Consider the following 55,162-nt stretch of genomic DNA (forward strand, 5'->3'; position numbering starts at 1 on the left):
CCGCAAGCCATCCTGATTGGACGACACCAGCCCGGCCGACTGCAGCATTTCGGCGGCCAGCGCCAGCGTCACATCTTCAAGCCGACGGTCACGATACCGGCCGGTGAGGAAATCGACGGCGTTGCGCACCTCGACTGCGTTGCCGGCGGCCGACGCCAGCGGCTCGTTCATGCCGGTGATCAACGCCGAGGCCTTCAGTCCGGCGCCGTTGGCGATCTCAACCAGGCTGTTGGCGAGTGCGGTGGCGTCGCGCGATTTTTCCATGAAGGCGCCGTTGCCGACCTTGACGTCGAGCACCAGCGATTGCAGCCCGGCCGCCAGCTTCTTCGACAGGATCGAAGCGGTGATCAGTGGCACCGATTCGACCGTGCCGGAGACGTCGCGGATCGCATAGAGTCGTCGATCGGCGGGTGCGAGGTCGGCGGTCTGGCCGATGATGGCACAGCCTGTTTCGAGCACCGCCTTGCGAAACAGCGCGACATCGGGCTGGCTGATGTAGCCCGGGATGGCATCCATCTTGTCCAGCGTACCGCCGGTGTGGCCAAGGCCACGGCCTGAGATCATCGGCACATAGGCGCCGCAGGCGGCGACGATCGGCGCCAGCATCAGCGAGACATTGTCACCGACGCCGCCGGTCGAATGCTTGTCGGTGACCGGGCCTGGCAGGTCCGACCAGTCGAGCACATCGCCGGAATCGCGCATCGCCAGCGTCAGCGCCACGGCCTCGTCGCGGTTCATGCCGTTGAAGAACACCGCCATGGCGAAGGCGCCGGCCTGGCCGTCGGTAACGGCGCCTGACGTCACGCCCGCGACGAAGCCGGCGATCTCCTCCTCCGACAGCCTGAGGCCATCGCGCTTGCGGCGGATGATTTCCTGGGGAAGCATCAGATCTCCAGCAGTCCGTCGCGGAACACGCGCTGCAGGATCGTCGCCAGCCGCGCGCCGCCGACCGGCGCCATGTCCTTGGTCTCCTGGTGCGAAAGCTCGGCCCCGGTCATGCCGGCCGCCAGATTGGTAATGACCGAACAGGCGGCGACGCGCAGTCCGAGGAAGCGGGCGAGAATGACCTCCGGTACGGTCGACATGCCGACCGCATTGGCGCCCATGATGCGCGCCATGCGGATTTCGGCCGGCGTTTCGAAGCATGGGCCGGAGAACCACATATAGACGCCCTTGTGCAGGGTGGTGCCGGTCGCTTTTGCCGCCCGCTCGATGGCCTGGCGGATGCCGGCATCATAGGCTTCGGTCAGGCCGACAAAACGCCGGTCGCTTGGTTCGCCGATCAGCGGGTTGGTGCCCGAGAAATTGATGTGGTCCGATATCAGCATCACCGAGCCCGGCGGCATGTTCGGATCGACCGAGCCGGCGGCATTGGTGAGGATCAGTTTCGTGATGCCGATGCCGGCAAGCACTTCCAGCACCGGCCGCATCGCCGCGGCGTTGCCGTGCTCATAGTAATGGGCACGGCCCGACAGCAGCAGCACCGGCACGCCGGCAAACAGCCCTGCCACCACTTCGCCGGCGTGCCCGGTGACACCGCTTCTGGGAAAGCCGGGCAGGTCGGCATAGGAGATGCGGATCGGGTCCTCGATCTGGTCGACCAGACCGCCGAGGCCCGAGCCGAGCACCAGTGCCGTGGCCGGCGCCAGGCCGTCCAGCCTTTCGACGAGATGATCCAGGGCTTTTTCCGTCATCGTTGCCAGCTGTTCATTTGAGCCTGTTGCTCATTTCAAAATATCGCCGCGGAAGCCGTAAGGCAGCATTTCGCCCATGGTCACGGTTTCGGCCACACCCGCATTGTCGCAGAGATAGAGCTTTGTTTCCGGCCGGCAGAATTCGGCAAGCCGCTGGCGGCAGCCGCCGCAAGGCGAGCATTTGGCCATGCGTTCGGCAAGCACGGCGATTTCCACGATCTTGCCGCCGCCGCCCATAATGTAGTGGCCGAGCGCCGTGGTCTCGGCGCACCAGCCTTCCGGATAGGAGGCGACTTCGATGTTGGCGCCGGTAAAGACGCGACCGTCCTCGGTGCGCAAGGCAGCGCCGACCGGAAACTTAGAATAGGGCGCGTAGGCCTTGGCCATGGCGGCCTTGGCGGCCTCGAACAGATCATGCGACATTCAGCGTTCTCTCCGATGATCGTGTTCAAAACCCGGCGCAAAGCCGACCCGTCGCTCAACGTTCCTTGACGTAAGGCACGCCGCCGGCGCGTGGCGGGATTGCCTTGCCGATGAAGCCGGCGAGCAGGATGACGGTGAGGATGTAGGGCAACGCCTGCATGAACTGCGCCGGCACCTTGCCGATGATGGGCAGCGGGGATCCCTGCAGGCGGATCGACGCAGCGTCCAGGAAGCCAAACAGCAGGCAGGCGAACATGGCGTTGACCGGCTTCCACTTGGCGAAGATCAAGGCTGCCAGCGCGATATAGCCCTTGCCGGCAGTCATGTCCTTCACGAAGCCGCCATTTTGCACCATCGACAGGTAGGCGCCGGCAATGCCGGTGAGGATGCCGGTGCAGATCAGCGCCCGGTAGCGCAGCCAGGCGACCGAGATGCCGGCGGTGTCGACGGCGGCCGGGTTCTCGCCGACGGCGCGAAGGCGCAGGCCGAAGCGGGTGCGAAACAGCACCCACCAGGTGAACGGCACCATCAGGAAGGCAAGATAGACCAGGATCGAGTGGCCCGACAGGAGTTCGGCATAGACCGGTCCGATGATCGGCACGTCGCGGATGGCCTCGGCGCCGGGCAAGGTGATGGCCTCGAAGCGCTCGCCCGGTTGCAGCGCCGGCGTGCGCCCGCCCTGCTGGAACCAGGCCTGGCCGAGGATGATGGTCGAGCCGGCGGCGATGAAATTAATCGCCACGCCGGAGACGATCTGGTTGCCGCGATGAGTGATCGAGGCAAAGCCGTGGATCATGGCGAAGGCGACCGAGATCACGACCGCCATGCCGAGGCCGAGAAAGGCCGAATGGAACACGGAAGCTGCGGCCGCTCCGGCGAAGGCGCCGACAAGCATCTTGCCTTCGAGGCCGATGTCGAAGATGCCGGCGCGTTCCGAATAGAGCCCGGCGAGGCAAGCAAGCAACAGCGGCACCGAGAGGCGGATGGTGGAGTCCAGTGTCTGGATGATCGCGTTGAACACATCCATCTCAGGCACCTTTCCCCTTGACCGCTTCCATGCCGACCGATCGCGGACTGAACGAGGCAAACAGCGCCTGGATGTAGGGCCGGAACATGTGCTCGAGGGCACCCGCAAACAGGATCACCAGGCCTTGAATGATGACGATCATGTCGCGGCTGATTGCCGGCATCTCGAAGGCGAGTTCGGCGCCGCCCTGGTAGAGCATGCCGAACAGGACCGCTGCCAATACGATGCCGACAGGGTGCAGGCGGCCCATCAGCGCCACGGCGATGCCGACGAAGCCGGCGCCGGAAACGAAGTCGATGGCGACATTGTGCTGATCGCCCATCACCGGATTGAGCGCCATCATGCCGGCCAGTGCGCCCGAGATCATCATGGCGGTGATGATGATGCGGGTTTCGGAAATGCCGGCATAGCGTGCCGCCTTCGGGCTGTGACCGTAGGTGCGCATCTCGTAGCCGAGCTTGGTGCGCCAGATCAGCAGCCAGACCAGGAAGGCCATGACCAGCGCCAGCAGGAAGGTGACGTTGAGCGGCGCCGAACGGATCTTGGCGCCGAACAGCTCGATGATCCAGTTGAGTTTGGGCAGTTCCGCGCCGGCGAGGAAGTTGCGCGTCTGCGGCGCTTGCGAGGCGGCTGGCTTCAACGGGCCGACCAGCAGGTAAACCATGATCGAGGCGGCGATGAAGTTGAACATGATGGTGGTGATGACGATGTGCGAGCCACGCTTGGCCTGCAGATACGCCGGGATAAGCGCCCACAATGCGCCCACCGCCGCCGCCGCAATGATCGCCAGCGGGAAGGTCAGCCACCATGGCAGTGTACTGTCGAAGCTCAGGCAGACGATGGCGATGCCAAGGCCGGCGATGTAGGCCTGCCCCTCGGTGCCGATGTTGAACAGGCCGCAATGCGCCGCCACCGCCACCGAAAGCCCGGTGAAGATGAAGGTGGTGGCATAAAACAGGGTGAAGGCAATGCCTGTGCCTTTGCCGAAGGCGCCTTCGACCAGGATGACGGCGGCGCGCAACGGATTCTCACCGACCAGAAGCACGACGAAGCCGGCGACGACGAAGGCGACGAACAGATTGATCAGCGGGATCAGGCCATAGTCGGCCCAGGCCGGCAGTTTGGCGTAAGGCGTGCTCATTGCGCGGCCTCCTGGTGCTCGATGCCGGCCATCAGCAGGCCGAGCTCGCCCTCGGTCGCTTCCGGACCGCGCTCGCCGACGATGCGGCCGGCAAACATCACCAGGATACGGTCGGACAGCGAACGGATCTCGTCCAGCTCGACCGACACCACCAGCACCGCCTTGCCCTGGTCGCGCATGGCGATCAGGCGCTTGTGGATGAACTCGATGGCGCCGACATCGACGCCGCGTGTCGGCTGGCCGACGATCAGCACGCCCGGGTCCTGTTCCATCTCCCGTGCCAGCACGATCTTCTGCTGGTTGCCGCCGGAGAAATTGGCGGTCTTCAGCCGGCAGTCGGCCGGGCGGATGTCGTATTTGGCGATCTTGTCCCTGGCATCGTTGCGGATGGCATCGATGTTGAGGAACGGCCCCTTCAAATAGCGGGGATCATCGTGATAGCCGAGGATCGAATTCTCGTTCTCCTCGAAGGCCAGCACCAGCCCGACGTGATGGCGGTCCTCCGGCACATGCGCCAGGCCACGGTCGCGCAACTCTCCGGGGTCGGCGGCACCGGTCAGGTCGATCGGCTTGCCATCCAGCATGACCGAGCCGGAAACGGCACGCCTGATGCCGGAAATCGCCTCGAGCAGTTCGGATTGTCCGTTGCCGGCGACACCGGCGATGCCGACGATCTCGCCGGCCCTGATATCGAAGGAGATGTCGTCGACCATGGTGACGCCGCGCGTATCCCTGACCGTCAGGTTCTTGACTGCGAGCTTGACGGCGCCGGCCTCTGCCTCGCCCTTCTCGACCCGCAAGAGCACGCGCCGGCCGACCATCAGCTCGGCCAGTTCCTCGACAGTCGTTTTCCTGGTCTCGCGCGTCGCCACCATCGTGCCCTGGCGCATGACCGACACCGTGTCGGTGATGGCCATGATCTCGCGCAGTTTGTGGGTGATCAGCACCACCGTCTTGCCCTGGTCCTTCAACTGCCGAAGGATGCGGAACAGATGGTCGGCCTCGGCCGGCGTCAAAACGCCCGTCGGTTCGTCGAGGATCAGGATCTCGGCGCCGCGATAGAGCGCCTTCAGGATCTCGACACGCTGCTGCAGGCCGACCGGCAGTTCCTCGATGATTGCATCGGGATCGACTTCCAGCCCGTATTCACGCTCCAGCCGCTCCAGTTCGGAGCGCGCCTTGGCGATGCTCTTCTTCAAGAGCGCATCGCTTTCGGCGCCGAGGATGACGTTCTCCAGCACTGTGAAATTGTCGACCAGCATGAAGTGCTGATGCACCATGCCGATGCCGAGCGCGATGGCGTCATTGGGGGTCTTGATCGAAGCCGGCTGGCCGCCAACGCGGATCTCGCCGCTGTCGGCCTGGTAGAAGCCGTAGAGGATCGACATCAGCGTCGACTTGCCAGCGCCGTTCTCGCCGACAATGCCGTGGATCGTGCCGCGACCGATCTCAAGATTGATGTCCCGGTTGGCGCGCACCGCACCAAAACTCTTGTTGATGCCGATCAACTCGATTGCGGCTTGCGCCATGCAGCCTGTCCCACTCTTATTTTTTTATCGCTTGGTCAAAACGCCTAGCATGACGCTCCGCCCGTGCCAATTGGCGGAGCAGGTTCACTCTCGACAAATCCCGGTGCGCTTGTCAATTTGCAACGTGGCCGGGGCCTTCACATTCGCTAGTATGGCGGAGCCGAAATTCGCATTGCGGCGCAAGACATCGCGGCGCAAGACATCGCGGTGAAGACTGGGGAATTCACATGACCATACCCGCCGACCGGCTGACGACGCTGGAAATCCGCGCCGCCGAGCAGGAGAAGACCATCGAGGAACTGTCCGGCCAGATCGCCGAGCAGTGGAAAGTGATCGAGCGCATGCAGCGCAAGCTCGACGCGCTGACGGATCGCTTCCTGGCGCTGGAGGAGCAGACGGGAGATGAAGTGCCTGTAACCAAGCCGCCGCACTGGTGAGGAAAAAGGGAAGGGCGCATGCCATGGCCAGTGAAAGCGATCGCATTGCACGGGCCAGCGACTATGTGCGTGGCCTGATGAACGATGCGGAGCGCGAACGGGCCGAACGTGATCTGGAGATCGACCCGGCCTTCCGCGACGAGGTCGTGCGACTTGCCGAGCGCATGCACGTCTTCGACCGTGCCGAACCGGGGGATGGCGAAGAGCGCTGGAAGCAGATCACGCAGCGCATTGGCGACCTGCCGCAGATGCGTAGTTCTGGCCTGAGCGACGCCAGGCCGCCAACCGTGATCCGAAGCCTGTCGCAGCGGCCATACGGCGTCGGCGTGCACGCGCTGGGCGGCCGGCGTGGATTTGTGGTTGCCGCCGGACTGATGGTGGCGTTCGCGCTCGGTTGTCTCGCCGCGAAGCTGCTATAGGCGAGGCCGGCGAGACATCAGAGCCATCGTCTCGCCGTCCGAACGGCATATCTCAACGGTGTTCCAGCCGAGGGCCGCGTAGAAACCACGCGCATCCCATGTGTAGAGATAGAGCATCTCGACGCCCCGTGACGCCGCATGGGCTTCCGTTGCCTTGACCAGCGCGGTGGCGATGCCTCGGCGTCGATACCTTGCATCGACAACCAACCCGGCCAGCCATGGCGTCAGATCATGCGCGGGCTCCAGTTCGTGGCGGACCAGCAGGCATGTCCCGACCGGGGTGTCGCCGATCCGGGCCACGAATGCCGCCTCGAAACCGTCACCGGCGATCAAGTCGCGAAGCCCTGCCGCATCTTCCCCGAGAGTCCTTCCGGTTCCCTCGAAAAAGGCAGACAGGCGCAGTTGCGCGACCGCTGCTACGTCGTGCTCGCCCATGGGTCCGATCGTCGGCTGCATCTGTATCTCGAAACGGTGTCCGGCACGGAGCGAAGGTTTCGCTCGATCCGGTAAAGGCAAAACCGCCGGGCTGGCGCCCGGCGGTTTGCAGATCATGGCTGTATGTTCGTGCCGCTCAATAGGGGCAGGCGTTGTCAGTCGTATAGTCGTGTACTTCGACCTTGCCGGCAATGATGTCGGCCTTGGCCTTTTCGACGGCCGCCTTCATCTCGTCCGTCACCAGCGCCTTGTTGTTTTCGTCCATGGCGTAGTCGACGCCGCCTTCCTTGAGGCCGAGATTCTCGACGCCGCCCTTGAAGGTGCCGTTCTTGCCGTCCATGAAGGCGGTGTAGACGGCGACGTCGACGCGCTTCAGCATCGAGGTCAGCACCTTGCCGGGCTGCAGGCCGTTCTGGTTGGAATCGACGCCGATGCCGAGCTTGCCGGCATCTGCCGCCGCCTGCAGCACGCCGACGCCGGTGCCGCCTGCCGCGGCATAGACCACGTCGGAGCCCTGGTCGATCTGCGTCTTGGCGATCTCGCCGCCCTTGGCCGGATCGTTCCAGGCAGCCGGCGTGTCACCCGTCATGTTCTGGATGACATCGGTCGCGCCGGCCGATTTGGCACCGCCGACATAGCCGCATTCGAACTTGCGGATCAGCGGGATGTCCATGCCGCCAACGAAGGAGACCTTCTTCGACTTCGAGGCCATCGCCGCCATGATGCCGACGAGATAGGAGCCTTCGTTTTCCTTGAATACCAGCGAGCGGACATTGGGCATGTCGACGGCGTCGTCGATGATGGCGAAGTTGAGATCGGGATATTCGGCCGCGACCTTCTTCAGTGCATCCTCCCAGGCGAAGCCGGCCATGACGATCGGGTTGTGGCCGTCCTCGGCGAAGCGGCGCAGCGCCTGCTCACGCTGCGAGGCATTGGAGACCTCGAATTCGACGTAGGCCGTGCCGGTTTCCGTCTTGAATTTCTCGGCGCCGTGATAGGCAGCCTCGTTGAAGGATTTATCGAATTTGCCGCCGAGATCATAGAGGATGGCCGGCTGGACATCCGCGGCGAAAGCCGGAAGAACCATTGCGGTTGCGGCCAGGAGGCCGAGAACGATACGTTTCATGTGATCCACACCCTGTCGGTTATTTTTTCCGTTACGCACCGCATGCCGGCCCGGTTCTCCGGCAGGCATGCGACGTCAGCCAGGAGTGTATTCCCTCCCGCTCGGCGGCAATCTGGCATGGCCCGAAACAAAATTCACGCGGAATTTTGACCTTTTGGAAAAGCTTGGTGCGGGCAAGCCGCACCGCAGCTTGTATCAGGCGGAGGCGGCGGCAGGGATGGCGCAAGCGACACCGGTGCCTTTGAGGTTGCACGTGCCGTAAGGGTTCTTCGCCAGATATTGCTGGTGATCGGCTTCGGCGAAGTAGAATTCGGCCGCCGGGGCGATCTCGGTGGTGATCCTGCCGTGGCCGGCACCGCGCAGCGAGGTCTCATACGCATCGCGCGAGGCGCTCGCCGCCAACAGTTGCGCCTCGTCGCTCGTGTAGATCGCGGAGCGATAGGCGGTGCCGACATCATTGCCCTGGCGCATGCCCTGCGTGGGATCGTGGCTTTCCCAGAACAGCTTCAGAAGCCCAGCATAGGAGACGATCCCGGGGTCATGGACCACCAGCACCGCTTCGGCATGACCGGTTAGCCCGGTGCAGGTCTCCTGATAGGTCGGATTGGGCGTCAAGCCGCCGGCATAGCCGGCCGCGGTGACCCAGACGCCTTCGATCTGCCAGAACAGCCGCTCCGCAGTCCAGAAGCAGCCGAGCCCGAACATGGCCGTCTCCAGCCCCTCGGGATAAGGACCCTTGAGCGGTCTTTTCAAGACCTTGTGCCTGGATGCGGTCGGGATCGCCCTGGCGCGGCCCGGCAGGGCCTCGGAGGGCTTCGGCAGATTGAGCTTCTTGTTCAGCATGTCGCTGAGAAAGAACATGCGCGGGTTTCCCTCTCTTCGCGGAAAGCGGATCAGTTTGCGACGAACTGTCCGGCGCGACGTTGCCGCCTGTAGCCTATCGCATAGAGCAGGAAAGCCAGCACCGCGAACACGGCGAAGCCCGGCTGGTTCAGCACCCAGGCGATGGCGCCATCCCACAGCAGCGGGCTGGTCTTGGTTCGGATGAAGGTCTCGAAGGCGGCCCGCGTGTCGGGCGAGACCGCCAGCCAACTGCTGTTGAGCGGGGTCAGCACCAGCACGGAGGCCGCCACTGTGCGTGTCGCGTCGAGCACCGCCATGATGACGGAAATCGACAGCGCGATCATTGCGGCAAGACGAAAGACGAAGCGAAACATCAGAACCCTCCTCCGGGCTGGTCCTCTCCCGAGGGGCTTTTCAGAGATAGAATGCGCATGGCTGGATCGCAATCGCCATACGCGAATTTGCAGACTCCAAACTCAGGTCAACGGAGGGCCGGACGACAGTCGGTCGGGTCGCTTTTCATTGACATGTGAGGGCAGCTATGCTAATAATTTCGGTATGGCGTTGACTTGCGCCGATGACCCGCCGCACAGGCGGGTTTTTGCGTTTGGTGGTCGCAAGCCGACTTGCCGGCGAAGTCTCCAAAGACCGTGTGAACCCGGATTTGTTGCCCGCGCGAATTATGCGGCCGGCTTCCTTTTGTGCCGGTGGATACGCCAGACAGCAAAAACGCCGCCGCCGATGGCGCCGATCACCAGACCGGCCAGGCCGGTGAACACGGCGAAATAGCCGCAGGCGCCCTCGAAACAGCTCATCTCGGTGGCATCGGCGATCAGCGAGCCGATGGCGAATCCGCCCACGGCGCCGATGACCGCGCCCAGGACGATGCCGAGCAGCGCGGTGATGACCGAGACGAAGGCCGATGGGCTCGCGGTTTTCGGATTGACATAAACGGCATCGGCTTCGGATCCATGGCGCAGCAGATAGATGCAGAGCGCGCCGATGGCGATTTCGGCGCCGGTGATGACAAGCGCCTGGCCCGAGAAGACGAATCCCGGCACCGTAGGGGCATAGGCATGGATGACCAGCAGCCCGACGATTATGGCAATCTGCCAGATCGTGAACTGGCGCGGGAAGCGGGCCGAGCGGCCGAAGGCGAGGCCGAGCAGGTAAAGCCCCCATAGGATGGTGACGATGTCGACGACGAGCCCGCCATAGATAAGGTAAAGCACGCTGTCTGGCAGGCCGGTGGCGCCGACCGCGGGCCAGACGGAGATCAGGCCGTAGACTGACCACGCCATGACGAAGACAAGCCAGCCCACCGGCACGAAGGACAGCCCGCTGTCCGGCCGCCTGACTGGCGTCTGTCCATTGCTCGATGTCATGTCCGCACAATGCCCCCGCAAAGCCTCGGCACCCGACAGGCAACTCCGGGGGAAGTCAAGGGCGGCCGTCCCTGCGGTCCTGCCTGTGCACACCATTGCAGCGGCGGCGCCCGCAAAAACGGGCATGCCGGCGGCCTCGTGAAAGACTGTGTGGCCGGCAAAGCGAATAGACTGCCGTTATGGCTTGGCATTCGCCGTCGGATCGACTAGATGAGCCCCGCGCCTGTTGCTTCGACGGCTCAGGTGCAGGGGAAGGCGTTTGCTGGTTGGCGACGCCGATGGCGAAAGTTTCGTCTTGCCCCAAGGGAGGTGCATCTCCCCAACCCGCGCGGCAAAACCGGCCGACGCGACATGCATGGACGGAGAGGTGGCCGAGTGGTTGAAGGCGCACGCCTGGAAAGTGTGTTTACGGGAGACCGTAACGCGGGTTCGAATCCCGCTCTCTCCGCCATCCTGCTTCGCTCTACGAGCTTCGCAGGACAAGCCCGAGTCTCTGCGCGAAGCAGGGCGGTAAACATCCCGCCGCGCTCTGCCCTTGAAACCTGCCAATCACAGGAGATGGCATGCCGAACGATGTAATCGTGCGCGACAGCAATGGCGCTCAATTGAATGACGGCGATTCCGTCACGCTGATCAAGGACCTCAAAGTCAAAGGCACTTCGGAAACGATCAAGCGCGGCACGTTGGTGAAGGCTATCCGCCTGAACGGCAATCCCGGCGAGATCGAATGCAACACCAAGCAAGTGAAAGGCCTGGTGCTCAAGACCGAGTTCGTGAAGAAGGCGTGAGCCTCAGGGCGGCAAGCGATCTCGATGGCTCCTTCGGGATTTTGGAAGCCTGCCGTCGCCAAGTGGACTGCGGAGCCGTTGAGCGTCCGGCACGCGATCGTTGCGCTGCGAAATTGATAATTTCGCCGACCAGGCACAATCAAAAAACTGCCAAGACCCAAGTCTGGAACCTCCGGCCTCGTTGCGCGTTTCACGGCGTCCCGTTCGCGGACCCGCCGGATATCTCTCCAAGCGCGCAAAAAAACCAGGAGCCCGCTTCATGCACGACAAGCTGTTTCATTCCCCGGTCGCACTCTCGGTCGGCCTTGGCTTCAAACGCGAGATTGCGTCGCTGGCCGAAATGCACGACTTCCTCACCAATTGGACGACCTCCCGCCGCGGCCCGCTCTACCGCAACGCGGTGGAAGCATGTGAACTCGCCATCCCAGGCTACGTGACCATCGAGCAGGCGCGGCACGCGCTCGTCCAGTTTGCGCAAGCTTCTTGTATCCTGTGGCCGGACCTCGAGCCGGTGGCGGGCGTGCACGCCGTTGCGCGTGGCTATGGCGGCTACGCCGCCTGAAGATCGATACCCTCCGTGGCGGCTAAAGCCACACCACCATAGAAGGCCCGGCTGGCCCCAGCCGGGCTTTCCCGTTTCCGGCAGTTCGCAAGGAAATCGCAATCCTGTGGCTGGCCGCGTGTCTTGCGCGACAATCCCTGCGTGTCGGGAAGAGCCCGCGCTAAAATCTTTATGAAATTCCTATTTCTTTCCACTGCGCCCCGTCTCGAACCTTTATGGCGATCGGGTCCATATTCCCCTCAGAAAACACAGCCGGTTCCGTCGTCAAAGATGCGACGGGACACTTTCGAGATATTGCGAACTCTCCTGTCAAATTCGTAAAGTACAAAAGAACAAAAGGAATAACACAATGGATATATCCGTTATCGTGATCGGAATTTTGTTCTTCACCCTTTGTTTCGCCTACATCAAAGCTTGCGACGCGCTCTAGAGCGAGGCTGAAAAAATGATCGTCGACTATATTCTTGGTGGCGGCGTTACGCTGTTCCTGCTCGCCTACCTGACATACGCCCTCGTTCGTCCAGAACGCTTCTGAAGGCACGGAAAGCCACAGCCATGACACTGAACGGTTGGATACAGATCCTGGTCTATTGCGGGATCGTCATATTGCTGGTGAAGCCGCTCGGCGGCTACATGCACCGCGTCTTCAACGGCGACCGGACGCTGCTCTCGCCCGTCTTCGGCCCGCTCGAGCGCGGGCTGTACCGTGTTTGCGGAACCAGCGAACGCGAGGAACAGCACTGGACCACCTATGCGGTCGCCCTGCTGCTCTTCAACCTTGCCGGCTTCCTGGTGCTCTACGCCCTGCAGCGCCTGCAGGGCAGCCTGCCCTATAACCCGGCCGGCATGACAGCGGTTGAACCAGGGCTCGCCTTCAACACCGCCGCCAGCTTCATGACCAACACCAACTGGCAGAACTATGGTGGCGAGAGCACGATGTCCTATCTCGTGCAGATGGCCGGGCTGACGGTGCAGAACTTCGTTTCGGCGGCCACGGGCATTGCCATCGCCATCGCGCTGATCCGCGGCTTTGCCCGGGCTTCGGGCAAGTCGATCGGCAATTTCTGGGTCGATATGACCCGCTCCACACTCTATCTGCTGCTGCCGTTCTGCGTCGTGCTGACGCTGGCCTATGTCTGGCTCGGCATGCCGCAGACGCTGGGCGCCTATGTCAACGCCACGACGCTCGAAGGCGCGCAGCAGACCATCGCCGTCGGCCCGGTCGCTTCGCAGGTGGCCATCAAGATGCTCGGCACCAATGGCGGCGGCTTCTTCAACGCCAATGCCGCGCACCCGTTCGAGAACCCCGACGCGATCTCCAACCTGATCCAGATGGTGTCGATCTTCGCCATCGGCGCCGCCTTGACCAATGTCTTCGGCCGCATGATCGGCAACCAGCGCCAGGGCTGGGCGATCCTCTCGGCCATGGGCGTCATGTTCATCGCCGGTGTCGCCATCTGCTACTGGGCGGAAGCCGCCGGCAACCCGCTGGTGCATGCGCTGGGCATCGACGGCGGCAACATGGAGGGCAAGGAGACACGTTTCGGCATCGCCTTGTCGGCGCTGTTTGCCGTCATCACCACGGCCGCTTCCTGCGGCGCCGTCAACGCCATGCACGGCTCGTTCACGGCGCTCGGCGGCATGATCCCGATCATCAACATGCAGCTTGGCGAAGTCATCGTCGGCGGTGTCGGCGCGGGCCTCTACGGCATCCTGATGTACATCGTCGTCGCCGTCTTCGTCGCCGGCCTGATGGTCGGTCGCACGCCCGAATATCTCGGCAAGAAGATCGAGGCCAAGGAGGTCAAGATGGCGATGCTGGCCATACTGTGCCTGCCGCTGGCGATGCTGATCTTCACGGCCATCGCCGTCGTGCTGCCGACCGGCGTGGCGTCGATGGGCAATGCCGGCCCGCATGGCTTCTCCGAGGTCCTCTATGCCTACACGTCGGCGGCGGCCAACAACGGTTCGGCCTTTGGCGGCCTCAGCGGCAACACGCCCTGGTACAACATCACCATCGGCATCGGCATGCTGATGGGCCGCTTCCTGGTCATCATCCCGGCGCTGGCCATTGCCGGCTCGCTGGTGGCGAAGAAAACGGTTCCGGCCTCCGCCGGCACCTTCCCGACCGATGGCCCGCTGTTCGTCGGGCTGCTGGTCGGTGTCATCCTGATCGTCGGTGGCCTCACCTTCTTTCCCGCGCTCGCCGTCGGGCCGATCATCGAGCACCTGGCGATGGCTCACGGGCAGACCTTCTGAGGCCGCCATGTCGTGGTTCAATGCCATGCGCCGCAAGGTCGCCCACAGGGACGATCACGGAAAGGAGGAGGGACCTCCTCCTTTCCCGACCCTGTCGACGTTTCTCGGCCTTGCGGCAGTCATGCTCGTCCTCTGGCTGCTGGCCTACGGGCCGCCCCATCTCTTTTCGGCATCCGATCATCCGGTGCCGTCCAACAACACCGAAGCCGGAGCTTCAAAATGAGCAACTCGAAATCAGCCAGCATCATGGATGCCAGCATCCTGGTTCCCGCCATCGGCGGCGCCTTCCGCAAACTCGACCCGCGCACGCTGGCCAGGAACCCGGTGATGTTCGTCGTTGCCGTCGTCTCGGCGCTCACCACGGTGCTGTTCGTCAAGGACCTGGTCTCCGGCGGCGGCAATCTCGGCTTCACGCTGCAGATCATCATCTGGCTTTGGTTCACCGTGCTGTTCGCCAACTTCGCCGAAGCGGTCGCAGAAGGCCGCGGCAAGGCGCAGGCGGATTCGCTGCGCAAGGCACGCACCGAGACCAAGGCCAAGCTTTTGACCGGTGAAGACCGCACCAAATACAAACTTGTGCCCGGCACCAGCCTCAAGGTCGGCGATGCCGTGCTGGTCGAGGCCGGCGACATCATCCCGTCCGACGGCGAAGTGATCGAAGGCGTCGCTTCGGTCAACGAGGCCGCGATCACGGGCGAATCCGCGCCGGTGATCCGCGAATCCGGCGGCGATCGTTCGGCGGTCACCGGCGGCACGCAGGTGCTGTCCGACTGGGTTCGCGTGCGCATCACGGCGGCTTCCGGCCACACCTTCCTCGACCGCATGATCTCGCTGGTCGAAGGTGCGGAGCGCCAGAAGACGCCGAACGAGATCGCGCTCAACATCCTGCTCGTCGGCATGACGCTGATCTTCGTGCTGGCGACCGCGACGATCCCGAGTTTTGCTTCCTATTCGGGCGGCTATATTTCGGTGACCGTTCTGGTGGCGCTGTTCGTCACCTTGATCCCGACCACGATCGGGGCGCTGCTTTCGGCCATCGGCATCGCGGGCATGGACCGTCTGGTGCGATTCAACGTGCTGGCCATGTCGGGTCGCGCCGTGGAAGCCGCAGGCGACGTCGACACGCTGCTGCTCGACAAGACCGGCACGATCACGCTCGGCAACCGCCAGGCGACGCAGTTCCGCCCGGTCAAGGGCGTCACCGAACAGGAACTGGCCGACGCGGCCCAGCTTGCCTCGCTCGCCGACGAAACGCCGGAAGGCCGTTCCATCGTCGTGCTGGCCAAGGAGAAATACGCCATCCGCGCCCGCGACATGGCAACGCTGCACGCCACCTTCGTGCCCTTCACAGCACAGACCCGTATGAGCGGCGTCGACATCGATGGTTCGTCGGTGCGCAAGGGCGCCGTGGATTCCGTGCTTGCCCATGTCAACCAATCGACGGTCGCAGCCCATGCCACGCGGCCCGGCAGCGATACCGTCAGGGATCTCCAGGCCATCGCCGACGAGATCGCCAAGTCCGGCGGCACGCCGCTGGCGGTCGAACGCGACGGCCGCCTGCTCGGCGTCATCCACCTCAAGGACATCGTCAAGGGCGGCATCAGGGAGCGCTTCACCGAACTGCGCCGCATGGGCATCCGCACGGTGATGATCACCGGCGACAACCCGATGACGGCGGCGGCGATCGCCGCGGAAGCCGGCGTCGACGACTTCCTCGCCCAGGCCACACCGGAGGACAAGCTGAAGCTGATCCGCGACGAACAGGCCAAGGGCAAGCTGGTTGCCATGTGCGGCGACGGCACCAACGATGCGCCGGCCCTCGCGCAAGCCGATGTCGGTGTCGCCATGAACACCGGCACGGTTGCCGCCCGCGAGGCCGGCAACATGATCGATCTCGACAGCGATCCGACCAAGCTCATCGAGATCGTCGAGATCGGCAAGGCGCTCTTGATGACGCGGGGCTCGCTGACGACCTTCTCGATCGCCAACGACGTCGCCAAATATTTCGCCATCATCCCGGCGATGTTCGCCGTCTTCTACGTCGCACCGGGACAGACGACCGGTCCGCTGCAGGCACTCAACGTCATGCATCTGGCGACGCCGCAGAGTGCCATCCTGTCGGCCATCATCTTCAACGCGCTGATCATCATCGCGCTGATCCCGCTGTCGCTGAAGGGCGTCAAATATCGGGCCATCGGCGCCGGCGCGCTGCTCAGCCGCAATCTTCTCGTCTACGGCCTCGGCGGCCTCATCGTGCCTTTCGTCGGCATCAAGGCGATCGACATGATCGTCACCACGCTTGGCCTCGCTTAACTCTTTGTTTTAACGCAATTCCCTAGGGAAAACCGCTTCACACTTTTCCTGGAATTGCTTTGAGGAACATCTCCATGCTCACCCAGATAAGACCCGCGATCATCATGATCGTCTTCTTCACGGTCCTGACCGGCCTGATCTATCCCCTGGGCATGACCGGCATCGCCCAGGCGCTGTTTCCGCGGCAGGCCAATGGCAGCCTGGTCGAGAGGGACGGCAAGATCATCGGCTCCGAATTGATCGGCCAGGGGTTTGCCAGCGACAAGTATTTCCACGGCCGCCCCTCGGCTGCCGGCGACGGCTACAATGCAGCCGCCTCAAGCGGCAGCAATCTCGGTCCGACCAATCCCAAGCTGATCGATCGTATCAAGGGCGAGGCCGAGAAGTTGAAAGCGGAAAAGCCGAACCAGCCTGTGCCGATGGACCTGGTGACGACGTCCGGCAGTGGCCTCGATCCCGACATCAGCCCGGAAGCCGCCTACTTCCAGGTCGCTCGGGTGGCCAAGGCCAGGGGCATCGAGGAAGCCAGGGTCAAGGCGCTTGTCGATGCCCAAGTCGAGGGCAGGGAACTCGGCTTCATGGGCGAGCCTGTGGTCAATGTGCTTGGCCTCAACCTTGCGCTGGACGTAGCGAAAGAGTGAATGGCGGCGGCCGGGGATCGACAGTACCCCCGGCGCCATCCATGATCGATCCCGATGCCTGACGACAGAAGCAGCGACACCAGACCCTCGCCCGACGCACTGCTTGACCATGCCGAGCGGGAGGGTCGCGGCCGCCTAAGAATTTTCCTCGGCGCGGCACCCGGCGTCGGCAAAACCTATGAGATGCTGATGTCGGGCCGCGCCAGGCTGGCCGACGGCGTGGATGTGGTGATCGGCGTCGTCGAGACGCATGGCCGCAAGGAGACGCTGGCCCTGGTCGAGGGCTATGAGGTCATTCCCCGCCGCAAGGTCGACTACAAAGGGCGCATCCTCGACGAGATGGATATCGATGCCATCCTCGCCCGGCGCCCGGCGCTGGTTCTTGTCGACGAACTCGCCCACACCAATGCGCCCGGCAGCCGCCATCCCAAGCGCTATCTCGATGTCCAGGAGATCCTGACGCACGGCATCGACGTCTATACGACGCTCAACATCCAGCATGTCGAAAGCCTGAACGACGTCGTCGCCCAGATCACCAAGGTCAGGGTTCGCGAGACGGTTCCCGATTCCATCATCGACCAGGCCGACGATGTCGAGATCATCGATCTCACCCCCGACGACCTGATCAAGCGGCTCGAGGAAGGCAAGGTCTATTTCCCCAATACCGCGCAGCGCGCAATCGAGAACTATTTCTCGCCGGGCAACCTGACGGCGCTCAGGGAACTGGCGCTGCGCCGCACCGCGCAGCGTGTCGACGACCAGTTGCTCATCCATATGCAGGCGCACGCCATTCCCGGACCGTGGGCGGCAGGCGAAAGGGTCCTCGTCTGCCTCGACGCGCGACCTGGAGGAGCGGCCCGCGTGCGCTATGCGCGCAGGCTGGCCGACCGGCTGCGTGCGCCGTGGACGGCGCTGCACGTCGACAGCACGCGCTCGGCCAGCATGCCCGAGGATGACAAGGACCGGCTGGCGACGAACCTGCGCCTTGCCCAGCAGCTTGGCGCCGAGGTGACGACCATTCCGGGTCAGAATGTGGCGCAGGACATCGTGCGTTATGCGACGGCGAACAATTTTACCCATATCGTCGTCGGCAGGCCGACCCGGTCGCGCTGGCGCGAATTGATCGAAGGCTCGCTCACCTATGACCTCATCCGCAATGCCGGCGATATCAGCGTCCATGTCATTTCGGGAAGCGAACGAGGCACCGAGGCGGCGTCGCGGAGCGTCAAGGCGGCCGACGAGCAGTGGCAGTTCGAAATCCGGCCCTATCTCAAGGCGACGGCCTTTGTCATTGGCTCGCTCGCCTTCGCCGTCCTTCTCGATCAGTTTCTCGACGTTCGCAATCTGGCGATCATTCTGCTCATCGGGGTGCTGGCATCGGCGGTGACCGGCGGCCTGTGGCCGGCTCTGTATGCTTGTTTCGTCAGCGCCCTTGCTTTCAATTATTTCTTCCTGGAGCCGCGCTATACGCTGACGATCAGGGATCCGGAGAGCATCGTCGCGCTTGGCGTCTTTCTCGTCGTTGCGGTCATTGCCAGCAATCTGACGGCGCGCGTGCAGCGCCAGGCGGTCGCCGCCCGCTCGCGGGCGCGGGCGACCGAGGATATCTATCTTTTTTCGAAGAAGCTCGCCGGCGCCGGGACGCTGGACGACGTTCTCTGGGCCACGGCTTTCCAGATCGCTTCGATGCTGAAGCTGCGCGTGGTGCTGCTTTTGCCGGAAGACGGGACGATCACCGTCAAGGCCGGCTATCCGCCTGACGACACGCTGGCCGAAGCCGACATCGCCGCCGCCCGCTGGGCCTGGGAGCACAATCGTGCCGCGGGTCGCGGCGCCGACACGCTTCCGGGCGCCAAGCGCCTCTATCTGCCCTTGCGGACCGGGCGCACGGCCATCGGCGTCGTCGGCCTCGACAACGACAAGCAGGGACCGTTGCTGACGCCCGAGCAGCAGCGGCTTCTCGACGCATTGGCCGACCAGGCGGCAGTCGCCATCGAGCGTATCCAACTGGTCGCCGACGTCGACCGGGCCAAGCTCGCCGCCGAGGCGGACAGGCTGCGCTCGGCGCTGCTCACCTCCATTTCCCATGATCTGAAGACGCCGCTCGCCGCCATCATGGGCGCCGCCGGCACGCTGCGGGATTTTTCAGCAGCACTTCCCGAACCGGACCGGGTCGAACTGCTGTCGACGGTGCTCGACGAAGCCGAGCGGTTGAACCGCTTCATCGCCAATCTGCTCGACATGACCAAGATCGAGTCCGGCGCGATGGAGCCGAACTACGCCTTTCACTATGTCGGCGACATCGTCGGCTCCGCCCTGCAAAGGGCCAGGAAAATCATCGGCCAGCACAAGATCGAGACGGACATTCCCAGGGATTTGCCGATGTTGAAGGTCGACCCGGTGCTGTTCGAGCAAGCGTTGTTCAATCTTCTCGACAATGCGGCGAAATATGCCCCGGCAGGCTCGACGATCCGCGTGCAGGGCTGGACCGACAATGGCTCCGTCCTGCTGCAGATCATGGATGAAGGGCCGGGCATTCCTCCCGGCGATCTGGAACGGATTTTCGACACCTTCTACCGGGTGCGCAAGCGCGATCAGATCCGCGCCGGCACCGGGCTCGGCCTGTCGATCTGCCGCGGCTTCATCGAGGCGATGGGTGGCACGATCACAGCGGCAAACCGGACCGACGGTTCGGGCGCGGTCTTCACCATCAAAATGCCCAAGCCGGCAAATCCGCCCAACTTCGACGCTTCGAATACCGACGATGTGGGTGACCTGGCATGACAAACTCGAACGTCAGGATACTGGTCGTCGATGACGAGCCGCCGATCCGCAAGCTGCTGCGCGTCGGCCTCGGCAGCCAGGGCTACGCGATCAGCGAGGCGCCGAATGCCAGGGCGGCCATCGAGCTGATGGAGGCGGAGAAGCCGGACCTCGTCCTGCTCGACCTTGGCCTGCCCGGCATTAGCGGCCATGAGTTGCTGCGCAAATGGCGCGACGACGGCCTCGACATTCCGGTGGTCATCCTGTCCAGCCGGACCGACGAGGCCGGTATCGTCCAGGCCCTGGAGCTCGGCGCCGACGACTATGTCACCAAACCCTTCGGCATGAACGAACTGGTCGCACGCATCCGCGTGGCGCTCCGCCACAAGTTCCAGCAGCAGGGAGAGAAGCCGATTTTCCAGACCGGCGATCTCAGCGTCGATCTGGTCAAGCGCATCGTCAAGGTCGAGGGCAAGGAGGTAAAGCTGTCGCCGAAGGAATACGACATCCTGCGCATGCTGGTGCAGCACGCCGGCAAGGTGCTGACCCACCATTTCCTGTTGAAGCAGGTCTGGGGCGACTCGTCCGACGTGCAGTATCTCAGGGTCTATGTGCGCCAGCTCAGGCAGAAGATCGAGAAGAGCCCCGACCAGCCACGCTACATCACCACCGAGACCGGCGTCGGCTACCGCCTGCGCGAGGTCGAATGAGCGGGTTGGGCGCTTCTAGCCAGTAGCTTCCAGCTGCTGGCCAAGCGGCTTGGAAACCCGCAAGGCCGCGAGACAGCCGACAATGCCGAGCGGGACGAAGGCAAGAAACAGCCAGGACGCGACATTCGCCGCCGCGTCGTGGTTCAAACCTTGCGAAAAGCCGCTGGCATTGGCGACGATGCCGGCAAGGGCTGCACCCACGGCGTAGCCGATGCGCTGCATGGTCGGCACCGCCGCCGAGGCGATGGTCTGCTCGCTCTTCGGGGCGGAGGCGACGATGACGCGTGTCAGGAACGGCCAGGCGATGCCGAAGCCGCCGCCTTGCAACAGGGCACAGATCAGGATGAGCGGGATGGAGCCCAGGGGTATCGTGTAGGCAAAGCCGGCGATGCCGGCCGCGATCATCACCGCGCCGCCGATGATGATCAGCCGCTCGCGCCGCGGCGGCGCGTTGGCGACCAGGATCGACAGGATCGACCAGGCGATCGATTCGGCGGCGATGATGTAGCCGGTGGTCAGCAGCGGAATGTCGTGAAGGCTGGTCAGCAGCAGCGGCCCGTAGACGCCGAAGGAACAGGTGGCCACCGAAAAAGCGGCAACCATGGTCATGCCGGCGCCGACCGGCGTGCGCCATGAGAACAGCCGCGCCGGGAACAGCCGCGAAAGCGGCTTCAGCGCGTCGATGGTGAAGAACAGCAGCAGGCCGATGAGGCCGAAGGCCATCAGCAGCGAAGAGCGCAGCAAGGCGATGTCGACGCCGGCCGAGGCGATCAGCACCACGGCAACGGCAAGGCAGGCAAGGGCCGCGAACGGGAAGGGCGGCGCCCCGCCTGCGCTCGCCTTCGGCCTCGTCGCCTCCGGCGTGTCGAGCACGATGAAACTTGCCAGCGCCATGGCTGCGCCGCCGAGGGTGAAGATGCCGAAGGCCCAGCGCCATGACAAAAGCTCGGTCATGATCGCGCCGAGCAATGGTCCGCTGAAGGCGGCGACGCCCCAGATCGCCGACATGATGCCGAAAAGCTGCGGCCAGATGGCGCGCGAGAACAGTCGTTCGACCGAGACGAAGGCCAGCGACACCAGCGCACCGCCGCCAAGTCCTTCGATCAGGCGGCCGGCGAGGAACAGTTGCATGGAAGGCGAGGTGGCGCAGATCAGGGCGCCTGCTGCGTAGAGCAGGGCTGCGACCACCATGTTGGTGCGCAAGGGGACATAACTCACCAGCCGTCCGGCGGCCGCGCCGGCAACGATGGCACCGAGTTCGTAGATCGCCAGCGACCAGCCGACGAGCTGCACGCCCGCCAGTTCGCCGACCATGGCCGGCATCACCGTTGCCACCATCGTCTCGTTGGTGGCGTGCAACAGGATGCCGAGGCTGATGAAGCAGAAGCGCGCCAGGTCGCCGCTTGCCCATAATCCGCGCCAGTCGACCTTGTTTGTGCTGATCTCGGTCATTTCCACCCCTGTCTTGCATATCTCGACGCCAGCGCAGGACGCCAGAAGCCAGTGCGGCTTTCCGGCAGGACCATGCGGTTCGACAGCGCCGGATCGGGCGCCGCATCGAGGCGTTGTTTCGTTCGGGGCAGGCTTGTAAAACCTCAACCGGGGTTGAGCTCAAGCGGTTTTTTGAGGACCGTTCGCGCGGCAGCCTTTCCGATTGGCGGGTTCGTTGCGCGATCAGTTCTCGGTGCTGCGCAGCTGGAACTGGCTGACGCCGATCGCGAGGTTCATGCCGGTCTGCGTCTGCAAGCTGAGCGGCTGCAAGGTGAAGGCTTGCGAGGAGCCGCCGACCAGCAGATTGGCGCCGGCGCCGACGGCGGCCGTCACCTCGGCGCTGGCGCCGATGTAGTCGCCGGCCAGCGCACCCGGCGCGTAGATGTTCTTCAGCGGCGTCAGCACGATCCACTGCATGACCGTCTGCTTCGTCGTGCCGATGTCGAGGCCGTATTTGTTGACGGCGCCGAAATAGGCTTCCGACGCGAAGCTCTTGTCGGCGGGGTTGAAGGTGCAGCTCAGATCCTTGCTCGAGCCGAAGATGAAGCCGGTGCCGCCGCCAATGGCACAGTCAAGCGTACCGAGCTCTATGCCTCGGTCCTGCGCCTGCGCTGCTCCGACAAACACGGTAGCGAATATGGCAGCGATGGCTGTCTTCAGCATGATGGTCCCCTCAAAAATCAACGGCGCGGAACCATCCTATCTGGTTCCGCGCCGCGGGGTGAGGGGTCATGGAGCGCACGGCTCCATGCGATCACTTGAATGAATGGATCAGCTGGAGCGAGGTCACGGCCACGGCAAGGTTGACGCCGGTCTGCGCCTGGACGCTGAGCGGCTCCAGCATGAAGGCGCTGTCCAAGCCGCCAACCAGCAGATTGGCGCCGCCGCCGGTCACCACGCTCGCCTCGGCGTTGACGCCGTAATAGCTGCCGGCGAGATCGCCTCCGTCACGGTCCCGGGTCGCAGCCAGCACGGCCCAAACGAGCTGGCCCTGATGCGTCTGGCCGACATCGAGGCCGATCTTGGAGATGACGCCTGTGTAAACCTCGGACGGCCCGTGATGATGAGGCCGGAAGACACAGGACACGCCCTTGTTGGAAGCGACGATATAAGCGGTGCCGCCGTCGATGGTGCAATCGAGCGTGCCGAGTTGCAGCTTGCCGGCGCTGGCTGGAGCCACCGCGAACATCGTCGTGGCGAGGGCAGCGGCGCAGGCGAGTTTCTTGATCATGGGAGGGTCCTTTCGCAAATTGCTTTTCGATAACGGCTTGGGAGGCCAGACCGTTCCGCTGAAAACTTGGCGCGATCAAGGCAGGGGCCGAAAGCCTCCTGCCGGGGTTAATGCGCGGTTGCGAAGTGCGTCTTTTCGGACACGCCAAGGATCCCGCGGCATTTGGATGTCACGCGGATTTGTATGGGAAGCGTTTGCCGAAACCGAGATCAGCTGACGCGGGCGAGGCCATCCTTGGCCGGCTGGTAGGTCGGGTCGAGGCGAACGGCTTCCTTATAGGATTTCGCGGCTTTCGCCTTGTCACCGCGCCGCTCGTAGATCAGCGCCTGGTTGGCCCAGGCCTCGGCGTTCTTGCCGTCGAGCTTGATCGCCATGTTGAAATCGGAGAAGGCGTTGTCCTCGTCATTGGTCGCCAGATAGGAGAGGCCGCGGCCGTTGTAGGGCTCGGCGGCGTCCGGCGCCAGCGAGATGGCGGTCGAGAAATCCTCGATGGCGAATTTGTGCTGGCCCTGGCTCTGATAGATCAGGCCTCGATTGTGGTAGGCGCGCGCGTCGGTCGTATCGAGCTGGATCGCCTTCTGAAAGTCGTTGAAGGCGTCCTGGGTGCGACCCGCCTTGCGGTAGAGATTGCCGCGGCCGATATAGGCGGCGTCATAGTTCGAGTTGATCTGGATCGAACGGTTGTAGTCCGCGAGTGCGGCTTCCTGGTTGCCGAGGAAGCGCTGGATGAGCGCACGATTCGAATAGGCCTGGAAGAAATTCGGATTGAGCTGGATGGCTTGATTGAAATCCTTGAGCGCCGCCTGGTACTGACCGCCACGGCCATAGGCCGAGCCGCGCACATTGTAGCCTTCGGGATCCTGGGGATTGCGCTGGATGACCGCCGAGAGCGAGGAAATGTTCTCGCTCGAGCCTTGCGCCTTGTCGATGTTGTTGAATTCACCGGTCGGGCCCGCCGTTTGGCAGCCGGCAAGCGCCAGTCCGGAGAGCAGGGCCGCTGTCAGGGCGAAACCACGCAATGCGGTCCCGCGCTCCACGCTCGTTGCGTTCATGTCTGCCCTGTCCTCACTTCAAGCCGCGTCGTTCAGATCCGGCTCCCCCTCCGGACCGGTCACATCAAAACAAAAAGGTGGCGGCGATTCCACATCGCGCCACCTCTGATATCCTTCGAAAAGGACGAAAAATTGGCGTTAGAACCGCGGCGGACGCGGAGCGCCAGCTGCACCACCAGCGGCGCCGGCAGCAACAGGGCGCGGCGTCATCGGCAGCAGGCCTTCGCGCTGGGCGCGCTTGCGGGCCAGCTTGCGGGCGCGGCGAACGGCTTCAGCCTTTTCGCGGGCGCGCTTCTCGGACGGCTTCTCGTAGTGACCGCGCATCTTCATTTCGCGGAAAATGCCTTCGCGCTGCATCTTCTTCTTGAGAGCGCGAAGCGCCTGATCAACGTTATTGTCGCGGACGAGTACCTGCACGGGCAATCCTGTCTTTCGGGTTTGATATCAACAGGCAAGCGATCATAGCCGCTAGCCTCCGCGGCGGTTTACACCACGAATTGTGGCGGCTGATAGCAGAATCATGCCGCGCTGTCCACAGCGGAAATGAATTTGCGGTGTCAGCCGCAGTCTGTTTGCCTTGAGATAAGGAGCCGACTAGGCCGTCGCGAGGTGCAGCCGCTCGAAATCCTCGAAGAACTCGCCGTAGTCGCAGGTGATCTCCTCGCCCACGGCGATGTCGCGGGTGGCGGTGGCCCCGCCATATTGCGAAAAATCCGTATTCGGATTGCTGGAATGGTTCATGAAGCGGCCATTGTCGACTTCATAGACCATGAAACCTGGCCGGTCGGGGCTGGGATAGGCATAGCGGTCGAGCAGTTCCCTGAGATGCGGGGGGGCCGCTTCGTATTTGTCCATGGGGACCAGTCGGTCGAAATCCGGATCGAGCCGCCAGATCGAAGCCCCTTTCCTGATCGGCTCCGCAGCGAACACGCCGACGCCTTCGATCGCACTCGCAGTCACATAGGTTCTGATCAGCAACATGGTTCCAGACCCCGCTTTTGGACAGAAACGGCATCGCCAAATCGCGGCGAAAAATCAAGACCCGGCCGTCTGCCTGGCGGCTATGAGCATGCATTCCGGACGCGAAAAGTCTTCACGTCCGGTTGATCGACACGCCGCCATCGGCAAACAGAGCGGCTCCGGTGGTAAAGCTCGAGGCATCGGAGGCGAGATAGAGTGCCGAACGGGCGATCTCCTCCGGCATAGCGACACGCTTCAAAGCATGCAGGCCTTCGACGAAGGCCCGTGATTCCGGGGTCTTGAAGGTTGCCGCCGGCGTGTCTGTGCCGCCGGGCAGCAGCGCGTTGACCCGCACGCCTTTCGGGCCGTATTCGGCGGCAAGCACCTGTGTCAGTCCGATCAGGCCGGCCTTGCTTGCGGCATAACTGGTCATGCCTGGCATGCCGACTGTGTGGCCGACGAAGGTGGAGGTGAAGATCAGCGAACCACCGCCACGCTCGACCATTGCCGGCACCTGGTATTTGGCGCCGAGAAACGCGCTGGTGAGATTGGTGTCGAGCGTCTCGCGCCAGCCTTCCAGCGGCAATTCGGCTATCGGTCCCATCAGGCCGACAGCGCCGGCATTGTTGAAGGCGATGTCGAGCCCACCGAACTTTTCGGCCGCCAGATCGACAAGGGCCTTTGCGTAGGCTTCGTCGCGGACATCGCCGGCAAGCGCGATGGCGATGCCATCGGCATCCGCGATTTCGGCGACAAGCGCGTCGAGCTCGGCCTGGCGGCGGGCGGCGACGATGACCTTGGCGCCTTCCTCGGCAAAGAGTTTTGCCGTGGCGCGGCCGATGCCGGAACTGGCGCCGGTGACGATGGCGACCTTGTTGGCGAGTGCGAACATTTTTGCATCCTTTTCTTCGCGCCGGCTTGACCGGCAGTTGGGATGCTTGGTCGCAGATCGAGGCAAAGCGAGCCACCCGATACTCGCCAAGATGCTGGAAAGCGCCGACGCGCCGGATGCGTCTTTTTCACCACGGCGCAAAACGGCAAGCGCCGTCGCAAACAGCGCAAGGGTGGAAGCGCTGTTTCGCTAGTGATACACCTCGCGCGCCGGGACCGAATGAACGCCGGCCGCCATTCGCGAAGCCTTTTTGGGGCGAGGTTGGGACGTTGAAGAAATATTCGGTATTCGCCATCGCCCGTGAAGCCATGCGCGGTCACAAGGGCTGGGAAGAACAGTGGTCCTCGCCTGAGCCCAGGAAAGAATACGACGTCATCATCGTCGGCGCCGGCGGCCATGGCCTGGCCACCGCCTATTACCTCGCCACGGTTCACGGCATCACCAATGTCGCGGTGCTGGAAAAGGGCTGGCTCGGCGGCGGCAACACAGGCCGCAACACCACCATCATCCGCTCCAACTATCTCTATGACGAGAGCGCCGGCATCTACGACCATGCACTGAAGCTGTGGGATGGGCTGAGCCAGGAGCTCAACTACAACGTCATGTATTCGGCGCGCGGCGTCATGATGCTCGCGCACAATGTGCACGACGTGCAGGTGCTGAAGCGCCACGTGCACGCCAACCGGCTGAACGGTATCGACAATGAGTGGCTGACGCCGGAGCAGGCGAAGGAATTCTGCCCGCCGCTCAACACCTCCAGGGATGCGCGCTATCCGGTGGTCGGTGCGGCGCTGCAGCGGCGCGGCGGCACGGCGCGCCACGATGCGGTTGCCTGGGGCTATGCGCGCGGCGCCTCGGCGCGCGGCGTCCATATCATCCAGAATTGCGAGGTCACCGGGGTCAAGCGGGCGGCCAATGGCGCGGTTTTGGGCGTCGACACGACGCGCGGCTTCATCGGTGCCAAGAAGGTCGGCGTCGTTGCCGCCGGCCATTCCTCCGTCATCATGAACATGGCCGGCGTGCGCATGCCGCTGGAAAGCTATCCGCTGCAGGCGCTGGTGTCGGAACCGGTCAAGCCGGTGGTTCCCTGCGTGGTGATGTCGAACACGGTGCACGCCTATATCTCGCAGTCCGACAAGGGCGAGCTGGTGATCGGCGCCGGCACCGACCAGTATGTCTCCTATTCGCAGACCGGCGGCCTGCACATATTGCAGCACACGCTGGACGCCATCTGCGAGATGTTCCCGATCTTCACGCGCATGAAGATGCTGCGCTCGTGGGGCGGCATCGTCGACGTCACGCCCGACCGCTCGCCGATCCTGGCCAAGACGCCGGTGCCCGGGCTTTATGTCAATTGTGGCTGGGGCACGGGCGGCTTCAAGGCGACGCCGGGCTCGGGCCATGTCTTTGCTCACACCATCGCCAAAGACGATCCGCATCCGATCAACGCGCCTTTCACCATCGAGCGCTTCCGCACCGGCCGGCTCATCGACGAGGCGGCGGCGGCGGCGGTGGCGCACTGATGATGGCTGGGATGGCTGTCGCGATGCCGCTGATTCTGGCGGGGGAACACGTGCTGGCAGGGGAACGGGGCATGTTCCATTTTCCGTCGGCTGACGAAGTGCGCACGCAACCGATCAGCCGCACCGGCAACGAGACCGTCTGGCCGTTTTCGGTCGACGACGGCACGCTGGCCTGCGTCTGGAGCGGCGGCCAGCGGGTGGTGATGTTCTTCGAGGGACGTCCCGAAGGGCTTGACGAAGACGAGACATTCCAGCCGCGTCAAGTCATCGTCACCACCGATCCGATGCAACTCACTCTCGGCAACATGGCGTCGCGCGATCTGTTTCGTCCCGCTGCAAGCGTGGAGGAACGCATCCGGCTCGTCGCGCCGTTCGCGACCCTGGGACAGAAGCTTTGCGATCAACCGGCGGGCGCCCGCGTCGGCCACGGCGAATTGTAGGAACGAACAAATGCTTCTCATCCGCTGCCCCTATTGCGAGGAAGAGCGTCCGGAACTCGAGTTCCGCAACGCCGGCGAGGCGCATATCGCGCGCTCGGCCAATATGGCCGGCGAGAGCGACGACGATTTCGAAAAGTTCTTCTTCATCCGCTCCAACCCCAAGGGCATCATCTATGAGCGGTGGCGGCACATGCATGGCTGCGCGCGTTTCTTCAACGCCGTGCGCGACACCGTCACCGACAGGTTCGTCATGACCTACAAGGCCGGCGAACCCAAACCCTCCAAGCTGCCAGGAGTTGGCAAATGAGCGGCGCGTCGTACCGCATTTCCGGCGCCGGCCGCTTCAGCCAAGCCAAGACCGCGCGTTTCAGCTTCGATGGCCAGTCCTATGCCGGCATCGAGGGCGACACGCTGGCCTCAGCGCTGCTCGCCAATGGCGTCCATCTGGTCGGCCGTTCGTTCAAGTACCACCGTCCGCGCGGCATCCTGTCGGCGGGCGCCGAGGAGCCGAACGCGCTGGTCGAAATCAGGCGCGACGCGGCACGCAAGACGCCGAACGTGCGCGCGACTGTGCAGGAGCTTTATGACGGGCTCGAGGCGCAGTCGCAGAACCGCTGGCCGTCGCTGTCCTTCGACGTCGGTGCGGTCAACGACATCGCGTCGCCGATGTTTTCGGCCGGCTTCTACTACAAGACCTTCATGTGGCCGAAGGCGGCATGGAAGAGCCTGTACGAGCCCAAGATCCGCGCCGCGGCCGGTCTTGGCGTTTCCCCGGACCAGCCCGATCCCGACCATTATTCGTCACGCTATGCGCATTGCGACGTGCTGGTGCTGGGCGGCGGTGCGGCGGGCATCGCTGCGGCATTGGCAGCGGCGGAGACCGGCGTGCGCGTCATCCTCGCCGACGAGCAGGCCGAGTTCGGCGGCAGCCTGCGTTTCGAGAGCGGCGCGAAAATCGACGGCCAGGACGGCTTTGCCTGGGCGCAAGCTGCGGTGGCGAAACTCACCGCGATGGACAATGTCCGCGTGCTCCCGCGCACGACGGCTTTCGGTTATTACGCGCAGAATTTCGTCGGCCTGGTCGAGCGTGTCAGCGATCATCTGAAGGCTCCTGGCCACGATCTGGCGCGCGAGCGGCTGTGGCAGGTCAGGGCCAAGCGCGTGGTGCTGGCCTCGGGCGCCATCGAGCGCCACATGGTGTTCGCCGACAACGACCGCCCGGGCATCATGCTGGCGGGTGCCGCGCGCACCTATCTCAACCACTATGGCGTCGCGGTCGGCAGGAATGTCGGAGTCTACACCGCCAATGATTCCGCCTATGCAGCGGCGATCGACCTGAAGAAGGCCGGCGTCAACGTGGCGGCGATCGTCGATCTGCGCGACAATCCGACCGGACCGGTGATCGACGAGGCGAGGGCGCTCGGCATCGAGGTCAATTTCGGCCGCGCGGTGATCCGCGCCGGCGGCAAGCTGCGCGTTTCCTCGATGACGGTGCAGCCGAAGAATGGCGGCGGCGAACGCACCATTCCAGTCGACGCGATCCTGATGTCGGCCGGCTGGACGCCGTCGGTGCATCTGTTCTCGCAGTCGCGCGGCAAGGTCGCCTTCAACGACGAGACCAAGCGCTTCGTGCCGGGCACCTATGCGCAGGATTGCGTCTCTGTCGGCGCCTGCAATGGTACCGACGGCCTATCGGCGACGGTCGACGAGGCCTATGCCGCGGGCGCCAAAGCGGCCAGGGATGCGGGCGCGAAAACCGCCAAGGGTACGAAGCCGAAGGTCGACGCCTCCGAGAGCTGGTCGCGCGGCATGCTGGGTGCGGCTCCTGGCGCCGGGCCGGACACCACGGTGAAGGCGTTTGTCGACTTCCAGAACGACGTCACCGCCAAGGATATCCGCCAGGCGGTGCACGAAGGCATGCGCTCGATCGAGCACGTCAAGCGCTTCACCACCAACGGCATGGCCACCGATCAGGGCAAGACCTCCAACATGCACGGCCTGGCGATTGCCGCCGAGATGCTGGGAAAGCCGATCCCGGAGGTCGGCCTGACCACGTTCCGGGCGCCCTATACGCCGGTGACCTTCGGCGCGATCGTCAGCCATGCGCGCGGGCCGCTGTTCGACCCCACGCGTAAAACGGCGATCCATCCCTGGGCCGAGGCGCAAGGCGCGGTGTTCGAGGACGTCGGCCAGTGGAAGCGCGCCTGGTATTTCCCCAAGGCGGGCGAGGACATGCACGCCGCGGTCGACCGCGAATGCGTCGCCGTGCGCAAGACGGCCGGCCTGTTCGATGCCTCGACGCTCGGCAAGATCGAAGTGGTCGGGCCGGATGCGGCCAAGTTCATGGAACTGCTCTACACCAACCCATGGGAGAAGCTGGAACCCGGCCGCTGCCGCTACGGCATCATGCTGCGCGAGGATGGCTTCATCTATGATGACGGCGTCGTCGGCAGGCTGGCGGCCGACCGCTTCCATGTGACGACGACGACCGGCGGTGCGCCGCGCGTCATGAACCATATGGAGGACTATCTCCAGACCGAGTTCCCGCATCTCAATGTCTGGCTGACCTCGATCACCGAGCAGTGGGCGGTCATCGCCGTGCAGGGACCCAAGTCGCGCGACATCATCGCGCCGCTGGTCGCAGGCATCGACATGTCGGACGAGGCGCTGCCGCACATGTCGGTGCGCGAAGGCAAGATCTGCGGCGTGCCGACGCGGCTGTTCCGCATGTCGTTCACCGGCGAGCGCGGGTTCGAGGTCAATGTGCCGGCCGATTATGGCCAGGCGGTCTGGGAAGCGCTGTGGGCCGAAGGCCAGAAGCATGGCGCGGCGGCCTACGGCACCGAGGCGATGCACGTGCTGCGCGCCGAAAAGGGCTACATCATCGTCGGCCAGGACACTGACGGCACGGTGACGCCGAACGATGCCGGTCTCGACTGGGCGGTCGGCAAGAAGAAGACCGATTTCGTCGGCATCCGCGGCCTGACTCGGCCGGACCTTGTCGCCAAGGGCCGCAAGCAGCTGGTGGGCCTCAAGACCAAAGATCCCAAGGTGGTGCTCGAAGAAGGCGCGCAGATCGTCGAGGATCCGAAGCAGGCGATCCCGATGAAGATGATCGGCCATGTCACTTCGAGCTACTGGTCGGAAAATTGCGGCCGCTCGATCGCGCTGGCGCTGGTCGCCGGCGGCCGCGACCGGATGGGCGACACGCTCTACGTGCCGATGCCGAACGGGGTGATCGAAGTGGAGGTTACCGGCATGGTGTTCTTCGACGAGACGGGAGGGCGCCTCAATGGCTAAGGCCGCTGCAAGGAAGACGACGCCAGCTGCATCGTCTTCGGTAGAACGCCGTCCGGCGCTGGCCGGTCGCAGCACCACTGCCGCCGCCGTCAAGGTCGAGGTGCTGCCGCCGGCCGAGCGCATTTCGCTGCGTGCGCCGGAGGCTTCGGTCGCAGCGCTTTCGAAGGCGCTTGGCGTGGCCTTGCCGAACAAGCCGAAGACATCCGCCTCGAAGGGCGGGCGCACCGCCTTGTGGCTCGGCCCCGACGAATGGCTTGTCATCGATGAGGCCGGCAACGATCCGCTGGCCGATTGCGCCAAAGTATCCGCGCTGCATTCGGCGGTTGGCGTCTCGCATCGCAACATCGCGATATCAGTGACGGGCACTGGGGCAGCGGCGACGATCAATGCGGGCTGCCCGCAGGATCTGTCGCTCGACGCCTTCCCGGTGGGCGCGGCGTCGCGCACCATCCTGGGCAAGACCGAGATCGTGCTGTTGCGCACAGCCGCCGATGCCTTCCGGGTCGAATGCTGGCGTTCCTTCTCGGACTATGTCTTTACTTTCCTGTCCGAGGGATCGCGCGACGCGGCGGTCTGAACTCGGAACGTTTTGCAGGGCACGCTCGTTCTGCATCCGCACGCCGAGGGAGAAATGCCGATGCCGTCGAATTCCGCGCCGAAGTCGCCGGTCAAAAAGACATCGGCCGTCCGCTCGCTCGAACATGAGCGACGTGAAGCCCCGAGCGCCGAAGAGGAACTCGAGGAAGGCCTTGAAGACACGTTCCCGGCCAGCGATCCGGTATCCATTACCGGAACCGCCATCCCCGGCGCACCGGCGAAACCGGGCAAGGCCAAGACCGTGCCGGGGCGCAAGAAGCGCAAGACCTAGTATTCCATCGGGCCAGATCGCATCGGACCTTCTCAATCTCCTTGGGCGTGCTATTTAAAGCGCTTTGGGAGATGAAAATGCCGACAAAAGCGATCGTTTGGGGCGAGAACGTCCACGAGCAGACCAATGAAGCCGTGCGCGAACTCTATCCCTTGGGGATGCACGGCACCATCGCCGCCGCGCTCAACCAGGACAAGGGCATCGAGGCGGCCACCGCCACCTTGCAGGAGCCCGAGCACGGCCTGAGCGAAAAGCGCCTGGCGGCCACCGACGTGCTTTTGTGGTGGGGCCACGCGGCGCATGGCGAGGTCAAGGACGAGATCGTCGAGCGGGTGCAGAAGCGGGTCTGGGAAGGGATGGGCCTGATCGTGCTCCATTCCGGTCACTACTCAAAGATCTTCAAGCGGCTGATGGGCACGCCCTGTTCGCTGAAATGGCGCGAGGCGGGCGAGCGCGAGCGCGTCTGGGCGATCAACCGCGGCCACCCGATCGCGCAAGGCATTGGCGAGTGCCTGGAGATCGGCGAGACCGAAATGTATGGCGAGCCGTTCGCGGTGCCGGAGCCGCTGGAGACGGTGTTCGTCTCCTGGTACGAGGGCGGCGAGGTGTTCCGGTCCGGGCTGACGTACCAGCGCGGCGCGGGACGGATCTTCTACTTCTCGCCCGGCCACGAGACCTATCCGATCTATCACAATGAGGGCGTGCAGCAGGTGCTGCGCAACGCCGTCCATTGGGCGCACAACCCGGCGCCGGCATGGTCCGGCATCACCAATGCGCCGAACGTGCCGACGGATGCGGCCAAGGAGAAGATCGTGCAGAAGGGGCTGCGCCTGCATGCCGATGGCGACAAGGGCCTGAGCTGATTGGGGCGGCCTGAGCTGATCGGGCCTGAGTTGCCCAAGGCGTGAGTTGATTTTGGGGGCTTGGGGCTAATGCATCGAATTCTTCTGCTCGGCACCGGCGGTATCGCCGGGCATCATGTCGAGGAGTTTGCCGGGATTCCCGGCTGCAGCATCGTCGCCTGTGTCGACCAGGTGCCCGGCCGCGCTGCGGCGTTCGCCGCGGCCAGCAAGATCGGCGATTCTTTCGAGAGCCTGGAGGCGGCGATCGCCTGGGGCCAGTTCGATGCCGCCATCAACGCGACGCCGGATGGTGCGCATAGGGCGACGACGCTGGCGCTGCTCGGCGTGGGAAAACATGTGTTTTGCGAAAAGCCGCTGGCGCCGAATCATGCCGACGCACTTGCTATGACCGAAGCGGCCGAGGCTGCCGGGGTGATCAACATGGTCAACCTCACCTATCGCAACTCACCGGCGATCCACGAGGCGCGGCGCATGGTTCAGGCCGGCGAGATCGGCGCATTGCGCCATGTCGAGGCGAGCTACCGGCAAAGCTGGCTGGTCAGCAAATCATGGGGTGACTGGCGGGTCGAGGACAAATGGCTGTGGCGCTTGTCCAGCCGGCACGGTTCGACCGGCGTGCTGGGCGATGTCGGCATCCATATCCTGGATTTCGCCACCTATGGCGCCGGCCAGGATATCGTCAGCCTGCATGCCGATCTGGTGACGTTTCCGAAGGCCGAGGGCGAGCGCATCGGCGACTATGTGCTGGACGCCAATGACAGCGTGGCAATGACGGCGCGGCTCGATTGCGGCGCGCTCGCCACGATCGTGGCGAGCCGCTACATGACCGGTCACGCCAACGATCTGTCGCTGGCCCTGCACGGCACCAAGGGCGCCATCAAGGTCGAGACCGACGGCAAGGCATCGAGCCTGTCGGCCTGCCTCGGCGGGGATGTCGATCTTCAGCGCTGGCGGACTTTGGATCTGCCCAGTGTCAAGCGCAATGCGCGACGCTTTGCCGATGCGCTGGATGCAGGCCGGAATGGCGATCCGTCGTTCCGGCGCGCCGCCGACATGCAGAAGCTGATCGACGCAGCCTTTGAGAGTTCAGCGGCGAAGCTGCCGATTTCGGTCGCTTGAAGCTGGCCGACTTGTGCCGGCCAGACGTGATCTTTGCTGATATCAGAATGCGCTCGGCACAATCCACGGATTGATGCTGATGCCGAGCCGCGGGCCCTTGCCTTCAGCGGTGTTTTCCGTGGCACCCTTCTTCTCGACCGAACCGGTCGAAGCGCAATCGAGCTTCAGGTTGGTCTTGGTGTCAACGCAGGCCGCCACCGGCGCATGCTTGACCGGATGGGTGGTGTTGGCGGCGAAAGCCGAGCCCGAAAGTGCCAGCACGGCGGCGAGGGTGAGGAGTGTCTTTTTCATTGTCAGTCTCCGGTTTCCGGGTCGAATTCAATTCGTACCGACGGGTGAATTTTTCTCGTACATGTACGATAGACTGTACATATACGCCGTCGATTGGGAATTCAAGGGAAAACCGTACGCGTACGATAAATTTTTCGTTAACCAAGAAATCCCCCCAGGGTCTGGCTGGGACGGAGAGAAAATATGGAAATGAAAGGGAACGGCGTTCAGCAGTTGACCGGTGTCTCGGTCAACGGCGGGACGTTTTGCGTGCTGAGCGTGGCGAGCGTGAAATCGCACATCCGCTTCACGAAGGCCTGCGGGTCGCCGAAGGGGTAGAATGGAAAGGTGATGAGCAGCGAGATCGTGCCGTGGCCGACCGCCCACAGCATGGTGGCGATGGCGCGCGGATCGCCCTGCAATTTTCCGGCGGCAACGCAGGCCTCGACCCGGCTGATCAGCGCCTTCATCGCCGGGTTGCTCTCTTCCATGTCGTCGTAGCTCCTGCCTTCCGGCAGCTTGGTCTTTTCGGTCATGAATACGGTGCGGTATTCGTTGGGATTGCCGAGCCCGAAGGCGGCATATTCCGTCATCACCGCCTGCAAGGCTGCGATCGGATCGTCGGACGGATGCTCCTCGATGCGGCGAGCAAGCGTCTCGAATGCGTCCTCGGCCAGAGCGAACAGGATGTCCTGCTTGTCGGCGAAGTAGGAATAAACGGACATCGGGGCGTAGCCGACCCGCTTGGCCAGCTTGCGGATGGTCAGGCCCTCATAGCCCTCTTCCTGGACAAGCTTATGCGCGGCCTCGAGCAATTCGGAGCGCAGTTCTGCCTTTTGTTTCTCGCGGCGTGTCTGGACGCTCTGCGGCAAGATCTGGTGCCTTCGGTTGGGTTGGTGGCTGGCTAAATTATATACGCTGTACGGAAACGGACAAGGGCACGGGAAGTTCCCAAACGGTATGCTTCGGATCGTGCCGACGCTTGTCGTAATTTGGCAGCCCCGTGATCAGCACCGTTCCTCTCTCGAAACGGCCCATCACGCCTCCCTGTCGATCAGTTCTGCGGCAAGACACGAAAGCAGCTTCACCGCCTCGCCATAGGTTTTCGCCTTCTCGGGATTGGAGGCATTGCCGTCCAGCGCCCGTTTGAAGACGCCTTGGCAGATGGCAGCCAGCCGGAAAAAGGAAAAGGCGAGGAAGAACGTCCAGTTGCCGATACCGGTGAGCCCGCGCCGCCGGCAGTAGGCGGCGACGTAGTCCTCTTCGGAAGGCAGGCCGAGTGCGGAACGATCGATACCGCCCAGGCCGCGAAAGCCGGAAGCGTGCGGCAGCCGCCATTGCATGCATTGATAGGCGATATCGGCGAAGGGGTGGCCTGATGTCGAAAGTTCCCAGTCGAGCACTGCCAGAACCGTTGGCCGGTCCGGCGCGAAGATCAGATTGTCCAGCCGGTAGTCGCCATGGACCAGTGAGATCCGGCCGTCATCTACGGGCATATGCGTTTCCAACCAGGCAATCAGCCGGTCCATGTCGGCGACGGTGCCGGTTTCCGAGGCACGGTACTGGCTCGTCCAGCGCGCCAGTTGGCGCTCGAAATAATTGCCCGGCCGGCCGAAATCGCCGAGCCCCACAGTCTCGACATCGACCTCGTGCAGGGCGGCGAGGGTGTCGTTCATGGCATCGTAGATGGCGGTGCGTTCATCATTGTCGCCAGCCTCCGGCAGAGCCGGATCCCAGAAAATGCGGCCGTCGAGGAAATCCATCACGTAGAACATGCGGCCGATGGGCGAGCCTTCCGCCGACAGATGCAGCATGGCCGGCACAGGCACGGCGGTGCCGGCAAGCGCGCTCATCACCCTGAATTCGCGGTCGACCTGGTGCGCCGATTTCAGCAATTGCCCCGGCGGCTTGGCGCGCAGCACGTAACGGCCGCTTGCCGCCGTCAAAAGGTAGGTCGGGTTCGATTGGCCGGATTTGAACTTCTCGACTGCAGCAAGCCCGGAAAAGCCCGGTATGCTCGCCTCGAGGTAAGGCGCAAGCGCTGCCTGGTCGAGAACGGGATCACTCATGCCGTCTCGGGCTGGCGTTCGATCAAGGTCAGCGTCAGCCAGCGCGCGGTCAGTGCCGGCTTCTTCGAACCCTCGATCTCGATCGTCACGTCATGCGCGGTCTGCACCCAGCCCGACGGCCTGACCTTGACGTCGGCCAGCACGAAACGCGTGCGGATGCGCGCGCCGGTTTTCACCGGCGCCAGGAAGCGCAGCGAATCGAAGCCGTGGTTGACGCCCATCTTGCCGTTTTCCAGCGGCGGCATGGTCTCGAAGGTCATCGCCGACAACAGCGACAGCGACAGGAAGCCGTGCGCGATGGTGCCGCCGAACGGCGTTTCACGCATCGCCCGCTCCGGATCGCAGTGGATGAACTGATGGTCGTCCGTGGCGTCGGCGAACTGGTCGATCATGCGTTGCGTGACCACCCGCCACGGCGACACGCCGACCTCCTTGCCGACACTGGCCAGAAGCACATCGAGACTGATCGGTTCCACGCTCATGTCCTCCAGTTCACCCCCGGCTTCTGTGGCCGGAAAATGTCATTCCTTGAACAAGGTCAGCCCATGCTGCACCGACTGTCCGCCGTCGATCGGCAGGATGGCGCCAGTGACATAGCTGCCTGCACGGCTGCACAAATAGAGCGTTGCGCCGGCAATGTCATCCGGTGCGCCGATACGGCCGATCGGAACATGGCTGCCGACGTGCCTGGCCTGTTCCTCTGTGGCGGTGGCAAATGCCGTCATCCGGCTCTGGAAGGGGCCGGGGGCAAAGGCGTTGACGGTGATGCGGCGGGCGGCGAACTCGAGCGCCAGTGTGCGCGTCAGATGATGAACCGCAGCCTTCGAGGCGGTGTAGGAATAGGCGTCGTCGGCCAGCGGCTGCGTGCCCATCACCGAACCGAGGTTGATCACCCTGGCCGGATCGGCGTCGCTGGCGGCGGCGTCGAGCAGCGGCAGCAATTCACGGGTCAGGTGGAAAACCGCGGTGACGTTGACGCCAAACACCTTGGCCCATGCCGAATAGGGGAAGCTTTCCAGCGGCGCGCCCCAGGAGACGCCGGCGTTGTTGACCAGAATGTTCAGCCGTTCGGTGCGCGATTTGACCTCGGAGACGAGTGCGGCGATGCCGGCTTCGCTGGAAACGTCGCCGACGAAGCCGTCGGCCCGGCCCGGTGCACCAAGCTGGTTCAACTCTTCGGCGACCTTGATACAATCCTCGCCCTTGCGCGACGCGATCATCACGCTGGCGCCGGCCTTGACCAGCGCGGTCGCCGCCATGCGGCCGATGCCGGTCGCCGCACCCGTCACCAGTGCGGTCTTGCCGGCCACCGAAAACAGTTCGTCCAGATAGCTCATCACAATCCTCCGCGCTCGGCATGCGGGCAAACAGTTCGTTGACAAGGCTATCCGAAGTACGGTCATCCTTGCCACTGACAAAATGCCTGGCGTGTATGAAGGGTTAGCGACCGATGACGGAGATGAATCTCGGCATGACCGAGCGGCTGAAGCCAATCCACGCGCGCGTCGCGGCCGTGGTGCGCGACGAGATCATGCCGCTCGACCATGAATTCCTCAGCGAAGTGGGCAAGGCAGGCAACCGCTGGGTCTACAGTGCGCGTCAGAGCGAGATCCTCGAAGGGCTGAAGAATTCCGCAAGAGAGCGCGGCCTGTGGAATTTCTGGCTGACCGGCTCGGAACGCGGCTATGGTCTTTCCACCGTCGAATACGCCTATCTGGCCGAAGAGATGGGCAAGGCGCATCTCGGCGCCGAGACCTTCAACTGCTCGGCGCCCGACACCGGAAACATGGAGGTGCTGGAGCGATACGGCTCGGCCGACCACAAGAAAGCATGGCTGGAACCGCTGCTCGACGGCAAGATCCGCTCGGCCTATCTGATGACCGAGCCGGATGTCGCTTCATCCGATGCCACCAACATTGCCATGCGTTGTGAACGCCACGGCGGCGACTATGTGCTCAATGGCGAGAAATGGTGGGCTTCGGGCGCCGGCGATCCGCGCTGCGCCATCTACATCGTCATGGTCAGGACCGGGGGCGATGACGAGCCGCAGCACCGCCGCCATTCGATGATCCTGGTGCCATCAGACACCAAAGGCGTGACCAAGGTGCGGGCCATGCAGGTCTATGGCGATGACGACGCGCCGCATGGCCACATGCATCTTCGCTTCGACAATGTACGCGTACCGGCGTCGAACCTGATCCTCGGCGAGGGCAGGGGGTTCGAGATCGCGCAAGGGCGGCTCGGTCCCGGCCGCATCCACCACTGCATGCGCGCCATCGGACAGGCCGAGATGGCGCTCGAGATGCTGTGCCAGCGTTCCGTGCGCCGCGAGGCCTTCGGCCAGAAGCTGGCAAAGCTCGGCGCCAATTTCGACATCATCGCCGAATGCCGCATGGAGATCGAGATGGCGCGGCTGCTCTGCCTCAAGGCGGCGTGGATGATCGACCAGGGCGATGCGCGGGCTGCTGCTCCCTGGATCAGCCAGATCAAGGTGATCGCACCGCGCGTCGCGCTCAAGGTCACCGACGAGGCGGTGCAGATGTTCGGCGCGCAAGGCATCAGCCAGGACACACCGCTGGCGCGGTCGTGGACGCATCTGCGGACCTTGCGCCTTGCCGACGGGCCGGACGCCGTGCATCGCCGTCAGGTGGCGCGGACGGAGTTGAGGAAATACACGCAGGAGAAGGTCTGAGCGCCGGCATCGTCATGCGGGCGCGACCCGAGGCTCGAGCGAGGAGTGTTCCGATGACCGTCCCATCCGAAATGAAGGCGCTGCTGCTTGTCGGCGATGGCTACACCAGGACACCGAGCGGCAGTGTGCTGGAGGCGATGGAGCCCTATCTCGAGCCGGGCAGCATCGCGGTGCCGACACCGGGCCCCAGCCAGGTGCTGATCAAGGTCAGCCTCGCCTCGATCAATCCGTCCGATGTCGCCTTCGTCAAGGGCCAGTACGGCCAGCCGCGTGCCAAGGGCCAGCCGGCCGGCTTCGAGGGTGTCGGCATTGTCGTCGCCAGCGGGGACGAGCCCTATCCCAAAAGCCTGATCGGCAAGCGCGTGGCTTTTGCCACCGGCGTCACCAACTGGGGCTCGTGGGCCGACTATGCCGTCGCCGAGGCGGCTGCCTGCATCCCGCTGCTCGACACCGTTCGCGACGAGGACGGTGCGGCGATGATCGTCAACCCGCTCACGGCGCTCGCCATGTTCGACATCGTCAAGGAGGAAGGCGAGAAGGCCTTCGTCATGACCGCCGGCGCCAGCCAGCTCTGCAAGCTGATCATCGGCCTGGCCAGCGAAGAGGGTTTCCGGCCGATCGTCACCGTGCGCCGTGACGACCAGATCGCGGCTCTGAATGCGCTTGGCGCGGCGCACGTGCTCAATGAAAGGGCGCCGGATTTCAAGGCGGCGTTGCGCGAGGTGATGAAGGCCGAACAGCCGCGCATCTTCCTTGACGCGGTAACCGGGCCGCTTGCCTCCGCCATCTTCGACGTCATGCCGAAGCGGTCGCGCTGGATCATCTATGGGCGGCTCGATCCCGAAGCCACCGTTATCCGCGAGCCCGGCCAACTGATCTTCCAGCACAAGCATATCGAAGGGTTTTGGCTGAGCGAGTGGATGCGCCAGTTCCGCGACCGTCGCGGCCCGGCGATCCTGGAAGCGCAGAAGCGCTTTTCCGATGGGCGCTGGTCGACCGACGTGACGGCGGTGGTGCCGCTTGCCGAAGCAATGGCGCGGCTGCCAGCCGAACTGGCCAAGCCCAACGGCAAGGTGTTCATCAAGCCTTGAACGAAAATGGCTGGCGAGCGAAGTCCAGTTACTGCAAAAAAGGGGCTGCTTGTGAGAAAATGGTGGTTTGTCCCGATTGTCCTCATGTCGATGGCCAGTACCATTGGTGCACAGGCTGCCGAAAAGTTCCCGCCGTTTTGGCGCAAGGCGATGACGAACGATCCCAGTACGAATTACTTTCTCAAGAAATATTCGGCCCCGCTGGATGATCCTGCCGGGACCGCGGTCAGGAATATCATGCTGGCGCGGGTCGTCGGCGCCGAATGTCAGGCCTCCAGACTCAACAAGGCCAAGATCAAAGCCTATCGCGACAGGATGATCGGGCCGCTCACGCCTGAGCAACTCAAAACAGCTGCATTTGAAGGTGGTAGTGCGTTGCGCAGTTTCAACTACCAGGATCTCGCTCACCTCTGTGCCGGCATCGACTATCAGTTCGGGTCGAAAGGCGTGCTGATCCCGGGGGCTGTTCTTGCTGGTAAGGGCGAGCCGAAATATCCCTTTGATCCGCGCAACCCCTATTTTCGTTTGCCCGAATTCACTGGCGATTAGTCAGGTCGCCAGCCTCGGACGGCAGCCATGAAGGTGGGAACGCATATTCGAGGCGAAGGAGGTGCGGCCCTGACGTTCGTCAGCCCCCTATGCCACGCCGCTTCGTCCGTGATATGCCGCCGCCATCGAATGCCGGGACAGGCTGGACTGATCCAGTTCCGGGATTGTGTGGAGCGCCTTGATGACGATTTCCAAGCCGGTTTTCGACCGTTTGGGGTTTGGCCTGTGGATCGGAGCGTTCCTGGTCGTTCTTGCCCTGGTCCTGTGGTCACCGCACACGCGGACGGTATGGCAGGCCTATATCGACGGCAGCGTGGCGCTTCAGGCCGGTCTGCCGCTCTACGACACCCAGTCCGAGATGGGGTATCTCTACGCGCCGGCCTTTGCCGCGCTCTACACTCCAATAGTCAAGCTTGGTCCGCATCTGGGCGGCTTGGTTTGGCATTCCATTGGCTTTGCGGTGCTGACCTACGCCGCGATGCGGCAGGTGCGCAAGCTCGGCGGCGGCGAACTGACATGGCTGCTTTCTTTCGGTCTTTTCCTCGCTTTGCCGATGGCGGTGGGGGCGATCCGCAACGGCCAGGCGACGATCCTTTTGACCGGCGCTTGCTGGCTTCTCACCCTGTCGGCGCTGGAAGGGCGGCGGGCGGAGACGTTCTTCTGGGCTTCGCTTGCCATCATCGCCAAGCCGACCGCGATCATAATGCTGTTGTTGGTAGGAGCCCTTCGGCTCCGGTTGATACCGGTGCTGGTGCTGGCGCTGCTGTTCGTGCTGGCACTGCCTTACGCTTTTGCTCCCGCCGGCTATCTCAACGATCAGTATCGTGTCTTCATCCAGATGCTGACCTCCATGGCCGTCGACAACACCAGCCATTTCGTGCCCACCGATTTCACGGCACCGTTCACCACGATAGGACTGCCGATACCGGAAATCGGCGCAACGATCGTGCGCATGGTCATGGCCCTGTTTACGCTTTCTGCCGTCATCTGGTTCGACCGCAGGCTCGAACAGGGAAAGGCGGCGCTGGCGATCTTCCTGACAGCCACTTTCTACATGTGCGTCTTCAACCCGCGCGTCGAGCCAAACACCTTTGCCATGATCGCGGTACCAGCCGGTCTTGCCATCGCCCTGTTGTGGCGCGAAGAACGGGGCGGCGTCCTTGCCTCGGTGCTGTCGACGACGCTGTTCGTGACCGGGTTGAGCGGCGTCGAGCGCCATGTGCACGATTTCCTCTTCCCCTGGTTCCGGCCGGTCGCCGTCACTTTTATCGCCGGTTCGCTGATCTGGTGGTTCTGGGCCAAGGCACGGGAAAAGGTGGTGAATGCGGGAGTCGCGAATGGTTGAGTTGCGGCCGAGCCTCGATATTGTCGCACCGTTCTTCAACGAGGCGGCATCGGCATCGGCCTTCGCGTGCCTGCTGGGCGAGCTCGAAGTGGCCGTGGCACAACGCTTCGGCATGACCGTACACAAGATCCTCGTCGATGACGGCAGTCGTGACGATGGTGCCGTGCGGTTTTCGCAAGCGCTGACGGGGTCGTGGGAGATCGTGCGCCTCAGCCGCAATTTCGGCAAGGAAGTCGCGGTGCTCGCCGGCCTCGACCAGTCGCGCGGCGACATGGTGCTGATCATGGACGCCGACCTCCAGCATTCCCTGGACATCAGCCTGAAGCTGATCGCCGAGCTGGTGGACCATCCGGACATCGACGTCGTCTATGCGCAGAACGACCGCCGCGAGGCGAGCTGGCGGCGCAGCCAGCTTGCACGGCTTTTCTACAGCCTGATCAACTCGAGCCAGCGTTTCGATATTCCCGAAAATGCCGGCGACTTTCGCGTCATGCGCGGCGCCGTGGCGCGCGCGCTGACCAGCCTGCGCGACAAGCGGCGCTTCAACAAGGGCCTGTTTGCCTGGGCCGGCTTTCGCCAGATGGCGTTGCCCTATTCGCCGGAAGGCCGCGCCAGCGGCACGTCGAAATGGAGCCGGCTCAACCTGATCGCCTTCTCGCTCGAAGGTTTTACTTCCTTTTCCGTCATTCCCTTGCGTCTCATCAGCCTCAGCGGGCTGCTCGCGGCGTTGGCCGGTGCGCTCTATGGCGCCAAGGTGCTCTTCGAGGTGATCTTCTACGGCATTGCCGTTCCGGGCTACCCCAGCCTGCTGGTTGCCGTCGTCCTGCTCGGCGGCCTCAACCTGACCTTGCTTGGCCTGATCGGCGAATACGTCTGGGTCACGCTCAGCGAGAGCAAGGATCGCCCGGTCTATCTCGTGCGCGACGTCGTGCGCAGCGTGGCCCCCGCCGATCGGCCGGAGCCGGGCACTTCGAACAGATGACGCGGCGCATCCGCCTGATCGCCGACGACTACGGCCTGGCGCCCGGCGTTTCCGCCGCGATTCTCGACCTGCTCGATCGCGGCCGCCTGACCGGCACCAGCTGCATGACCGGGTTTCCGGAATGGGAAGCGGAGGCAGCGCGCATAAAACCGCTGTGCGGCCGGGCCGCGGTCGGGCTGCATCTCACCTTGACCGACCAGTTGGCCATTACCGGCCGGTCGAACCTGGCGCCGGAAGGCCGGCTGCCACCGCTCCGCGCACTGGCCTTGCCTGTTTTGCGCGACCGCATCGGCGAGCGCCATGTTCATGCCGAGCTTGACGCCCAGTACAGCCGCTTCGTCGAGGCGCTTGGCCGCCGCCCCGATTTCGTCGACGGGCATCAGCATGTGCATTTCCTTCCCGTCGTGCGCACATGGCTGCGCGCGCGGTTTCCAGAAGGCGCCGACAGGCCGGCCCTACGCGGCGGCCCGGCGCTGGCCGCAGGGTCGAAGGTCGCCGCGATTGCCGCGCTCGCTGCCGGGTTCAACCGTTCGATGCAGCGCGCCGGCTTCATCGTTTTCCAGCCGCTCGCCGGCATCTATGACTGGCGGCAGCCCGAAAAGTTCACTGCGGTTCTGCAGGCCGCCGTCGAAGGGTTGCCGGAACAAGGGCTGTTCATGTGCCATCCCGGCCATGTCGACGAGACGCTGCGCGCGCGCGACACGATGCAAGGTGCGCGCGAGGTCGAATTCGCGGCCCTGGCATCGGACGCGTTCGGAGCCAGCCTGGCCCGCGCCAATGTCGCAATCATGGATGGCAGGGGATGAACGACGCCGAGCGGCCCCCGCGTTCGACCGGCAGCAAGATCGTCCGCTTTGCCATTGTCGGACTGGCCAACACAGCCATCGACCTTGCCAGCTTCTTCCTGCTGCTCAAGCTCGGTGCTTCGCCGCTGCCGGCCAACGTTGCTGCCTGGTTCATCGCCGTCACCTTTTCCTTCGCGGCGAACGGCTTCTGGTCGTTCGAGCGCAATCGAGCCATCCGGCTGCGTGACGCATTCCTTCGCTTCGCCTCGCTTGGAGGGCTGATTTCGCTCGGCGTCTCCAGCCTCTCCATCGCGCTGTTTGCCGGCATCGCCGGAGTGTGGCCGGCAAAGATCGCCGGTGTCGTGGTGGCGGCGGTGCTGAATTTCCTCGCCGCGCGCTGGTCGATCGAAGGCCGGTTCTTGAGATAGGCGGAACTATTTTTCTTACGAAATTCCGGACGGAAAACCGCTACACACTTTTCCTTGGATTTCTTTACTCCGCCGGTTCCACATTGGTGTAGGCGGCTTCCTCCAACTCGCGCTTCAGTCGCGCTTCCTCATGGGTCTTCGGCGTGACGAAGCGGCCAAGCAAGAGATAGGCGACCGGCGTCAGGAACAGCGTCGAGACGGTGGCCAACCCCAGGCCGCCGACGATGACCCAGCCGAGCGCGACGCGCGCCTCGGCACCGGCGCCGCTCGCCAGCACCAGCGGCAAGCCGCCGAGCACGGTGCAGATCATCGTCATCATCACCGGCCGCACGCGGATGATCGAGGCCTGCTCGATCGCTTCGCGCACGCCAAGCCCGCGATCGCGCAGCTGGTTGGCGAATTCGACGATCAGGATGCCGTTCTTGGCCATGACGCCAACCAAAAGCACCAGGCCGATCTGGCTGTAGGCGTTGAGACTGGTGCCCGAGAGCAGAAGCGCGAAAATCGCGCAGGCCAGTCCCAGCGGCACCGTCGCCATGATGATGACGGCACTGACGAAACTTTCGAACTGGGCGGCCAGCACCAAAAGGATGATGACCAGCGCGAAGCCGAAAATGGTGATCATGGCGCTGTTGGTTTCGCCCAGCGTCGCCGCCTCGGCCAGAGGCAGGATGCGGCTGCCCGCAGGCAGCAGCGGCGTGGCGATCTCCTCGGCGCGGGTGAGCGCGTCGCCAAGTGCGAAGTCGCCACTGAGGTTGGAGGTGATGGCCACCGAGGGCTGCTGCTGTTCGCGCGACAGCGATGGCGGCACGGCACGTTCGGTCAGCGTGGCGATGGTCGACATCGGCACGAAACGTCCGTCTGCCGTCTTCAGGAAGATGTTTTCCAGATCGGTCGGATCGTTGATTGGATTGGTGGTCGAGACCAGCTTCACGCCGTAGCTGCGGTCGGCGATGTAGACGTCGACGACATCGTTGCCGTCGAGCATGGCCTGCAAGGTGTTGGCCAGTCCCGATATGTCGATGCCGAGGTCGGAGGCGCGCTCGCGGTCGATGGCCACGGCGAGCTGCGGTTGCGTCGGGTCGATCGACAGGCGCGGTGTCTGGAAGCGCGCGTCCTTCTGCATCTCGGCGATGATCTTCACGGCTGCGTCGCCGAGCGCCTTGCGGTCGTTGCCGACCAGCGCGAACTGCAGGCCGTTGCCGGCGCCACGGATGCCGAGGCTGTTGGGCTGTACCGGGAAGATGCGCACGCTCGGCACCTGCCTGGTCAACTGGCTGATCTCGGCCATGATCTCCTGCTGGCTGCGGCTGCGCTCGTTCCACGGCGCCAACGTCATCACCATGAAGCCGGAATTGTAGGAGCCGTTCTGGCCGGCATTCTCGAAGGTCGAGCGGATCTCGCCGGAATCGCGCATCGGCTGGATCAGTCTCTCGATCTTCTGCATCTGCTGCGTCGTATAGTCGAGGCTGACGCCTTGCGGGGCGCTGATGCGCAGAAGGACGGCGGCGCGGTCCTCGGTCGGCGTCAGCTCCTGGCGGATGGTGCCGAACAGCGTGAAGGCGGTGCCGGCAAACAGCACCGCGACCAGAAGCACGATCCATGGCGCGTCGAGGCAGGCGTGTAGGCCGCGCTTGTAGGCCGTACTGAGCGCGCCGCCGATGCGGGCGCCGATGCCATGGCCCCCTTCGTGGTGGAGCGATGCGCTGGTCAGCATGCGCGAGGCGAGCATCGGGCACAGCGTCAGCGCCACAACGCAGGACAATAGCACCGACATGGCAAGCACGAAGCCGAATTCGCGGAACAGGCCGCCGGTCTGGCCGGGCAGGAACGAAATCGGCACGAAGACGGCGACCAGCGTCAAGGTGGTGGCAATGACGGCGAAAAACACTTCCTGCGCGCCAAGCACGGCGGCGGCGCGGGGCCCCATGCCCTCATTGCGTCGTCGCACGATGTTTTCGAGCACGACGATGGCGTCGTCGACGACCAGTCCCGTCGCCAGCACCAGAGCGAGCAGGGTCAGGATGTTGACCGAGAAGCCGGCCAGATAGATGGCAGCGATGGTGCCGATCATGGCGACCGGCATCGACAGGCCGGGGATCAGCGTCGCGCGCCAGTCGAGGAGAAACACATAGATGACGATCAGCACCATGGTCACGGACAGGCCGAGTGCGATCTCGACCTCGTGCACCGCGCCCTTGACGAAGACGGCGTCGTCGCTGGTGATCTTGATCGACATGCCCTTGGGCAGGTTTTCCTGCAGCTTGGCGACGGCGGCCTGGACACCGGTCGAGATGTCCAGCGTGTTCGATTCCGCCTGGCGGATGATGCCGATGCCGATGCCGGTCTTGCCGTCCGAGCGCAGCGCGGTCTGGCCGACGTCGGGACCGAGCGTGACGGTGGCGACGTCGCGGATGCGCGTCGTGCCGCCGACAATGATGTTTTCGAACTCTTCCGGCGTGGTCACGTCGGCAGTCGTGCGGACGATCAGGTCCTGGTTGGTCGTGGTGATCGAACCGGCAGGGGAATCGAAAGCGACCGAGGCAAGGGCGGCCCTGAGATCGGCAACCGTGAAGCCGAGGCTGGCCAGCTTGTTCTGGTCGACATCGATGCGAAAGATCTTGTCGCGGTCGCCATAGACCTGGACGTCGGCAACGCCGGGCACGGCGGCAAGCTCGTCCTCGATCTGGTCCTGGACCACCACGGTCATGTCCTGGATCGACATGTTGTCCGAGGTCACCGCCAGTCGCATCACCGCGTCGGAATTGGCGTCGGCCTTGACGATGCGCGGCGGATCGGCGGTGTCGGGCATCTGATTGGCGACGCGGCCGACGGCATCACGCACGTCCGAGGCGGCGACATTCAGATCGACGCCGTCGTTGAACTCGATGGTGACGCGGCTCGAGCCGAACGAGGAAGACGACGAGATCGACTTGACGCCTGAGACGCGGGCGACGGCGCCCTCGATCGTGTCGGTCAGTTCGCGGTCGACGGTCTCGGCCGCCGCGCCCTCGAAGGTGGTGGAAACAGTGACGACCGCGCGATCGACATCAGGCAGTTCGCGGATCTCGACGCCGTAGAAAGCGGCCAGGCCGGCGACCGCAATCAGTGTGTTCAGCACGAAGGCCATGACCGGCCTGCGGATGAACAGGGCGGTGAAGCCGGTCTCGCTGGCGGTGTTGATGGTTCCGGTCATGAGCCTGCGGCGGCGTCCGCGGCGCGCTGCTCTTCGCCGGCAAGGCGAACCGCGCCGCCCTCGCTGACGCTCTGGGTGCCTTCTGTGACCACCATGTCGCCATTGTCGATCTCGGCGTCGATCAGCACGGTCTCGGTGTTGCGCTGGATGATGCGCACCGGGACCCGCCTGGCCTTGCCATCCTCGATCTGCCAGACATAGGCGCCGTCCGACCCCCACAGGATCGCCAGCGGGCTGACGGCCGGATAGGTTTGCCCCGGAAATTTCATGGTGATGCCGAACGACATGCCGGCGCGCAGCGAATCGGCCGGGTTGGCGATCTTGGCCTTGACCAGCAGGGTGCGGCTCTTTTCATCGATGTGGTTGTCGATGGCCGAAACGGTGCCGCTATAGGCGTTGCTGGGATTGGCGATCGGCGTCGCCGTCAATTGCGCACCGACCTTGACGGCGGCGGCGAAGCGCTCGGGTACCAGGAAATCGACCAGGATCGAGGACCGGTCGTCGAGCGTGGCGATGGCCGACTGGTTGGTGACATAATTGCCGGCCGAGATCGGCAGGATGCCGACGGTGCCGGCGATCGGCGCCAGGATCGACCGGCGCTGCAGTGCAAGTTCCGCGTCCTGAAGCGCCAGCTTGGCGCCCGCCAGCACCACCTCGGCGTCAGCCACGGCTACCGGGGTCGCGGCATTGGAGGCACGCAGCGACTTGACGCGGTCGAGCTTGGACTGAGCATCCTGCAAGGCGAGCTTGGCACGGTCCTGAGAGATCACTTCGGTCTCGGAATCGAGGGTGGCGAGGATCTGTCCCTTTTCGACATGGCTGCCGGATTCGACCAGCAGTTCGGCGAGGCGGCCGGAGCTGTAAGGATTGACGGTCACCGAGGCGTTGGCACGGCCGGTGCCGATCGCCTGCAGGCGGTCGTTGATAACAGCCGAAGTGGCCGCCAAGGCGACCACGTTTACCCGCTGGTTGCCGTTGCGGCCGTTTGCCTGCCTCGCGTTGGCGGCACCGGTTTCAGCCGGGGGCGTTGCCGCGTAAGCCCAGTCGATGCCCCAACGTGCCAGCACGTCCGGTGCGCCGGGATAAAAGCGCAGCCAGGCGGCTGCCGCCACCACCAGCACCACGAGTGCAAAAAGTATCTGTTTCCAGGCGGCCATCAGCACTCCGGTTGGTAAAACAATCCTTCCGTCTACCGGTTTCCCGAAATGAAGCAGACGCAGCGAGGCTATTGTAAGGCAAAGAAGCCGCCTCGATATCGCGTCTTTATGACAATTCTCCGGGGGCTGCGCACATTAAATATATGTAACGTTTGAGAAAATATGCGTAACGCTTCGGATCATCGCACATGCACTAACGCAGACTTTCCATCTCGCGAATGCGTTTGGCGCCTTCTGCTTCCAGTTGCCTGGTGACGGCGCCGATCAGCGTTTCGGCGACGACGAAAAGGGCCGCCGATGAATCCCATGCCGACGGCACTGCGGTTCGTCCGGCGATGACATGGCGAGCAAGGCGGGCGATCGGCGACAGCCACTGGTCGGTGAACAGCACGATCTGCACGCCACGCTGATGCGCCTTCTCGGCGAAGCGGAGGAGGCTGTCCTGGTAGCGCCTGATGTCGAAGATGACCAGTACGTCGCGCTTGCCCATGTCGATCAGCCGGTCACGCCACATGCTTTCCTGCCCGGCGAGGTGAAAGACATCCGGCTGGACGATGGCGAGGTGGGCGGCCATGTAGCGCGCCAGCGGATCGGTGAAGCGGCCGCCGATCAGGAAGGTCTTGCCGCGCCGGTCCGCTAGCCGGGCGGCGATGTCGGCAAGCTGCTTGTCGGACAGGTGCCTGAATGTCTCGCGCATATTGTCGAGCGTCGCTTCCAGCATCGGCGACACGGTCCCGCCGCCGGGCGAGGGCGGATTGAGCGTCCTTGTCGCCGGCGATTGCAGTTGCGCCGCCAGTTCGTCCTGCAGGCTCGACTGGAACTCCGGATAGTTCTGAAAGCCCAACCGGGCGACGAAACGCAGGATTGTCGGCGAGGAAACGCCGGCTGCGGCCGAGAATTCAGCGCCCGTTTTCAAGCCGATCATCGGGTAGAAGGCAATCAGTGTCTGGGCCGCGCGCCGTTCGCTGGCCGGCATCGTGCCGATGCGGTCGGCGATCAGTTCGGCAATGTTGGAAATCATCTTTTCCCCACCCTTGGCTCGGTCGATGGTCTTTTCCGAAATCGCATTTGACAAAGCCGGACAAACTGTATGAAATCATCCACAGGGGCGCAATGAGGCAAAATACGTAACATACGATACAGCGCTCCCCGGGGACGGCAGAGTATGGAGAAAGCACGGCCCGCCAGCCTTGCATCGTCTGATACCGTAAGGGTGACGAACCCCGGCGGATCAAGCCCTTTCGTGCTGACCTGCGATCACGCCTCGAACTTCCTGCCCGCCGAATTCGGCACGCTCGGCCTTGCTGTCGAGGACCTGTCGCGCCACATCGCCTGGGATCCCGGCGCGCTGCCGGTTGCCCGCCGCATGGCGCAGGCGCTCGACGCGACGCTGGTCGAAACCCGCATTTCGCGCCTTGTCATCGACTGCAACCGGCCGCTTGACGCGCCCGACCTGGTGCCGCCGGTCAGTGAGACAACGGCCATACCGGGCAATGCCGGCCTGTCGGAAAGTGAGCGTGCCGCGCGTGTCGCGCTTTCGTGGCGCCCTTTCCACGATACGATTGCGGATATCATCAGCCACAGGCTGTCACACGGTCAGGAAACGCGGCTGGTTTCGGTCCATTCCTTCACGCCGGTATACAAGGGCCGCAACCGGCCCTGGCATATCGGCATCATCCATGACGAGGATCGCCGGCTGGCGGCGCCGCTGATATCGGCGCTGAAGCGGCTTTCCGGTGTCACCGTCGGGGTCAACGAGCCGTATTCACCTGATGACCGAGTCTATTTCACGCTGGAACGGCATGCGCGCCCGCGCGGACTGCCCTGCGCGATGATCGAAATCCGCAATGACGAAATCGCCGGCGAGACCGGGCAGCGGAAATGGGCGGATCTGCTCACGGGCATTTTTTCGGATCTGGAGCCAGAGGAGGCCGGACACACCAGATCGCATTCAGTCGGAAAGTCAGTTCAATCGGCTAGCTAGGGCGGGATCTCATCCCGACCCGAAAACCAACAGGGGACACTAAAATGGCAGCACCGGGTTATACTGAAGTTGACAAGGCGGAGGACGTAAAGCACCTCCACAGCATGGGCTATGCCCAGGAATTGGAGCGGCGCCTCAGTCGCTTTTCGAACTTCGCCGTTTCCTTCTCCATCATCTGCATCCTGTCGGGCGGCATCAATTCGCTGGCCCAGGCCACCTCCGGCGCCGGCGGTATCGGCATCGGCATCGGCTGGCTGGTCGGCTGCTTCGTTTCGCTGACCTTTGCGGTCGCCATGTCGCAGATCAGCTCGGCCTATCCGACGGCCGGCGGCCTCTATCACTGGGGTTCGATCCTCGGCAACCGCGGCACCGGCTGGGTCACCGCATGGCTCAATCTGCTCGGCCTGATCACCGTGCTCGGCGCCATCAATGTCGGCACCTGGACGTTTTTCATCGGCGCTTTCGGCCCGACGCTCGGAATCGAAGGCACGCTGACAAACCAGATGATCTTTCTGATCATCATCACCGGCGCGCAGGCGCTGATCAACCATCTCGGCATCAAGCTGACGGCGAAGCTGACCGATTTCTCGGGCTATCTCATCTTCTTCGGCTCGATCCTGATCGCCATCGTCTGCCTGGCTTCCGCTGAGACCTGGGATTTCAGCCGTCTCTTCACCTTCAAGAACTATTCCGGGGACGCAGGCGCCGGCGTGTGGCCATCCGTCTCGAATGCCTGGGTGTTCGCGCTCGGCCTGTTGCTGCCGATCTACACGATCACCGGTTATGACGCTTCCGCGCACACCTCGGAGGAAACCATCAAGGCGGCTTCTTCCGTGCCGCGCGCCATGGTCATGTCGGTGATCTGGTCGGCCGTTTTCGGCTATCTGTTCCTGGCCGCCTTCGTGCTGATGATCCCGAACATGGACGATGCCGCCAAGCAGGGCTGGAACGTGTTCTTCTGGGCCTTCGACCAGCGCGTAAGCCCCGGCATCAAGGAGTTCGTCTACCTCGTCGTGTTCGTCGCGCAGCTGCTGTGCGGCCTTGCCACGGTGACGTCTGCCTCGCGCATGATCTTCGCCTTCTCGCGTGACGGCGGCCTGCCGGGTTCGGCGGCACTCGCCAAGGTCAGCCCGACCTACCGCACGCCGGTGGCGGCGATCTGGACGGCTTCGATCCTGTCGGTGCTGTTCGTCTGGGGTTCGACGCTGGTTTCGGTCGCAGGCACTTCGGCCTACACCATCGTGGTTTCCTGCACCGTCATCTTCCTGTTCCTCTCCTTCACCGTGCCGATCGTGCTCGGCATGCTCGCCTGGGGCACGCCGAAGTGGGACAAGATGGGTCCCTGGAACATGGGGCGCGGCGTGTTCATGCTGTTCGCCTTCCTGTCGATCGTCTCAATGATCCTGATCTTCATCATCGGCATCCAGCCGCCGAACGATTGGGCGCTCTACATCACCGTCGGCTTCTTCATCCTGACGGCAGTCGTCTGGTTCGGCTTCGAGAAGCGCCGCTTCCAGGGGCCGCCGCTCGGCGACATCATTGCGGCGCGTCAGGCGGCCATCAAGGCGGCCGAACAGGCAGTCGGCGAAACCGGCCACTGACCTCGACCATCATGGCCATGGCCGGCATCGTGCCGGCCATGGTTTCGTTCAACTCATTCAAAGCCCAAGCGCTGGAGTGCCAAAGGAATGGCCGGAAATTTCTCGTTCGATCAGTTGAAGAAAGCGGTCTCCAGCGGCGAGATCGACACCGTGCTGGCCTGCATCGTCGACATGCAGGGACGGCTGGCGGGAAAACGCTTCCTGGCGCAGTACTTCGTCGATTCCGCGCATGACGAAACGCATGGATGCAATTATCTGCTGGCCGCAGACATCGATATGGAGCCGGTGCCGGGCTACAAGGCGGCGAGCTGGTCGAAGGGCTATGGCGATTTCGTCATGAAGCCGGATCTCGCCACGCTGCGGCGCATTCCCTGGCTGGAAAAGACCGCGCTCGTGATCTGCGACGTGCTCGACCACCACACGCATGACGACCTGCCGCATTCGCCGCGCGCCATCTTGAAGAAGCAGGTCAAGCGGCTGAGCGAGCGCGGCTATATCGGCTATTTCGCATCCGAGCTCGAATTCTATCTGTTCAACGAGACCTACGATTCGGCCCGCAAGAAGCACTGGCAAAGTCTCGACACCGCATCGCCCTATATCGGCGACTACCAGATCGGCATCACCACCAAGGAAGAAGGCGTCATGCGCCGGCTTCGCAACGAAATGGAAGCGGCCGGCATTCCGATCGAGAATTCCAAGGGCGAGTGGGGTCCTGGCCAGGAAGAGATCAATGTGCGCTATGCCGAGGCGCTCGACATGGCCGACCGCCACGTCATCCTGAAGAACGGCGCCAAGGAAATCGCCGAGTCCGAGGGCAAGGCGATTTCGTTCATGTCCAAGTATAATTACGGGCTCGCCGGCAATTCCAGCCACATCCACAATTCGCTGTGGAGCGCCGACGGCAAGACACCGCTGTTCTTCGACAAAAAGGCCGACTGGACGCTGTCGACACTCGGCCAGCAATGGGCCGCCGGCCAGCTCAAATACGCCAAGGAATTCACCTGGTTCCTGGCGCCCTATATCAACTCCTACAAGCGCTTCCAGGCCGGCACCTTCGCGCCGACCAAGATCATGTGGAGCGAAGACAACCGCACCGCAGGCTTCCGCCTGTGCGGCGAGGGCACCAAGGGCATCCGCATGGAATGCCGCATCGGTGGCGCCGACCTCAACCCGTATCTTGCTTTCGCAGCCCTGATCGCCGCCGGCCTTGCCGGCATCGACGAAAAGCTGGAATTGCAGAAGCCGTTCGTCGGCGATGCCTATCAGGCATCTCGCCTGCCGGAGATTCCGAAGACGCTGCGCGATGCCACCGACACGCTGGCGAAGTCGAAGATGCTCAAGCAGGCGCTCGGCGAGGATGTGCTCGAACACTATGTCCACACCGCAAAGTGGGAGCAGTTCGAATACGACCGCCGGATTACGGATTGGGAACTGCACAGAGGTTTCGAGCGGTATTAGGTATCGGCGGTTCGTCGGCGCCACCCCTTCACTCTTAGCCTTTCCCCGTGGGGAGAGGCTGTCGGCAGGCAGATGAGGGGCAGCGCCAGGCCACACGATTTTGTTGTAGAATACGAGGACTTACAAAATGACCGAGACGGTCAAACTCATTACCCCCGTCGATGGCTCGATCTATGCCGAGCGGCCGATTGCTACAGACCAGGCGATCAACGCCGCAGTGGAACGCGCCAAGGCGGCGCAAGAGAAGTGGGCTGAGACACCTATCGTCGAGCGCGGCAAGTACATGTTGGCTATGCTGGAAGCGCTGGTCGCGATGACCGACGAGATCGTGCCGGAAATCGCCTGGCAGATGGGGCGGCCCGTGCGCTATGGCGGCGAATTCGGCGGCGTCAGGGAACGCACCAACTACATGGTCGAGATCGCCGAGCAGGCGCTCAAATCGGTGCCGGCCTCCAACCCCAAGGACGGTTTCCGCCGCTATGTGAAGAAAGACCCGCTCGGCGTCGTCATGGTGATCGCGCCGTGGAATTATCCCTATCTGACCGCCGTCAACACCATCGTGCCGGCGCTGATGGCCGGCAACACCGTGATCCTGAAGCATGCGGCGCAGACGCTGCTGGTCGGCGAGCGCTTTCAGCAGGCTTTCGACAAGATCGGCCTGCCCAAGGGCGTGTTCCAGAATGTCGTGCTGAACCACGCCCAGACCGAAAGGCTGCTCGGCTCGGGCAAGATCGACCACGTCAATTTCACCGGTTCGGTCGGCGGCGGCCGCGCCATCGAAAAGGCGGCGGCGGGCACCTTCATGACGCTCGGCCTCGAGCTTGGCGGCAAGGATCCGGCCTATGTGCTGCCCGACGCCAAGATGGACCATGCGGTCGCCAATCTGGTCGACGGCGCCTTCTACAATTCCGGCCAGTGCTGCTGCGGCATCGAACGCGTTTATGTGCACGAGAAGGTCTATGACGAATTCGTCGAAGGCTTCATCGCCGAGACAAAGAACTATGTCGTCGGCAATCCGCTCGATCAGGCGACGACGATGGGACCGATGGCGCAGGCGCGCTTTGCTGACCTGATCCGTGAACAGAAGGCGGAAGCGCTGCGCAAGGGTGCCAAGGCGCACATCAACATGAAGGTGGCTAACGACAAGGCTGGTTCGCCTTATCTGGCACCTGAGGTGCTGACAGAAGTCGATCATCAGATGAGCGTCATGCGCGAGGAAAGCTTTGGCCCGATCGTCGGCATCATGAAGGTGCGCAACGACGAAGAGGCGATCGCGCTGATGAACGACAGTCCCTACGGGCTGACCGCTTCGATCTGGACG

At 63.6% G+C, this 55,162-nt stretch carries 56 protein-coding genes and 1 tRNA gene (1 of these 57 cut by a window edge); 31 read left to right on the forward strand and 26 right to left on the reverse strand.

Going from position 1 to position 55,162, the window contains the following annotated elements; translation table 11 throughout:
- The 6 genes from EN949_RS01570 to EN949_RS01595 form a co-directional block, all read right to left on the reverse strand.
- On the reverse strand, nt 1–885 hold an 885-nt coding region (locus EN949_RS01570), incomplete at its 3' end, for a thymidine phosphorylase (RefSeq protein ID WP_127371619.1).
- Nucleotides 885–1,694: a purine-nucleoside phosphorylase gene (locus EN949_RS01575; protein ID WP_127367268.1), complete on the reverse strand. Its 810-nt coding sequence runs from the start codon at nt 1,692–1,694 to the stop codon at nt 885–887. The genes EN949_RS01575 and EN949_RS01570, both read right to left, overlap by 1 nt.
- Before the next feature lie 30 nt (nt 1,695–1,724).
- Entirely contained in the window at nt 1,725–2,117 is a 393-nt protein-coding gene (gene cdd / locus EN949_RS01580) for a cytidine deaminase (RefSeq protein ID WP_109658878.1), read from the reverse strand.
- A 55-nt stretch (nt 2,118–2,172) separates the two neighbouring features.
- Nucleotides 2,173–3,144, reverse strand: coding sequence for an ABC transporter permease (locus EN949_RS01585; RefSeq protein ID WP_024502794.1), 972 nt, complete (start codon nt 3,142–3,144; stop codon nt 2,173–2,175).
- Between the two features lies 1 nt (nt 3,145).
- The gene (locus EN949_RS01590) at nt 3,146–4,285 is read right to left on the reverse strand and encodes an ABC transporter permease (protein WP_024502793.1); all 1,140 of its coding nucleotides are present in this window, start codon (nt 4,283–4,285) and stop codon (nt 3,146–3,148) included.
- On the reverse strand, nt 4,282–5,814 hold the full coding sequence (locus EN949_RS01595) for an ABC transporter ATP-binding protein (protein WP_024502792.1): 1,533 nt from the start codon (nt 5,812–5,814) through the stop codon (nt 4,282–4,284). Before EN949_RS01595 ends, EN949_RS01590 begins: the two co-directional genes overlap by 4 nt.
- A gap of 227 nt (nt 5,815–6,041) precedes the next feature.
- On the opposite strand from EN949_RS01595, the gene EN949_RS01600 reads away from it, so the two are divergent.
- Nucleotides 6,042–6,251: a SlyX family protein gene (locus tag EN949_RS01600; RefSeq protein WP_013529634.1), complete on the forward strand. Its 210-nt coding sequence runs from the start codon at nt 6,042–6,044 to the stop codon at nt 6,249–6,251.
- A 23-nt stretch (nt 6,252–6,274) separates the two neighbouring features.
- Nucleotides 6,275–6,670, forward strand: coding sequence for a hypothetical protein (locus EN949_RS01605; RefSeq protein WP_063168987.1), 396 nt, complete (start codon nt 6,275–6,277; stop codon nt 6,668–6,670).
- Here EN949_RS01605 and EN949_RS01610 read toward each other — a convergent pair.
- From EN949_RS01610 to EN949_RS01630, 5 genes are all read right to left on the reverse strand, one after another.
- Nucleotides 6,665–7,126 (reverse strand): GNAT family N-acetyltransferase, encoded by a 462-nt coding sequence (locus EN949_RS01610; protein WP_063168986.1) that lies wholly within the window; start codon nt 7,124–7,126, stop codon nt 6,665–6,667. The two genes, EN949_RS01605 and EN949_RS01610, sit on opposite strands and share 6 nt — an antisense overlap.
- 115 nt (nt 7,127–7,241) lie before the next feature.
- Nucleotides 7,242–8,231, reverse strand: a complete 990-nt coding sequence (locus EN949_RS01615) for a BMP family ABC transporter substrate-binding protein (RefSeq protein WP_013529637.1) — start codon at nt 8,229–8,231, stop codon at nt 7,242–7,244.
- Nucleotides 8,232–8,426: 195 nt separating this feature from the next.
- Nucleotides 8,427–9,092, reverse strand: a complete 666-nt coding sequence (msrA, locus tag EN949_RS01620) for a peptide-methionine (S)-S-oxide reductase MsrA (RefSeq protein ID WP_127365909.1) — start codon at nt 9,090–9,092, stop codon at nt 8,427–8,429.
- 32 nt (nt 9,093–9,124) lie between these two features.
- Nucleotides 9,125–9,448 carry a hypothetical protein gene (locus EN949_RS01625; protein WP_024502789.1) on the reverse strand — a complete coding sequence of 108 codons (324 nt, stop codon included), beginning with the start codon at nt 9,446–9,448 and terminating at the stop codon, nt 9,125–9,127.
- Nucleotides 9,449–9,754: 306 nt separating this feature from the next.
- Nucleotides 9,755–10,459: a hypothetical protein gene (locus tag EN949_RS01630; RefSeq protein WP_245459032.1), complete on the reverse strand. Its 705-nt coding sequence runs from the start codon at nt 10,457–10,459 to the stop codon at nt 9,755–9,757.
- A 361-nt stretch (nt 10,460–10,820) separates the two neighbouring features.
- Here EN949_RS01630 and EN949_RS01635 point away from each other — a divergent pair.
- From EN949_RS01635 to EN949_RS01680, 10 genes are all read left to right on the forward strand, one after another.
- Nucleotides 10,821–10,910: transfer RNA gene (locus EN949_RS01635), tRNA-Ser, on the forward strand.
- Between the two features lie 112 nt (nt 10,911–11,022).
- Complete coding sequence (locus EN949_RS01640; protein ID WP_013529641.1) at nt 11,023–11,247, forward strand: alkylphosphonate utilization protein; 225 nt, start codon at nt 11,023–11,025, stop codon at nt 11,245–11,247.
- Between the two features lie 259 nt (nt 11,248–11,506).
- Nucleotides 11,507–11,809: a DUF982 domain-containing protein gene (locus EN949_RS01645; RefSeq protein ID WP_013529642.1), complete on the forward strand. Its 303-nt coding sequence runs from the start codon at nt 11,507–11,509 to the stop codon at nt 11,807–11,809.
- Nucleotides 11,810–12,254: 445 nt separating this feature from the next.
- Nucleotides 12,255–12,344, forward strand: coding sequence for a K(+)-transporting ATPase subunit F (locus EN949_RS01650; RefSeq protein WP_032808122.1), 90 nt, complete (start codon nt 12,255–12,257; stop codon nt 12,342–12,344).
- Between the two features lie 20 nt (nt 12,345–12,364).
- Nucleotides 12,365–14,068: a potassium-transporting ATPase subunit KdpA gene (gene kdpA, locus EN949_RS01655; RefSeq protein WP_024502786.1), complete on the forward strand. Its 1,704-nt coding sequence runs from the start codon at nt 12,365–12,367 to the stop codon at nt 14,066–14,068.
- Nucleotides 14,069–14,093: 25 nt separating this feature from the next.
- The gene (locus EN949_RS01660) at nt 14,094–14,291 is read left to right on the forward strand and encodes a hypothetical protein (protein WP_224621338.1); all 198 of its coding nucleotides are present in this window, start codon (nt 14,094–14,096) and stop codon (nt 14,289–14,291) included.
- Nucleotides 14,288–16,381: a potassium-transporting ATPase subunit KdpB gene (kdpB, locus tag EN949_RS01665; protein ID WP_127365907.1), complete on the forward strand. Its 2,094-nt coding sequence runs from the start codon at nt 14,288–14,290 to the stop codon at nt 16,379–16,381. The genes EN949_RS01660 and kdpB overlap by 4 nt, the downstream gene beginning before the upstream one ends.
- A 74-nt stretch (nt 16,382–16,455) precedes the next feature.
- Nucleotides 16,456–17,022 (forward strand): potassium-transporting ATPase subunit KdpC, encoded by a 567-nt coding sequence (kdpC, locus tag EN949_RS01670; RefSeq protein WP_127365906.1) that lies wholly within the window; start codon nt 16,456–16,458, stop codon nt 17,020–17,022.
- Between the two features lie 54 nt (nt 17,023–17,076).
- A complete protein-coding gene (locus tag EN949_RS01675; RefSeq protein ID WP_127370899.1) occupies nt 17,077–19,806 on the forward strand; it encodes a sensor histidine kinase KdpD in 2,730 nt (909 codons plus the stop codon).
- Complete coding sequence (locus tag EN949_RS01680) at nt 19,803–20,495, forward strand: response regulator transcription factor (protein ID WP_063168979.1); 693 nt, start codon at nt 19,803–19,805, stop codon at nt 20,493–20,495. Before EN949_RS01675 ends, EN949_RS01680 begins: the two co-directional genes overlap by 4 nt.
- Before the next feature lie 15 nt (nt 20,496–20,510).
- Here EN949_RS01680 and EN949_RS01685 read toward each other — a convergent pair whose 3' ends face one another.
- The 7 genes from EN949_RS01685 to EN949_RS01715 form a co-directional block, all read right to left on the reverse strand.
- A complete protein-coding gene (locus tag EN949_RS01685; protein WP_063168978.1) occupies nt 20,511–21,947 on the reverse strand; it encodes an MFS transporter in 1,437 nt (478 codons plus the stop codon).
- A gap of 222 nt (nt 21,948–22,169) precedes the next feature.
- Nucleotides 22,170–22,649, reverse strand: a complete 480-nt coding sequence (locus EN949_RS01690; RefSeq protein WP_063168977.1) for a DUF992 domain-containing protein — start codon at nt 22,647–22,649, stop codon at nt 22,170–22,172.
- Between the two features lie 91 nt (nt 22,650–22,740).
- Nucleotides 22,741–23,217, reverse strand: coding sequence for a DUF992 domain-containing protein (locus EN949_RS01695; RefSeq protein WP_024502781.1), 477 nt, complete (start codon nt 23,215–23,217; stop codon nt 22,741–22,743).
- A gap of 209 nt (nt 23,218–23,426) precedes the next feature.
- The gene (locus tag EN949_RS01700) at nt 23,427–24,269 is read right to left on the reverse strand and encodes a tetratricopeptide repeat protein (protein WP_013529652.1); all 843 of its coding nucleotides are present in this window, start codon (nt 24,267–24,269) and stop codon (nt 23,427–23,429) included.
- A gap of 138 nt (nt 24,270–24,407) precedes the next feature.
- Nucleotides 24,408–24,686: a 30S ribosomal protein S21 gene (gene rpsU, locus EN949_RS01705; RefSeq protein WP_013529653.1), complete on the reverse strand. Its 279-nt coding sequence runs from the start codon at nt 24,684–24,686 to the stop codon at nt 24,408–24,410.
- A 177-nt stretch (nt 24,687–24,863) separates the two neighbouring features.
- The gene (locus tag EN949_RS01710; protein ID WP_063168976.1) at nt 24,864–25,250 is read right to left on the reverse strand and encodes an SET domain-containing protein-lysine N-methyltransferase; all 387 of its coding nucleotides are present in this window, start codon (nt 25,248–25,250) and stop codon (nt 24,864–24,866) included.
- A 112-nt stretch (nt 25,251–25,362) separates the two neighbouring features.
- Nucleotides 25,363–26,121, reverse strand: coding sequence for an SDR family oxidoreductase (locus EN949_RS01715; protein ID WP_013529655.1), 759 nt, complete (start codon nt 26,119–26,121; stop codon nt 25,363–25,365).
- A 269-nt stretch (nt 26,122–26,390) separates the two neighbouring features.
- Here EN949_RS01715 and EN949_RS01720 point away from each other — a divergent pair, with 269 nt between their 5' ends.
- The 8 genes from EN949_RS01720 to EN949_RS01755 all read left to right on the forward strand — a co-directional run bounded on the left by EN949_RS01720 (nt 26,391) and on the right by EN949_RS01755 (nt 34,234).
- The gene (locus tag EN949_RS01720; RefSeq protein ID WP_013529656.1) at nt 26,391–27,644 is read left to right on the forward strand and encodes a sarcosine oxidase subunit beta; all 1,254 of its coding nucleotides are present in this window, start codon (nt 26,391–26,393) and stop codon (nt 27,642–27,644) included.
- Nucleotides 27,644–28,084 (forward strand): hypothetical protein, encoded by a 441-nt coding sequence (locus EN949_RS01725; protein ID WP_013529657.1) that lies wholly within the window; start codon nt 27,644–27,646, stop codon nt 28,082–28,084. The genes EN949_RS01720 and EN949_RS01725 overlap by 1 nt, the downstream gene beginning before the upstream one ends.
- A gap of 10 nt (nt 28,085–28,094) precedes the next feature.
- Complete coding sequence (locus tag EN949_RS01730; protein WP_013529658.1) at nt 28,095–28,391, forward strand: sarcosine oxidase subunit delta; 297 nt, start codon at nt 28,095–28,097, stop codon at nt 28,389–28,391.
- Nucleotides 28,388–31,384 (forward strand): sarcosine oxidase subunit alpha, encoded by a 2,997-nt coding sequence (locus EN949_RS01735; protein ID WP_127370871.1) that lies wholly within the window; start codon nt 28,388–28,390, stop codon nt 31,382–31,384. The genes EN949_RS01730 and EN949_RS01735 overlap by 4 nt, the downstream gene beginning before the upstream one ends.
- On the forward strand, nt 31,377–31,961 hold the full coding sequence (locus EN949_RS01740; RefSeq protein WP_127365847.1) for a sarcosine oxidase subunit gamma: 585 nt from the start codon (nt 31,377–31,379) through the stop codon (nt 31,959–31,961). The genes EN949_RS01735 and EN949_RS01740 overlap by 8 nt, the downstream gene beginning before the upstream one ends.
- A gap of 60 nt (nt 31,962–32,021) precedes the next feature.
- Nucleotides 32,022–32,252, forward strand: a complete 231-nt coding sequence (locus EN949_RS01745; protein WP_127365848.1) for a hypothetical protein — start codon at nt 32,022–32,024, stop codon at nt 32,250–32,252.
- 77 nt (nt 32,253–32,329) lie between these two features.
- Entirely contained in the window at nt 32,330–33,115 is a 786-nt protein-coding gene (locus EN949_RS01750; RefSeq protein WP_027161369.1) for a ThuA domain-containing protein, read from the forward strand.
- A 69-nt stretch (nt 33,116–33,184) separates the two neighbouring features.
- Entirely contained in the window at nt 33,185–34,234 is a 1,050-nt protein-coding gene (locus EN949_RS01755) for a Gfo/Idh/MocA family oxidoreductase (protein ID WP_127365849.1), read from the forward strand.
- A gap of 42 nt (nt 34,235–34,276) precedes the next feature.
- On the opposite strand, the gene EN949_RS01760 is transcribed toward EN949_RS01755, so the two are convergent.
- The 5 genes from EN949_RS01760 to EN949_RS01785 form a co-directional block, all read right to left on the reverse strand.
- Entirely contained in the window at nt 34,277–34,525 is a 249-nt protein-coding gene (locus EN949_RS01760; RefSeq protein ID WP_013529664.1) for a DUF680 domain-containing protein, read from the reverse strand.
- A 206-nt stretch (nt 34,526–34,731) separates the two neighbouring features.
- Complete coding sequence (locus EN949_RS01765) at nt 34,732–35,376, reverse strand: TetR/AcrR family transcriptional regulator (RefSeq protein WP_013529665.1); 645 nt, start codon at nt 35,374–35,376, stop codon at nt 34,732–34,734.
- Nucleotides 35,377–35,541: 165 nt separating this feature from the next.
- The gene (locus tag EN949_RS01775; RefSeq protein WP_127370872.1) at nt 35,542–36,573 is read right to left on the reverse strand and encodes a phosphotransferase family protein; all 1,032 of its coding nucleotides are present in this window, start codon (nt 36,571–36,573) and stop codon (nt 35,542–35,544) included.
- Complete coding sequence (locus tag EN949_RS01780; protein ID WP_263484965.1) at nt 36,570–37,055, reverse strand: MaoC family dehydratase; 486 nt, start codon at nt 37,053–37,055, stop codon at nt 36,570–36,572. The genes EN949_RS01775 and EN949_RS01780 overlap by 4 nt, the downstream gene beginning before the upstream one ends.
- A gap of 39 nt (nt 37,056–37,094) precedes the next feature.
- Complete coding sequence (locus tag EN949_RS01785) at nt 37,095–37,910, reverse strand: SDR family oxidoreductase (protein WP_127365852.1); 816 nt, start codon at nt 37,908–37,910, stop codon at nt 37,095–37,097.
- 113 nt (nt 37,911–38,023) lie between these two features.
- Between EN949_RS01785 and EN949_RS01790 the strand changes: the two genes are divergently transcribed.
- The 7 genes from EN949_RS01790 to EN949_RS01820 all read left to right on the forward strand — a co-directional run bounded on the left by EN949_RS01790 (nt 38,024) and on the right by EN949_RS01820 (nt 44,445).
- Nucleotides 38,024–39,265: an acyl-CoA dehydrogenase family protein gene (locus tag EN949_RS01790; protein ID WP_127365853.1), complete on the forward strand. Its 1,242-nt coding sequence runs from the start codon at nt 38,024–38,026 to the stop codon at nt 39,263–39,265.
- A gap of 53 nt (nt 39,266–39,318) precedes the next feature.
- The gene (locus EN949_RS01795; RefSeq protein WP_127365854.1) at nt 39,319–40,356 is read left to right on the forward strand and encodes a zinc-binding dehydrogenase; all 1,038 of its coding nucleotides are present in this window, start codon (nt 39,319–39,321) and stop codon (nt 40,354–40,356) included.
- 84 nt (nt 40,357–40,440) lie between these two features.
- Nucleotides 40,441–40,905, forward strand: coding sequence for a hypothetical protein (locus EN949_RS01800; protein ID WP_050580448.1), 465 nt, complete (start codon nt 40,441–40,443; stop codon nt 40,903–40,905).
- A gap of 181 nt (nt 40,906–41,086) precedes the next feature.
- Nucleotides 41,087–42,250, forward strand: coding sequence for a glycosyltransferase 87 family protein (locus EN949_RS01805; protein WP_013529673.1), 1,164 nt, complete (start codon nt 41,087–41,089; stop codon nt 42,248–42,250).
- Nucleotides 42,243–43,232, forward strand: coding sequence for a glycosyltransferase family 2 protein (locus EN949_RS01810; protein ID WP_013529674.1), 990 nt, complete (start codon nt 42,243–42,245; stop codon nt 43,230–43,232). The genes EN949_RS01805 and EN949_RS01810 overlap by 8 nt, the downstream gene beginning before the upstream one ends.
- Complete coding sequence (locus EN949_RS01815) at nt 43,229–44,038, forward strand: ChbG/HpnK family deacetylase (protein WP_127365855.1); 810 nt, start codon at nt 43,229–43,231, stop codon at nt 44,036–44,038. The genes EN949_RS01810 and EN949_RS01815 overlap by 4 nt, the downstream gene beginning before the upstream one ends.
- Complete coding sequence (locus EN949_RS01820; RefSeq protein ID WP_127365856.1) at nt 44,035–44,445, forward strand: GtrA family protein; 411 nt, start codon at nt 44,035–44,037, stop codon at nt 44,443–44,445. Before EN949_RS01815 ends, EN949_RS01820 begins: the two co-directional genes overlap by 4 nt.
- Before the next feature lie 64 nt (nt 44,446–44,509).
- Here EN949_RS01820 and EN949_RS01825 read toward each other — a convergent pair whose 3' ends face one another.
- The 3 genes from EN949_RS01825 to EN949_RS01835 form a co-directional block, all read right to left on the reverse strand.
- Nucleotides 44,510–47,641 carry an efflux RND transporter permease subunit gene (locus EN949_RS01825; protein ID WP_127370809.1) on the reverse strand — a complete coding sequence of 1,044 codons (3,132 nt, stop codon included), beginning with the start codon at nt 47,639–47,641 and terminating at the stop codon, nt 44,510–44,512.
- The gene (locus EN949_RS01830) at nt 47,638–48,798 is read right to left on the reverse strand and encodes an efflux RND transporter periplasmic adaptor subunit (protein ID WP_063170332.1); all 1,161 of its coding nucleotides are present in this window, start codon (nt 48,796–48,798) and stop codon (nt 47,638–47,640) included. Before EN949_RS01830 ends, EN949_RS01825 begins: the two co-directional genes overlap by 4 nt.
- 193 nt (nt 48,799–48,991) lie before the next feature.
- Entirely contained in the window at nt 48,992–49,819 is an 828-nt protein-coding gene (locus EN949_RS01835) for a MurR/RpiR family transcriptional regulator (protein WP_127371620.1), read from the reverse strand.
- Nucleotides 49,820–49,963: 144 nt separating this feature from the next.
- On the opposite strand from EN949_RS01835, the gene EN949_RS01840 reads away from it, so the two are divergent.
- The 4 genes from EN949_RS01840 to EN949_RS01855 all read left to right on the forward strand — a co-directional run.
- Nucleotides 49,964–50,782: an N-formylglutamate amidohydrolase gene (locus EN949_RS01840; protein ID WP_127366004.1), complete on the forward strand. Its 819-nt coding sequence runs from the start codon at nt 49,964–49,966 to the stop codon at nt 50,780–50,782.
- Nucleotides 50,783–50,826: 44 nt separating this feature from the next.
- Nucleotides 50,827–52,383 (forward strand): amino acid permease, encoded by a 1,557-nt coding sequence (locus EN949_RS01845; RefSeq protein WP_013529681.1) that lies wholly within the window; start codon nt 50,827–50,829, stop codon nt 52,381–52,383.
- Between the two features lie 87 nt (nt 52,384–52,470).
- Complete coding sequence (locus EN949_RS01850; RefSeq protein WP_024502759.1) at nt 52,471–53,841, forward strand: glutamine synthetase family protein; 1,371 nt, start codon at nt 52,471–52,473, stop codon at nt 53,839–53,841.
- Between the two features lie 127 nt (nt 53,842–53,968).
- On the forward strand, nt 53,969–55,162 hold the 5' portion of the coding sequence (locus EN949_RS01855) for an aldehyde dehydrogenase family protein (protein WP_063168962.1). The gene runs 195 nt beyond the window's last position; only the first 1,194 of its 1,389 coding nucleotides appear in the window; its start codon is at nt 53,969–53,971; its stop codon lies beyond the right edge, outside the window.

Origin of the sequence: Mesorhizobium sp. M7A.F.Ca.US.007.01.2.1 (assembly GCF_003998165.1) — a bacterium.
Lineage (GTDB): Bacteria > Pseudomonadota > Alphaproteobacteria > Rhizobiales > Rhizobiaceae > Mesorhizobium > Mesorhizobium ciceri.

What these genes read in the sequence shown, in the direction of transcription:
- EN949_RS01575 (WP_127367268.1), bottom strand. Translation starts at nt 1,694, where the DNA reads ATGACGGAAAAAGCCCTGGATCATCTCGTCGAAAGGCTGGACGGCCTG.
- cdd (WP_109658878.1), bottom strand. Translation starts at nt 2,117, where the DNA reads ATGTCGCATGATCTGTTCGAGGCCGCCAAGGCCGCCATGGCCAAGGCC.
- EN949_RS01585 (WP_024502794.1), bottom strand. Translation starts at nt 3,144, where the DNA reads ATGGATGTGTTCAACGCGATCATCCAGACACTGGACTCCACCATCCGC.
- EN949_RS01590 (WP_024502793.1), bottom strand. Translation starts at nt 4,285, where the DNA reads ATGAGCACGCCTTACGCCAAACTGCCGGCCTGGGCCGACTATGGCCTG.
- EN949_RS01595 (WP_024502792.1), bottom strand. Translation starts at nt 5,814, where the DNA reads ATGGCGCAAGCCGCAATCGAGTTGATCGGCATCAACAAGAGTTTTGGT.
- EN949_RS01600 (WP_013529634.1), top strand. Translation starts at nt 6,042, where the DNA reads ATGACCATACCCGCCGACCGGCTGACGACGCTGGAAATCCGCGCCGCC.
- EN949_RS01605 (WP_063168987.1), top strand. Translation starts at nt 6,275, where the DNA reads ATGGCCAGTGAAAGCGATCGCATTGCACGGGCCAGCGACTATGTGCGT.
- EN949_RS01610 (WP_063168986.1), bottom strand. Translation starts at nt 7,126, where the DNA reads ATGCAGCCGACGATCGGACCCATGGGCGAGCACGACGTAGCAGCGGTC.
- EN949_RS01615 (WP_013529637.1), bottom strand. Translation starts at nt 8,231, where the DNA reads ATGAAACGTATCGTTCTCGGCCTCCTGGCCGCAACCGCAATGGTTCTT.
- msrA (WP_127365909.1), bottom strand. Translation starts at nt 9,092, where the DNA reads ATGTTCTTTCTCAGCGACATGCTGAACAAGAAGCTCAATCTGCCGAAG.
- EN949_RS01625 (WP_024502789.1), bottom strand. Translation starts at nt 9,448, where the DNA reads ATGTTTCGCTTCGTCTTTCGTCTTGCCGCAATGATCGCGCTGTCGATT.
- EN949_RS01630 (WP_245459032.1), bottom strand. Translation starts at nt 10,459, where the DNA reads ATGACATCGAGCAATGGACAGACGCCAGTCAGGCGGCCGGACAGCGGG.
- EN949_RS01640 (WP_013529641.1), top strand. Translation starts at nt 11,023, where the DNA reads ATGCCGAACGATGTAATCGTGCGCGACAGCAATGGCGCTCAATTGAAT.
- EN949_RS01645 (WP_013529642.1), top strand. Translation starts at nt 11,507, where the DNA reads ATGCACGACAAGCTGTTTCATTCCCCGGTCGCACTCTCGGTCGGCCTT.
- EN949_RS01650 (WP_032808122.1), top strand. Translation starts at nt 12,255, where the DNA reads ATGATCGTCGACTATATTCTTGGTGGCGGCGTTACGCTGTTCCTGCTC.
- kdpA (WP_024502786.1), top strand. Translation starts at nt 12,365, where the DNA reads ATGACACTGAACGGTTGGATACAGATCCTGGTCTATTGCGGGATCGTC.
- EN949_RS01660 (WP_224621338.1), top strand. Translation starts at nt 14,094, where the DNA reads ATGCGCCGCAAGGTCGCCCACAGGGACGATCACGGAAAGGAGGAGGGA.
- kdpB (WP_127365907.1), top strand. Translation starts at nt 14,288, where the DNA reads ATGAGCAACTCGAAATCAGCCAGCATCATGGATGCCAGCATCCTGGTT.
- kdpC (WP_127365906.1), top strand. Translation starts at nt 16,456, where the DNA reads ATGCTCACCCAGATAAGACCCGCGATCATCATGATCGTCTTCTTCACG.
- EN949_RS01675 (WP_127370899.1), top strand. Translation starts at nt 17,077, where the DNA reads ATGCCTGACGACAGAAGCAGCGACACCAGACCCTCGCCCGACGCACTG.
- EN949_RS01680 (WP_063168979.1), top strand. Translation starts at nt 19,803, where the DNA reads ATGACAAACTCGAACGTCAGGATACTGGTCGTCGATGACGAGCCGCCG.
- EN949_RS01685 (WP_063168978.1), bottom strand. Translation starts at nt 21,947, where the DNA reads ATGACCGAGATCAGCACAAACAAGGTCGACTGGCGCGGATTATGGGCA.
- EN949_RS01690 (WP_063168977.1), bottom strand. Translation starts at nt 22,649, where the DNA reads ATGCTGAAGACAGCCATCGCTGCCATATTCGCTACCGTGTTTGTCGGA.
- EN949_RS01695 (WP_024502781.1), bottom strand. Translation starts at nt 23,217, where the DNA reads ATGATCAAGAAACTCGCCTGCGCCGCTGCCCTCGCCACGACGATGTTC.
- EN949_RS01700 (WP_013529652.1), bottom strand. Translation starts at nt 24,269, where the DNA reads ATGAACGCAACGAGCGTGGAGCGCGGGACCGCATTGCGTGGTTTCGCC.
- EN949_RS01710 (WP_063168976.1), bottom strand. Translation starts at nt 25,250, where the DNA reads ATGTTGCTGATCAGAACCTATGTGACTGCGAGTGCGATCGAAGGCGTC.
- EN949_RS01715 (WP_013529655.1), bottom strand. Translation starts at nt 26,121, where the DNA reads ATGTTCGCACTCGCCAACAAGGTCGCCATCGTCACCGGCGCCAGTTCC.
- EN949_RS01725 (WP_013529657.1), top strand. Translation starts at nt 27,644, where the DNA reads ATGATGGCTGGGATGGCTGTCGCGATGCCGCTGATTCTGGCGGGGGAA.
- EN949_RS01730 (WP_013529658.1), top strand. Translation starts at nt 28,095, where the DNA reads ATGCTTCTCATCCGCTGCCCCTATTGCGAGGAAGAGCGTCCGGAACTC.
- EN949_RS01735 (WP_127370871.1), top strand. Translation starts at nt 28,388, where the DNA reads ATGAGCGGCGCGTCGTACCGCATTTCCGGCGCCGGCCGCTTCAGCCAA.
- EN949_RS01740 (WP_127365847.1), top strand. Translation starts at nt 31,377, where the DNA reads ATGGCTAAGGCCGCTGCAAGGAAGACGACGCCAGCTGCATCGTCTTCG.
- EN949_RS01745 (WP_127365848.1), top strand. Translation starts at nt 32,022, where the DNA reads ATGCCGTCGAATTCCGCGCCGAAGTCGCCGGTCAAAAAGACATCGGCC.
- EN949_RS01750 (WP_027161369.1), top strand. Translation starts at nt 32,330, where the DNA reads ATGCCGACAAAAGCGATCGTTTGGGGCGAGAACGTCCACGAGCAGACC.
- EN949_RS01755 (WP_127365849.1), top strand. Translation starts at nt 33,185, where the DNA reads ATGCATCGAATTCTTCTGCTCGGCACCGGCGGTATCGCCGGGCATCAT.
- EN949_RS01760 (WP_013529664.1), bottom strand. Translation starts at nt 34,525, where the DNA reads ATGAAAAAGACACTCCTCACCCTCGCCGCCGTGCTGGCACTTTCGGGC.
- EN949_RS01775 (WP_127370872.1), bottom strand. Translation starts at nt 36,573, where the DNA reads ATGAGTGATCCCGTTCTCGACCAGGCAGCGCTTGCGCCTTACCTCGAG.
- EN949_RS01780 (WP_263484965.1), bottom strand. Translation starts at nt 37,055, where the DNA reads ATGAGCGTGGAACCGATCAGTCTCGATGTGCTTCTGGCCAGTGTCGGC.
- EN949_RS01785 (WP_127365852.1), bottom strand. Translation starts at nt 37,910, where the DNA reads ATGAGCTATCTGGACGAACTGTTTTCGGTGGCCGGCAAGACCGCACTG.
- EN949_RS01790 (WP_127365853.1), top strand. Translation starts at nt 38,024, where the DNA reads ATGACGGAGATGAATCTCGGCATGACCGAGCGGCTGAAGCCAATCCAC.
- EN949_RS01795 (WP_127365854.1), top strand. Translation starts at nt 39,319, where the DNA reads ATGACCGTCCCATCCGAAATGAAGGCGCTGCTGCTTGTCGGCGATGGC.
- EN949_RS01800 (WP_050580448.1), top strand. Translation starts at nt 40,441, where the DNA reads ATGTCGATGGCCAGTACCATTGGTGCACAGGCTGCCGAAAAGTTCCCG.
- EN949_RS01805 (WP_013529673.1), top strand. Translation starts at nt 41,087, where the DNA reads ATGACGATTTCCAAGCCGGTTTTCGACCGTTTGGGGTTTGGCCTGTGG.
- EN949_RS01810 (WP_013529674.1), top strand. Translation starts at nt 42,243, where the DNA reads ATGGTTGAGTTGCGGCCGAGCCTCGATATTGTCGCACCGTTCTTCAAC.
- EN949_RS01815 (WP_127365855.1), top strand. Translation starts at nt 43,229, where the DNA reads ATGACGCGGCGCATCCGCCTGATCGCCGACGACTACGGCCTGGCGCCC.
- EN949_RS01820 (WP_127365856.1), top strand. Translation starts at nt 44,035, where the DNA reads ATGAACGACGCCGAGCGGCCCCCGCGTTCGACCGGCAGCAAGATCGTC.
- EN949_RS01825 (WP_127370809.1), bottom strand. Translation starts at nt 47,641, where the DNA reads ATGACCGGAACCATCAACACCGCCAGCGAGACCGGCTTCACCGCCCTG.
- EN949_RS01830 (WP_063170332.1), bottom strand. Translation starts at nt 48,798, where the DNA reads ATGGCCGCCTGGAAACAGATACTTTTTGCACTCGTGGTGCTGGTGGTG.
- EN949_RS01835 (WP_127371620.1), bottom strand. Translation starts at nt 49,819, where the DNA reads ATGATTTCCAACATTGCCGAACTGATCGCCGACCGCATCGGCACGATG.
- EN949_RS01840 (WP_127366004.1), top strand. Translation starts at nt 49,964, where the DNA reads ATGGAGAAAGCACGGCCCGCCAGCCTTGCATCGTCTGATACCGTAAGG.
- EN949_RS01845 (WP_013529681.1), top strand. Translation starts at nt 50,827, where the DNA reads ATGGCAGCACCGGGTTATACTGAAGTTGACAAGGCGGAGGACGTAAAG.
- EN949_RS01850 (WP_024502759.1), top strand. Translation starts at nt 52,471, where the DNA reads ATGGCCGGAAATTTCTCGTTCGATCAGTTGAAGAAAGCGGTCTCCAGC.